Source organism: Pseudonocardia bannensis (assembly GCF_012911875.1).
GTDB lineage: Bacteria > Actinomycetota > Actinomycetes > Mycobacteriales > Pseudonocardiaceae > Pseudonocardia > Pseudonocardia bannensis.
Window position 1 is genome coordinate 1 of sequence record NZ_JAAXKZ010000023.1, and the last position, 54,398, is coordinate 54,398.

General features: G+C 72.5%; 48 protein-coding genes. 19 read left to right on the forward strand and 29 right to left on the reverse strand.

What is annotated here, in order from left to right:
* Positions 1–61 precede the first annotated feature (61 nt).
* From HF519_RS08945 to HF519_RS08955, 3 genes are read right to left on the reverse strand one after another with little or no spacing between them, the layout of a single operon-like run.
* A complete protein-coding gene (locus HF519_RS08945) occupies positions 62–871 on the reverse strand; it encodes an ABC transporter permease (protein ID WP_169412068.1) in 810 nt (269 codons plus the stop codon).
* Positions 868–1,815: an ABC transporter permease gene (locus HF519_RS08950; protein WP_169412070.1), complete on the reverse strand. Its 948-nt coding sequence runs from the start codon at positions 1,813–1,815 to the stop codon at positions 868–870. Before HF519_RS08950 ends, HF519_RS08945 begins: the two co-directional genes overlap by 4 nt.
* Complete coding sequence (locus HF519_RS08955; protein ID WP_312859997.1) at positions 1,815–3,371, reverse strand: ABC transporter substrate-binding protein; 1,557 nt, start codon at positions 3,369–3,371, stop codon at positions 1,815–1,817. Before HF519_RS08955 ends, HF519_RS08950 begins: the two co-directional genes overlap by 1 nt.
* A gap of 110 nt (positions 3,372–3,481) precedes the next feature.
* Between HF519_RS08955 and HF519_RS08960 the strand changes: the two genes are divergently transcribed.
* Entirely contained in the window at positions 3,482–4,768 is a 1,287-nt protein-coding gene (locus HF519_RS08960) for an MFS transporter (protein ID WP_312859998.1), read from the forward strand.
* 25 nt (positions 4,769–4,793) lie between these two features.
* Here the strand turns inward: HF519_RS08960 and HF519_RS08965 are convergent, their stop codons facing one another.
* Positions 4,794–6,368, reverse strand: coding sequence for an MFS transporter (locus HF519_RS08965; RefSeq protein WP_169412072.1), 1,575 nt, complete (start codon positions 6,366–6,368; stop codon positions 4,794–4,796).
* A gap of 650 nt (positions 6,369–7,018) precedes the next feature.
* On the opposite strand from HF519_RS08965, the gene mihF reads away from it, so the two are divergent.
* The 9 genes from mihF (at position 7,019) to HF519_RS09010 (ending at position 16,319) form a co-directional block, all read left to right on the forward strand.
* Entirely contained in the window at positions 7,019–7,330 is a 312-nt protein-coding gene (gene mihF / locus HF519_RS08970; protein ID WP_169412074.1) for an integration host factor, actinobacterial type, read from the forward strand.
* Between the two features lie 88 nt (positions 7,331–7,418).
* Positions 7,419–8,324 carry an alpha/beta fold hydrolase gene (locus tag HF519_RS08975; protein WP_169412076.1) on the forward strand — a complete coding sequence of 302 codons (906 nt, stop codon included), beginning with the start codon at positions 7,419–7,421 and terminating at the stop codon, positions 8,322–8,324.
* A gap of 250 nt (positions 8,325–8,574) precedes the next feature.
* Positions 8,575–10,545 (forward strand): APC family permease, encoded by a 1,971-nt coding sequence (locus tag HF519_RS08980; RefSeq protein WP_312859999.1) that lies wholly within the window; start codon positions 8,575–8,577, stop codon positions 10,543–10,545.
* Between the two features lie 89 nt (positions 10,546–10,634).
* Positions 10,635–10,892, forward strand: coding sequence for a hypothetical protein (locus HF519_RS08985; protein WP_169412080.1), 258 nt, complete (start codon positions 10,635–10,637; stop codon positions 10,890–10,892).
* Positions 10,893–10,991: 99 nt separating this feature from the next.
* A complete protein-coding gene (locus tag HF519_RS08990) occupies positions 10,992–12,179 on the forward strand; it encodes a cytochrome P450 (RefSeq protein WP_312860000.1) in 1,188 nt (395 codons plus the stop codon).
* A complete protein-coding gene (locus HF519_RS08995; protein WP_312860001.1) occupies positions 12,176–13,564 on the forward strand; it encodes an MFS transporter in 1,389 nt (462 codons plus the stop codon). The genes HF519_RS08990 and HF519_RS08995 overlap by 4 nt, the downstream gene beginning before the upstream one ends.
* A gap of 20 nt (positions 13,565–13,584) precedes the next feature.
* Complete coding sequence (locus tag HF519_RS09000) at positions 13,585–14,361, forward strand: SDR family NAD(P)-dependent oxidoreductase (protein WP_169412082.1); 777 nt, start codon at positions 13,585–13,587, stop codon at positions 14,359–14,361.
* Positions 14,358–15,719 (forward strand): UbiD family decarboxylase, encoded by a 1,362-nt coding sequence (locus HF519_RS09005; RefSeq protein ID WP_169412084.1) that lies wholly within the window; start codon positions 14,358–14,360, stop codon positions 15,717–15,719. Before HF519_RS09000 ends, HF519_RS09005 begins: the two co-directional genes overlap by 4 nt.
* A gap of 3 nt (positions 15,720–15,722) precedes the next feature.
* On the forward strand, positions 15,723–16,319 hold the full coding sequence (locus tag HF519_RS09010) for a UbiX family flavin prenyltransferase (RefSeq protein ID WP_169412086.1): 597 nt from the start codon (positions 15,723–15,725) through the stop codon (positions 16,317–16,319).
* 7 nt (positions 16,320–16,326) lie between these two features.
* Here HF519_RS09010 and HF519_RS09015 read toward each other — a convergent pair whose 3' ends face one another.
* From HF519_RS09015 to HF519_RS09055, 9 genes are all read right to left on the reverse strand, one after another.
* Complete coding sequence (locus HF519_RS09015) at positions 16,327–17,226, reverse strand: LysR family transcriptional regulator (RefSeq protein ID WP_169412088.1); 900 nt, start codon at positions 17,224–17,226, stop codon at positions 16,327–16,329.
* A 26-nt stretch (positions 17,227–17,252) separates the two neighbouring features.
* Positions 17,253–19,013: an acyclic terpene utilization AtuA family protein gene (locus HF519_RS09020; protein WP_169412090.1), complete on the reverse strand. Its 1,761-nt coding sequence runs from the start codon at positions 19,011–19,013 to the stop codon at positions 17,253–17,255.
* Positions 19,010–19,804, reverse strand: a complete 795-nt coding sequence (locus HF519_RS09025) for a TIGR03084 family metal-binding protein (protein WP_169412092.1) — start codon at positions 19,802–19,804, stop codon at positions 19,010–19,012. Before HF519_RS09025 ends, HF519_RS09020 begins: the two co-directional genes overlap by 4 nt.
* Before the next feature lie 2 nt (positions 19,805–19,806).
* Positions 19,807–20,577, reverse strand: coding sequence for an enoyl-CoA hydratase/isomerase family protein (locus HF519_RS09030; RefSeq protein WP_169412094.1), 771 nt, complete (start codon positions 20,575–20,577; stop codon positions 19,807–19,809).
* Positions 20,574–22,094 (reverse strand): class I adenylate-forming enzyme family protein, encoded by a 1,521-nt coding sequence (locus HF519_RS09035; protein ID WP_169412096.1) that lies wholly within the window; start codon positions 22,092–22,094, stop codon positions 20,574–20,576. The genes HF519_RS09030 and HF519_RS09035 overlap by 4 nt, the downstream gene beginning before the upstream one ends.
* Complete coding sequence (locus tag HF519_RS09040; protein ID WP_169412097.1) at positions 22,091–24,103, reverse strand: ATP-binding protein; 2,013 nt, start codon at positions 24,101–24,103, stop codon at positions 22,091–22,093. Before HF519_RS09040 ends, HF519_RS09035 begins: the two co-directional genes overlap by 4 nt.
* Before the next feature lie 5 nt (positions 24,104–24,108).
* Positions 24,109–25,707: an acyl-CoA carboxylase subunit beta gene (locus HF519_RS09045; RefSeq protein ID WP_169412099.1), complete on the reverse strand. Its 1,599-nt coding sequence runs from the start codon at positions 25,705–25,707 to the stop codon at positions 24,109–24,111.
* Between the two features lie 2 nt (positions 25,708–25,709).
* Complete coding sequence (locus HF519_RS09050) at positions 25,710–27,248, reverse strand: AMP-binding protein (protein WP_246242908.1); 1,539 nt, start codon at positions 27,246–27,248, stop codon at positions 25,710–25,712.
* Between the two features lie 73 nt (positions 27,249–27,321).
* A complete protein-coding gene (locus tag HF519_RS09055; RefSeq protein WP_246242889.1) occupies positions 27,322–28,509 on the reverse strand; it encodes an acyl-CoA dehydrogenase family protein in 1,188 nt (395 codons plus the stop codon).
* A 34-nt stretch (positions 28,510–28,543) separates the two neighbouring features.
* Between HF519_RS09055 and HF519_RS09060 the strand changes: the two genes are divergently transcribed.
* Both HF519_RS09060 and HF519_RS09065 read left to right on the forward strand, forming a co-directional pair.
* Positions 28,544–29,179: a TetR/AcrR family transcriptional regulator gene (locus tag HF519_RS09060; protein ID WP_169412103.1), complete on the forward strand. Its 636-nt coding sequence runs from the start codon at positions 28,544–28,546 to the stop codon at positions 29,177–29,179.
* 55 nt (positions 29,180–29,234) lie between these two features.
* On the forward strand, positions 29,235–30,899 hold the full coding sequence (locus HF519_RS09065; protein ID WP_169412105.1) for an AMP-binding protein: 1,665 nt from the start codon (positions 29,235–29,237) through the stop codon (positions 30,897–30,899).
* A gap of 42 nt (positions 30,900–30,941) precedes the next feature.
* Here the strand turns inward: HF519_RS09065 and HF519_RS09070 are convergent, their stop codons facing one another.
* The 8 genes from HF519_RS09070 to HF519_RS09105 form a co-directional block, all read right to left on the reverse strand.
* Positions 30,942–32,225 (reverse strand): TMEM165/GDT1 family protein, encoded by a 1,284-nt coding sequence (locus HF519_RS09070; protein WP_169412107.1) that lies wholly within the window; start codon positions 32,223–32,225, stop codon positions 30,942–30,944.
* Between the two features lie 256 nt (positions 32,226–32,481).
* A complete protein-coding gene (locus HF519_RS09075; RefSeq protein WP_169412109.1) occupies positions 32,482–33,006 on the reverse strand; it encodes a flavin reductase family protein in 525 nt (174 codons plus the stop codon).
* A gap of 20 nt (positions 33,007–33,026) precedes the next feature.
* The gene (locus HF519_RS09080; RefSeq protein ID WP_169412111.1) at positions 33,027–33,371 is read right to left on the reverse strand and encodes a cupin domain-containing protein; all 345 of its coding nucleotides are present in this window, start codon (positions 33,369–33,371) and stop codon (positions 33,027–33,029) included.
* 52 nt (positions 33,372–33,423) lie between these two features.
* The gene (locus HF519_RS09085; RefSeq protein ID WP_169412113.1) at positions 33,424–34,869 is read right to left on the reverse strand and encodes a 4-hydroxyphenylacetate 3-hydroxylase family protein; all 1,446 of its coding nucleotides are present in this window, start codon (positions 34,867–34,869) and stop codon (positions 33,424–33,426) included.
* On the reverse strand, positions 34,869–35,555 hold the full coding sequence (locus tag HF519_RS09090) for a DUF2848 family protein (protein ID WP_169412115.1): 687 nt from the start codon (positions 35,553–35,555) through the stop codon (positions 34,869–34,871). Before HF519_RS09090 ends, HF519_RS09085 begins: the two co-directional genes overlap by 1 nt.
* A gap of 3 nt (positions 35,556–35,558) precedes the next feature.
* Complete coding sequence (locus tag HF519_RS09095; RefSeq protein WP_169412117.1) at positions 35,559–36,365, reverse strand: carbon-nitrogen family hydrolase; 807 nt, start codon at positions 36,363–36,365, stop codon at positions 35,559–35,561.
* A 56-nt stretch (positions 36,366–36,421) separates the two neighbouring features.
* Entirely contained in the window at positions 36,422–37,177 is a 756-nt protein-coding gene (locus tag HF519_RS09100) for an alpha/beta fold hydrolase (protein ID WP_169412119.1), read from the reverse strand.
* A 10-nt stretch (positions 37,178–37,187) separates the two neighbouring features.
* Positions 37,188–37,622 carry a nuclear transport factor 2 family protein gene (locus tag HF519_RS09105; protein ID WP_169412121.1) on the reverse strand — a complete coding sequence of 145 codons (435 nt, stop codon included), beginning with the start codon at positions 37,620–37,622 and terminating at the stop codon, positions 37,188–37,190.
* A 107-nt stretch (positions 37,623–37,729) separates the two neighbouring features.
* On the opposite strand from HF519_RS09105, the gene HF519_RS09110 reads away from it, so the two are divergent.
* The gene (locus tag HF519_RS09110; RefSeq protein ID WP_169412124.1) at positions 37,730–38,386 is read left to right on the forward strand and encodes a GntR family transcriptional regulator; all 657 of its coding nucleotides are present in this window, start codon (positions 37,730–37,732) and stop codon (positions 38,384–38,386) included.
* On the opposite strand, the gene HF519_RS09115 is transcribed toward HF519_RS09110, so the two are convergent.
* Positions 38,383–38,820 (reverse strand): TIGR03618 family F420-dependent PPOX class oxidoreductase, encoded by a 438-nt coding sequence (locus HF519_RS09115; RefSeq protein ID WP_169412126.1) that lies wholly within the window; start codon positions 38,818–38,820, stop codon positions 38,383–38,385. The genes HF519_RS09110 and HF519_RS09115 overlap by 4 nt on opposite strands.
* A 117-nt stretch (positions 38,821–38,937) precedes the next feature.
* Between HF519_RS09115 and HF519_RS09120 the strand changes: the two genes are divergently transcribed.
* Positions 38,938–40,107 (forward strand): thiolase family protein, encoded by a 1,170-nt coding sequence (locus tag HF519_RS09120; protein ID WP_169412129.1) that lies wholly within the window; start codon positions 38,938–38,940, stop codon positions 40,105–40,107.
* Positions 40,108–40,146: 39 nt separating this feature from the next.
* Here HF519_RS09120 and HF519_RS09125 read toward each other — a convergent pair whose 3' ends face one another.
* Positions 40,147–41,112 carry a YihY/virulence factor BrkB family protein gene (locus HF519_RS09125; protein ID WP_169412131.1) on the reverse strand — a complete coding sequence of 322 codons (966 nt, stop codon included), beginning with the start codon at positions 41,110–41,112 and terminating at the stop codon, positions 40,147–40,149.
* Between the two features lie 249 nt (positions 41,113–41,361).
* On the opposite strand from HF519_RS09125, the gene HF519_RS31130 reads away from it, so the two are divergent.
* The 4 genes from HF519_RS31130 (at position 41,362) to HF519_RS09145 (ending at position 46,293) form a co-directional block, all read left to right on the forward strand.
* A complete protein-coding gene (locus HF519_RS31130; RefSeq protein WP_211169760.1) occupies positions 41,362–42,876 on the forward strand; it encodes a phospholipase D family protein in 1,515 nt (504 codons plus the stop codon).
* Between the two features lie 207 nt (positions 42,877–43,083).
* Complete coding sequence (locus tag HF519_RS09135; RefSeq protein ID WP_169412133.1) at positions 43,084–43,683, forward strand: hypothetical protein; 600 nt, start codon at positions 43,084–43,086, stop codon at positions 43,681–43,683.
* A gap of 104 nt (positions 43,684–43,787) precedes the next feature.
* Positions 43,788–45,332 (forward strand): S1C family serine protease, encoded by a 1,545-nt coding sequence (locus tag HF519_RS09140; protein WP_246242893.1) that lies wholly within the window; start codon positions 43,788–43,790, stop codon positions 45,330–45,332.
* Between the two features lie 196 nt (positions 45,333–45,528).
* Positions 45,529–46,293, forward strand: a complete 765-nt coding sequence (locus tag HF519_RS09145; RefSeq protein WP_169412136.1) for a crotonase/enoyl-CoA hydratase family protein — start codon at positions 45,529–45,531, stop codon at positions 46,291–46,293.
* A gap of 18 nt (positions 46,294–46,311) precedes the next feature.
* Here HF519_RS09145 and HF519_RS09150 read toward each other — a convergent pair whose 3' ends face one another.
* The 4 genes from HF519_RS09150 to HF519_RS09165 form a co-directional block, all read right to left on the reverse strand.
* Complete coding sequence (locus HF519_RS09150) at positions 46,312–47,091, reverse strand: E3 ubiquitin ligase family protein (RefSeq protein ID WP_169412138.1); 780 nt, start codon at positions 47,089–47,091, stop codon at positions 46,312–46,314.
* Positions 47,092–47,193: 102 nt separating this feature from the next.
* A complete protein-coding gene (locus tag HF519_RS09155; protein ID WP_169412140.1) occupies positions 47,194–49,146 on the reverse strand; it encodes a flavin-containing monooxygenase in 1,953 nt (650 codons plus the stop codon).
* Positions 49,146–50,072 carry an alpha/beta hydrolase gene (locus HF519_RS09160; RefSeq protein WP_169412142.1) on the reverse strand — a complete coding sequence of 309 codons (927 nt, stop codon included), beginning with the start codon at positions 50,070–50,072 and terminating at the stop codon, positions 49,146–49,148. Before HF519_RS09160 ends, HF519_RS09155 begins: the two co-directional genes overlap by 1 nt.
* Before the next feature lie 122 nt (positions 50,073–50,194).
* Positions 50,195–50,902, reverse strand: coding sequence for an alpha/beta fold hydrolase (locus HF519_RS09165; protein WP_169412144.1), 708 nt, complete (start codon positions 50,900–50,902; stop codon positions 50,195–50,197).
* Between the two features lie 210 nt (positions 50,903–51,112).
* Here HF519_RS09165 and HF519_RS09170 point away from each other — a divergent pair, with 210 nt between their 5' ends.
* A complete protein-coding gene (locus HF519_RS09170) occupies positions 51,113–52,351 on the forward strand; it encodes an LLM class flavin-dependent oxidoreductase (RefSeq protein ID WP_169412146.1) in 1,239 nt (412 codons plus the stop codon).
* 78 nt (positions 52,352–52,429) lie between these two features.
* Here HF519_RS09170 and HF519_RS09175 read toward each other — a convergent pair whose 3' ends face one another.
* Positions 52,430–53,836, reverse strand: a complete 1,407-nt coding sequence (locus HF519_RS09175; RefSeq protein ID WP_246242895.1) for an ATP-dependent 6-phosphofructokinase — start codon at positions 53,834–53,836, stop codon at positions 52,430–52,432.
* Positions 53,837–53,958: 122 nt separating this feature from the next.
* A complete protein-coding gene (locus tag HF519_RS09180; protein ID WP_169412148.1) occupies positions 53,959–54,381 on the reverse strand; it encodes a pyridoxamine 5'-phosphate oxidase family protein in 423 nt (140 codons plus the stop codon).
* Positions 54,382–54,398 lie beyond the last annotated feature (17 nt).

A 54,398-nucleotide genomic window follows, 5' to 3' on the forward strand; every position in this document is an offset into this window, starting at 1 on the left:
GCCCTCGACCGCCCCCGCCTCACTGGCCGACGCCTGCGCCCCCGCGCCGACCGCCGACTGATCAACCCGCCCAGCGGCGTTCGAGCGCCCGCCCGAGCAGGGTGACGAGCAGGGCGACGCCCAGCACCGCGACAGCCGGTGCGAGGACCAGTCCGGGCGCGCTGAACAGGTACGGCCGGCCCTCGGCCAGCATCGCGCCCCACTCCGGCGTCGGCGGCTGCGCGCCGAGCCCGAGGAAGGACAGACCGGCGATGGCGAGCAACGTGTTGGCGAACCGCAGGCACCCGTGAGCGAGCAGTGGGCGCACGACACCGCGGAGGATGTGCCTGAACACCACCCGGCCGGGACCCGCCCCGAGCGCGATCGCGCTCTCCACGTAGCCGCTACCGGCCTCGCGCAGCGTCAACTGGTACGCCAGCCGCGCGAACGGGGTCCAGCCGGTGACGACCACGGCCAGCAGCAGGGTGCGCAGTCCCGGCTGCAGGACGGCCGCCAACACCAGGCCCACGATCACGGCCGGTATCGCGACCAGCACGTCGACGATGCGCAGCAGCAGCGTGGCGCCGGGCCCGCCGAGATACCCCGCCAGCATCCCCGCGACCGTCCCGAGCACCGCAGACACCGCGACGGCGAGCAGGGTGAACCCGACCGAGAGCCGGGTCCCGGCGGCGAGGCGGGCCAGCAGGTCGCGGCCCAGGTGGTCGGTGCCCAGCGGGTGCGCCGGGGACGGCGGGGCCAGCCGGTTCGTGAGGTCGTTCGTCACGGCGTCGACCGGCAGCAGCGCCATCGCCAGGAGCACCAGCACCGCGCCGAGCGCGACCCGGCCCACCACCGTCGACGGCAGCACCCGCAGCACCCTCGGCCTGCTCACCGGCCAGCCCGAACCTGACGGGCCACCGGATCCCCGAGCAGCGCCACCGACTCGGCGAGCAGGCTCGCCGCCACCGCGATCGCGACGACCAGCAGCAGCCCGGACTGCAGCATCGGCAGGTCCTGCGCCATCACCGCGTCGTAGAGCAACCGGCCCAGACCGGGTACCGCGAAGATCACCTCGACGACCACCGCGCCGCTGAGCATCCCGGCGAAGAAGATCCCCGACAGCGACGTCACCGAGGTGCAGGCCAGCCGGGCGGCGTGCACCCAGATCACCCGCCGCTCCGAGAGCCCCTTCGCCCGGGCCAGCGTGACGTGCGGGCGGCCCAGCACGTCGAGCATGTCGGCCCGGGTGAGCTGCGCGGCCAGCGCCGTCGGGAACGCGGCCAGCGTGGCCACGGGCAGCACGGCCTGCACCGGGTCCCCCCAGCCGGTGGCCGGCAGCACCCCCATGCCCACGGCGAAGATCAGCACCAGCACCGGGGCCAGGATGAACTCGGGCACCGCGACCCCGGCCACCGACAGTCCGGTGACCGAACGGTCGAGCCACCCACCGGGCCGGCGCGCCGCGTACACCCCCGCCGGGATGCCGACCACCGCCGCGAGCAGCAGCGCCAGCGCGGTCAGCACGGCGGAGACCCCGAGCGCGTCGAACAGCTGCGGCGCCACGGGGGTGCGCGTGGCGAAGGAGAAGCCCAGGTCGCCGCGCACCGCGTGCCCGAGCCAGGCCAGGTACTGCTCCAGGAGCGAGCGGTCCAGGCCCAGCTCCCGGGCGACCCGGGCGGCGACCTCCGGATCGGGCGCGGCCTCGGCGGTGCGGGCCCGGATCACCGCTCGCGTGGTGTCGGCCCCGGCCAGCCGCGGTAACAGGAAGATCCCGAACGACGCCGCCACGATCAGGACGGGGATCGACAGGACCCGCCGCAGCACCCCCGCGGGCATCAGCCGGTGCGCGCGAGTTCCGTGGTCACGAGCCGCTGCCCCTGCGGGTCGGGGACGTAACCGGACACTCCCCGGGTGGCGGTGATGTCCTGGGAGTGCACGAGCGGGATCCCCGCGGTGTCCGCGACGAGCTTCGCCGCGGCCTGCCGGAAGACCTCCTGCCGCTTCGCGGGCTCGGCGATCGCGGAGAGCCCCTCGACGAGCTCGTCGAACTCCGGCGAGCAGTAGCGATCGAGGTTGTAGGAACCGCTGCAGGTGTAGTCGCTGCGGAGCACGCCGGCGGCGTCGGGCACGTCGGAGAGGTAGGCGCGCGAGAGCAGGAACAGGTCGTAGCGACCGCCGAGGATCTCGGGTTCCAGCGTGGCGTAGTCGGCCACCCGGATCTCCGCCTCGATCCCGGCTGCGGCCAGCATGCCCTGCACGGCGGTGGCCAGGGTGGGCAGCTCGGGCCGGTTGGGGTAGGTCCACAACCGCACCGACAACGGGTTGTCCGGACCGTGCCCGGCCTCGGCCAGCAGGGCCCGTGCCGCCTCGACGTCCGCCCCGGCCGGACGCCCGGTCGAGCCCCACGGCACCGCGGGACCGAACAGGTCCGACGCCGGCAGCGCCGCCCCGGCCAGGGCCTGCTCGGCCAGGGCCGGCCGGTCCACGGCCCGCGCGACGGCCTCGCGCAACCGCCCGTCGGAGAACGGGGCCGCCGACTGGTTGAGGAACAGCGACACGGTCCGCGGGGCCGCGACCGTCTGCACCTCGACGCCGTCGGAGGCGCGCAGCTCGGCCAGCGAGGCCTCCGGGATCCCCTGTGCCACCTGCACGTCCCCGGCCTGGATCGCGATCGCGCGCGCCGCCGGGTCGGGGATGAACCGGGCCTGCACCCGGGCGAGCGCGGGCCGGCCGCCCCAGTAGGTGTCGTTGCGGGTCAGCGTGGCGTTCTGGGTGCCCTGGATCGCGTCGAGCCGCATCGGGCCGGTGCCGGTGCCGACGACCGCGGGCGGGACGGTCGGCCCACCCGCGTAGGCGGCCGGGGCGAGGATCGCGGTGTTGGGGCTGGTCAGCCGCAACGGCAGGATCGGGTCGGGGGCGGTGGTGGACAGCCGCACGGCGGACTCGCCGTCGGCCACCGCGGTCAGCCCGATGCCCCGGATCGCCCGTGGCGGGGCGGCGGCACCGGCCAGCCAGGTCAGGGCCCCGGCCACCGCGGCGCCGGACAACGGGGTGCCGTCGTGGAAGCTCACCCCGGGGCGCAGCTCGAAGCGCCAGGTCAGTGGATCCAGCCGGGTCCACGCGGTGGCCAGGTGGGGCAGCGGCTGCGTGTCCGGTCCGGACACGACGAGGGTCTCGGTGGCGCCGAGCTGGGTGAGCACGAACGCGTCGTCGGTGTCGATCGCGTAGCCCGAGCGAGGCGCGAACTGCAGCGCGACGGTCAGGTCACCGTCGGGGACCATCGCCCCGCCACCCGCCGGGCCACCACCGCATCCGGTGAGCAGCAGGAGCACCGAGACCAGCGCGAGCACCGGGCCGACGGCGCGCCGGGAACGGGGAACGGCAGTGATCACGGTGCGGCCTCTCGTCGTCGGAGCCCCGTGATCTTCTGCTGACCTGAACAACCTGTCAATGATTCCGGCCCCGCTCTGTGCAGTTTTGTGCAGCTGCTAGTAATGGGCAAGTGACCCGTATCGCCTCGTGGACCCTCGGGCGCCTCCGGATGGACCGCTTCCGGGCGCTGCCCCCGGTGATACGGCTCCTCGTGCTCACTCAGCTCGCCTTCAACGTGGGCTTCTACATGGTGCTGCCCTACCTCGCCGGGCACCTCGTGGACGATCTCGCGCTGGCCGGCGGGCTGGTCGGTCTCGTCCTCGGGTTGCGCACGTTCAGCCAGCAGGGGCTGTTCGTCGTCGGCGGCACGCTGGCCGACCGGATCGGGGCGAAACCGGTGATCCTGCTCGGCTGCGCATTGCGGGTGGCGGGGTTCGTGCTGCTCGGATCGGCCGGCTCGCTCACCGGGGTGATCGCCGGGGCGCTGCTCACCGGCTTCGCGGCGGCGCTGTTCTCCCCTGCGGTGGAGTCGTCGCTGGCCCGGGAAGCGGGCGAGGGGCAGCGATGCGGGGGGCCGACCCGCCCCGAGGTCTTCGCGCTGTTCGCCGTCAGCGGCCAGATCGGCGCCGTCACCGGGCCGTTGCTGGGAACCCTGCTGCTGCTCGTCGACTTCCGGCTGGCCTGCCTCGTCGCGGCCGGCGCGTTCGTCCTCATCGGGCTCGCACACCTGCGCTGGCTGCCGAACCGACCGGCCCCGCACCGCGACGAGCCGATGCTGGCGGGCTGGGCGGAGGTGGTGCGCAACCGCGCGTTCCTGACCTTCGCCGCGGGCTACTCCGGCTACCTGGTCTGCTACAACCAGCTCTACCTGGCCCTGCCCGCCGAGCTGCGCCGGGCCACGGGCGATCAGGAGGCGCTGGGCTGGCTGTTCGCGCTGGCATCCGTCATGGTCATCGTCGGTCAGCTGCCGACCACGGCGTGGGCCCGTCGCCGGCTGTCCACCGGCGCGGCCCTCGTGCTCGGTTTCGGCCTGATGTCCGTGGCGTTCCTGCTGGTGGCCGGGGCGACGGCGCTCATCCCCGCGGCGGGGCCGGCGGCTCCGGGCGGCGCGGTCGCACTGCTGCCCGCGGTCGGGCTGGTCGTGCTGCTGACCGCCGGGCAGATGCTCGCCGGCCCCATCGCGCAGGATCTCGTGCCGAGGCTCGCCGGCGAACGGCGACTCGGCGCCTACTTCGGGGTGCTCTCCTCGGCAGGCGGCCTCGCCGTGCTGCTCGGCAGCACCGGCGTCGGTGCGCTGCTCGACCCGGTGGTCGCCGCCCCGGTGGTGCCGTGGCTCGTGCTGGCACTGGTGCCCGCGGCCAGCGCCCTGGTCATCGGCCGCCTCGCCCGCCGCGGTTCCTTCGGATCGCCGGCCTGACGGTCGGGCTCCGGACCGGGCCCCCTCAGCGGGTCGGGAACAGGTGCGCGACCACCGGCGGGGCGGCGGCCAGCGCATCGGCCGCGGCATCGCGGGCCTGGTCGGTGCCCGTCAGCCGGTCGGCGTGCTGGCGCAGGTGCTCGCCCCACGTCCGGTAGTGCGCGACCTGCACGAACCGGGCCGGGTCGCTGCCGTCGCGGTAGAGCTCGCAGCTCGATGCGCCCGTCCGCAGCCGGGACCGGCGCACCTGCTCCATGGCCTGCAGGAACGCCGGCACGTTCGCCTCGTCGACGGTGTAGGTGATCGTCACCACCACCGGGCCCACCTCGGGATCGGCCTCCTGGGCGAGATCCGGCTCCGGCCAGTAGACGGCGGGGTCACGGTTCCACCCGGTGACATCGCGCAGCGGCCAGACCAGCACCGTCAGCGCCCCGACGGCCATCAGCACCGCGGCGGACACGAACGCCGGGACCAGCCCGAACCAGCGGGCCACGAGCCCCCACGCCAACGCGCCACCGGCCTGCCCGAACGCGAACACGATGTTGAACATGGACAGCCCGCGGGCGCGTACCCACCCCGGCAGGAACACCTGCAGGGCACCGGTCACCCCCATCAGCACCGCGAGCCAGGCGATCCCGGCCGGGACCAGCAGCACCGCGAGCAGCGCCAGGCTGTCGACCAGGACGCACGCCAGCAGCGACGCCGCGTACGCCAGCCCGGAGGCCAGCATCAGCCCGTTGGACGAGAGCCGCGACGACAGCCGCGGCATCAGGTCCGCACCGAGGACCGCTCCCGCGCCGAGAGCACCGAGCAGGAGCCCGTAGCCGGCCGCGCCGGCGCCGAGCAGGCGGCTGGCGACGAGCGGCAGCAACGCCCACATCGCCGCGCCCGGAAGCACGAACAGGACGACCCGCAGCAGCATCCGGCGCACCACCGGCGAGTTGCGGACGTAGCGCTGTCCGGCCCGCATGGCGCTCGTGAACCGCTCCGGCAACGCGCCCCGGTCACCGACCGGGTGACGCCCTGCGGTGAGCACGAGGGCGAACGCCACGGCGGCCGCCGCGTTGATCGCGAACACGGCCGCCGCCCCGACCTGGGCGATGACCAGCCCGGCCAGCGCCGCCGCGGACGGCACCTGCTCGCGTGGCACCAGCTCCTGCACCAGCGCCTGGTAGGCGGGCAGGGTCAGTGCCATGCACGAGCCGAGCAGGAAGGTGAAGATCAGCAGCAACGCGGGGGGCATCCGGTCGGCGAGGGTCAGGGCGGTCAACCCGACCCCCACGCACACCTGGAAGGTCTGCACCCCGATGAGCAGCCGGCGCCGGTCCATGATGTCGGCCAGCGCGCCGGCGGGCAGGGCGAGCAGCAGCATCGGCAGCATCGCGGCGACCTGCACCATCGCGACGAGCGTTTCGGCGCTCGGCTCGTCCACGAGCATCCACTGCGCCCCGACGGTCTGCATCCAGGTACCGAGCATGCTCCCCAGCTGCGCGAACCACAGCATCCGGAACGCCCGGACGCGCAGCGGGGCCCACACCGACTCCCGCGCCGCCGCCGCGGTCTCCCCACTGACTGTGCCCGCCGCCGTCGGCTCGGTCATCGCGCTCCTCCCGCCGGGACGGCCGCAGTCGCGACCGGCCCGGTGATGGTCTCAGGTGCGGCGCCTCACGGCCCGGGCTGAAACGGGCCCGGGCCCGGTGATCGCACCGGCCCGGGCGCTCCCCCGCTGCACCGACCGGGTGACCCCCGGCCTCCAGGCCCTGATGCGTGAGATCGAGAAGGCCCGGGCCGCCTTCACCCACGACCGCGAGTTGCCGTGGCTGCTGCCCGGCCTGCCCCCACCGGCGCGCGGAGGTCCCCGCCATCACGATCGTGCTGGTCCGGCAGGGCCGGCTCGCGTCGCAGCGGACCCTCTGGGACCACTCGGGCCTGCTCGCCCAGCTCGGCTCCCGGACCACCTCCGGCGCCCCTGACCTGCACGGATACCAGCACTGCACCGGTGCGGCCGCGAGCGGCGTGCGCGGCGGCGACAACGGGCGGGCCCCGGTCCTCGACGGGCCGGCGACGGTCCGGCGCGGACCCGGCCCGACACTGTCCACAGTGGCCTCGGTCCAACCGCACCACGGCCTCGGAACCGCCGTGAACAGGGGGTTCTCCGTGCGTCGCCGAACGGTTCTGCGAGGCTGTGCGGCGAAGTCAACCCGCGGACCCACCCGGACGGGTGGGCGCAGGGAGAAAGGAGCACGAACGATGGCACTGCCCACGCTGACTCCCGAACAGCGCCAGGAGGCGCTGAAGAAGGCCGCAGCCGCTCGCACCGCCCGCAAGGAACTGCGCGACGCGATCGCCCGCGGCGAGCAGACCATTCCCGCGGTGCTGGACCGGGCCAAGACCGACACCATCGTCGGCAAGACCAAGGTGGCCGACCTGCTCAAGAGCCTGCCCGGCTACGGGCCCGCCAAGGTGAGCGCTCTGCTGGAGCAGACCGGCATCGACGCGTCGCGCCGGGCCGCAGGCCTGGGAGAACGGCAGCGCCAGGCGCTGCTCGACGCCCTCAAGTGACCCGACGCCCGGTCCGGCGGACGGCCGCCGGACCGGGCGTGCACGTCCCCGGGAGATCGACCCGCCAGGTCTCTGTCACGCTGTCCGCGTGGAACGCTTCGTCGACGTCGCTCCCGGTGTCCGGCTCTGGGCCGAGGACTTCGCCCCTCACGGCGGGGTCGACGGCACAGCCGAGCCGCTGCTGCTGGTCATGGGCGCCAACGCGTCGGGTCTGGCCTGGCCCGATCCGTTGATCGAGCAACTGGCCGAGCGGCACCGGGTGATCCGGTACGACCACCGCGACACCGGCCGGTCCACCTGGGCCTTCGACGAGCGGCCTTACGCGATCAGCGACCTCGCCGACGACGCGATCGCCGTCCTGGACGCCTTCGGCATCGAGCGCGCCCACGTGGTCGGCATGTCGATGGGCGGGATCCTGGTCCAGTTGATGCTGCTCGATCACCCCGACCGGCTGCTGTCGGCGACCGTGCTGTGCACGACCGCCCTCGGGTCCGGCCTCGCTCGCGCAGACGACACCGAGGTCGCCGGCTCGCCCGCGCCGCCCGGCCCCGACCCGGCCCTGCTCGCGCTGTGGCAGGAGATGGGCCGCCCCCGGGACCGCGAGGCCGAGATCGCCTGGCGGGTGGAGCACTGGCGGCTGTTGAACGGCACCGGCACCCCGTTCGAGGCCGGGGAGTTCCGCGCTCTGGAGGAGCGGGTCATCGCTCACGCCGGGCGGCACGACAACCCCGCCGCGCACGCCCGGGCGGCGCAGACCGGCCTCGACCGTGGCGCGGAGCTCGCCGGCGTCGAGGTTCCGACCCTGGTCATCGAGGCCCCGGAGGACCCCGTCAACCCGCCGCCGCATTCCGGCCACCTGTCCCGGGCTCTGGGCCGCGGCCGACTGGTCCGGGTGCCCGGTATGGGACACGCGCTGAACTCGACGGTCGTCGCACCCGTCGCCGCTGCGATCCTCACCCAGAGCGCCCCCGCGGCGGCCGGCGCCGCCTCCTAGCACCTCAGGCCGCCGTCGCCTGTTCCCGGAGTTCGGGGATGAGCCAACGCAGGGCCGGGTCGGGCCGGGTCGGGATCGAGCGGTTCGTCGCCCCCGGCGTGGCGTGATGGTCCAATCGATGTGGGCGGCGGCGTGAGGTTCATCCCCACCCGCCGGTTCAGCTTCGGTTCCGCGGACCGCCCGGGGGCGGGCGCCGCGGGGCGCGGGTCCCGGCCGGTACCCCGGCGACGGGCGGAGGATGCTGGAGGATGTGGCGACCACCACACGCCCCCGGGAAGACCTCAAGCATCGGTTCGGCAGTTGGCTCCTGCACGACGTGAGCGACCGGCCGGGTGGCCGAGCGGGCCCGCACGCCCGGCCGCACCCGGAGCGGGAAGGACATCCCTGGTGGAAGGTCATGTGCCTCACCGGCGTCGACTACTTCTCGACCCTGGGGTACCAGCCGGCGATCGCGGCGCTGGCCGCTGGGATCCTGTCGCCGCTGGCGACGATCGTCCTCGTCCTCGTCACGCTGCTCGGGGCGCTGCCGGTCTACCGCCGGGTCGCCGAGGAGAGCCCGCACGGCGAGGGCTCCATCGCGATACTCGAGCGGCTGCTGCCGTTCTGGCGGGGCAAGATCTTCGTTCTGATCCTGCTCGGCTTCGCGGCCACCGACTTCATGATCACGATGACTCTGTCCGCGGCCGACGCGACCGCGCACCTGGTCGAGAACCCGCTGGTCCCGCACGCCCTGGAAGACGACCGGGTGGGCATCACGCTGGTGCTGCTCGCGTTGCTCGGCGGGGTGTTCCTCGCCGGGTTCACCGAGGCCATCACGATCGCCGTGGCGCTCGTGGGGGTCTTCCTCAGCCTGAACCTCGTGGTGGTGGTGACCGGGCTCTGGCACGTCGCCACCGCAGCCGAGGTGTTCATCGACTGGACGCGCCTGCTCGTCAGCCAGTACCCGAACCCACTGCACATGGTGGCCGTCGCCCTGCTGGTGTTCCCCAAGCTCGCGCTGGGCCTGTCGGGGTTCGAGACCGGCGTCGCCGTGATGCCGCTGGTGGAGGGCGACCCGAACGACACCGAGGAGCGGCCGCTCGGCCGCATCCGCCGCACGAAGAAGCTCCTCACCACCGCAGCACTGATCATGAGCGGCTTCCTCATCACGTCGAGCCTGATCACCACGCTGCTCATCCCGGCGCCGGAGTTCCAGCCCGGCGGGGCCGCCAACGGCCGTGCTCTCGCCTACCTCGCCCACGAGCACCTCGGCCAGTGGTTCGGCAGCGCCTACGACGTCAGCACGATCGTCATCCTGTGGTTCGCCGGCGCCTCGGCGATGGCGGGACTGCTCAACCTTGTCCCCCGCTACCTGCCCCGCTACGGGATGGCGCCGCGCTGGGCGCAGGCCGTCCGCCCGCTCGTACTGGTGTTCACGACGATCGCCTTCCTCGTCACGATCCTGTTCGACGCCGACGTCGACGCACAGGGCGGCGCCTACGCGACCGGTGTGCTGGTGCTCATCACCTCGGCGGCGATCGCGGTCACCCTGTCGGCCCGCCGGCGGCGACAGCCGAGGGCCACGGTCGCCTTCGCGGCGATCTCCGTGGTGTTCGTCTACGCGACCATCACGAACATGGTCGAGCGGCCGGAGGGCGTGAAGATCGCGTCCTGCTTCATCGCGGGCATCATGATCGTGTCCTTCCTGTCCCGGGTGATCCGCTCGTTCGAGCTGCGGGTCACCGCGGTGGACCTCGACGAGACGGCCGAGCGGTTCATCCGCGAGCTGAGCCCGGGGCCGATCCGGCTGATCGCGCACGAGCCGCCGTCCGAGCGCGACGGCCGCTCCATCGACGAGGAGTACCGGGCGAAGCTCGCCGAGGAGCGCGCCGGCCACCACATCCCCGATCCGGACAAGGTGCTGCTCGTCGAGGTCGAGGTCACGGACCCGTCGGACTTCGAGACCGAGCTCTGTGTCCGCGGGGAGCAGCGTGGCCCGTACCGGGTGCTGCGGGTGTCGGGCCCGGCGGTGCCGAACGCGATCGCCGCGCTGCTGCTGCACATCCGCGACATGACCGGCGTCCCCCCGCACATCTACTTCGACTGGACCGAGGGCAACCCGGTGAAGCATCTGCTCCGGTACCTGTTCTTCGGCGACGGCGAGGTCGCCCCCGTGACCCGGGAGATCCTGCGCGAGGCCGAGCCGGACCCCCGGCGGCGTCCGGCGGTCCACGTGGGCTGAGCAGATCAACCCGGACGCGCCGAAAGGTGTATCCGTGCCCGACAGGGGGCACCCGGTGGGGGCACCCGGAAAGGAAAGGAACACGACACATGGGTATCGAGGATCCCGAGCCGGACGTGCTCGAGCAGCGGGTGCCCGCGGTGGCGGACGCCGAGGACGACGAGCTCGAGGAGCTGCCGGACGGGCTCGCCGAGGTACCGATCGAGGCCGATCCCGCCGATGTCGCCGAGGACCTGGAGGACGTGATCCTCACGGTCCCGCGTGATACGCCGCTCGAGGCGGATCCGGCCGACGTCGCCGAGCAGCGCCGCGAGATCCCGCACGACGATCTGGACCAGGACGTCTGATCCGGACTATCGCTGGCATAGCCAGCTGGGCATCGACCCGACGGGACGTACCTCACAGACTCGATGCGCACACACGCGTCGACGGAGGTGAGGGCGACGGTGCCCGACAACGAGCCGACCACGATCGAGACGTCCCTGCAGTTCGATCCGCATTCTCCGGATCTCTCCCCCACCCGCGCCTACGAGCTCTATGCGGACCTGCGCGAGCGGTGCCCGGTGGCGCACGGTGAGAAGTACGGCGGCTACTGGGCGGTGTCGCGCTACGACGATGTGCGCGCCGTCGCGCTGGACCACGAGACGTACTCCTCGACCGGCGGGGTCTACGTCCCGGCCGTCTCGGACAACCGGTTCCCACCGATCGACCACGACCCGCCGGAGCACGCCGGGTTCCGCGCCCTGATCGCGCCGCTGACCAGCGGCGCCGCGGCGAAGGCGATGGAGCCGAAGATCCAAGCCACCGTCGACCGGCTGGTCGACGCGTTCATCGACCGGGGCCGGGCCGAGCTCGTCGACGAGCTGTCCACGCCGCTGCCGCTCGACGTCATCACCCAGCTCTACGACCTGGGCCCGCAGCAGACCGAGGACATCCGCTCCTACTCCCTGGAGTTCCTGGAGCACGCCTCCGGCCCGCGCAGCCGCGAGATCCTCGACCGGGTCTGCCGCTACTGGATCTCGCTGTTCGACGAGCGCCGGGCCGAGCCTCGCGACGACTTCCTGACCGGCCTGCTCGAGTCCAACGAGGCGCTGGGCGCGAGCGACGGTGAGCTCGCCAACATGATGTTCATCCTGACCTACGCGGGGCACGACTCGACCGCTCTCGGGCTGAGCAACGCCCTGCTCTACCTCGCCGAACACCCGGACGTGCAGCAGCGGCTCGTCGACGAGCCCAAGCTGGTGCCGTCGATGATCGACGAGATCCTGCGCTACGAGACGCCACTGCACTGGTTCCCGCGGCAGCTCACGAAGGATGCGTGCCTGCGGGGGCAGCACATGCAGGCGGGCGATCGGGTGCTGCTGCTGTTCGCCTCCGCCAACCGGGATCCGGAGGCGTTCGACCGGGCCGACGAGATCGTCATCGACCGCCGCCCGAACCGGCACCTCGCCTTCGGCGCGGGCATCCACACCTGCCCGGGGATGGCGCTGGCCAAGCTGGAGACCAAGCTCGCCGTGGAGACGGTGCTGCGCCGCATCCCCGGATTCCGGATCGACGGTGGGGTCACGCGCACCGACCCGCTGGAGGGCGGGGGCCGCCACCTCGGTGTTCGGACCCTGCCGGTGACCTGGTGAGCGCCGCGGTCACGGTGGAGGGTGGGCCGCCCACCCGCCGGCAGATGGTCACAGCGGGCAGCGCGTCCACCGTCGGTTTCGCGTTCGACCTGTTCGACCTGTTCATCCTGCTGTACGTGGCCTCGACGATCGGGCCGCTGTTCTTCCCGGCCGAGAGCGCCACCCTGCAGTTGGCCGCCACGTACGCGTCCTTCGGTGTCAGCCTGGTGATGCGCCCGCTCGGCGGGGCGGTCTTCGGCCGCTACGCCGACCGCCTCGGCCGGCGGCGCAGCATGATCGTGACGATCACCGGGGTCGGCCTGGCGACCGCGCTGATGGGCGCGTTGCCGACCTACGACACGGTCGGGGTGCTCGCCCCGCTGCTGTTCGTGGTGCTGCGCCTGGTACAGGGCCTGCTCGTCGGCGGTGTGGTGGCCTCGACGCACACGCTGGGTACCGAGACCGTCTCGCAACGCTGGCGCGGCCTGGTCTCCGGCCTGATCAGCGGCGGCGGTGCGGGCCTCGGCGCGGTCATCGCCTCGCTGGTGTTCCTCGCGGTGTCGGCGGCCTTCCCCGGTCCGGCGTTCACCGAGTGGGGCTGGCGGGTCATGTTCTTCACCGGTCTCGCGGCGTCGCTGATCAGCCTGCTGCTCTTCCGGTTCATCGAGGAGTCGCCGCTGTGGGCGCAGACGGCGAGCAGGCCCGCCGCGGAACCCGCACCGGCGCGCGACCTGTGGGCCCCGGGACGCCGGGGCGTGCTGCTGACCAGCCTGGCGCTGGTCATCGGCGCGGGCGCGCAGTACTACCTCAGCTCGGGCTTCCTGCCGACGTTCCTCGGTTCGGTCAACGAGGTGCCACCCGGGCCGCGGGGCATGTTGCTGGTGTGGACCAGCCTGGCGATCCTGCCGGTCGCGCTGCTGGTGGGGCACCTGTCCGAGCGCTTCGGCCGCCGCCCGATCTTCCTGGGTGTCGGCGTGGTCAACCTCGTCGCGCTACCGCTGCTGGTGCTGGCGATGGCCGGTCTCGGCCCGGCCGACACCGGCGCCCTGCTCGGCTACGGCCTGCTGCTCACGGTGCTCGCCAACGCGTCCTACGCCGCGGTGCCGATCTACCTCAACGAGCGCTTCCCGACCCGGCTGCGTGCGACCGCGACGGCGCTGGTGTGGAACGGCGGGTTCGCCCTCGGTGGCCTGTCGACCACGTTCGTCACGGCGGCCAGCCCGACGGTCGCCGACATCCCCGGCCGGCTGGCCCTGTTCCTGGCGGGCTGCGTCGCCGTGTTCCTCATCGGCGCCGCGCTCTCCCCCGAGACCCGGGGCGCCCTCGAGCGCTCCCCCGCCGGCACGGACGCGCAGACCGGCCCGGACGCCCCGGCGGCCGCCGCCACCCCTGCCTCCCAGGCATGACCCCGTACGAGAGGACATCCATGACCACCGAGGGACACACCGGCCGCACCGTCGTCGTCACCGGCGCCGGCGGCGGGATCGGCGGCGAGTACGTCATGGCGTTCGCCGCGGCCGGTGCGAACGTCGTGGCCACCGACGTCGCCGCCGCGGCCGATGCGGGCACGGCGCTGGCCGAGAAGGCGAGCGCGGCCGGTGCCGGCCGGGTGGCCTTCGTGGCCGCCGACGTCACCTCCGACGCCGACTGGGAGCGCGTCGTCGACACCGCGCAGCGCGAGTTCGGCCGGCTCGACGCGCTGGTCAACAACGCCGCGATCTACCAGGGCCTGGGTACCAAGAAGCACCTGACCGAGCTGACGAACGACGAGTGGGACCGGGTGCTCACGGTCAACGTGCGCGGCACCTGGCAGGCGATCAGGGCGATCGTGCCCACGATGCGCGCGAGCGGCGGCGGGCGGATCGTCAACATCTCCTCGACGGTGGCGCGGATGGGCGCGCCCGGGTTCGCGCACTACGTAGCGTCCAAGGCGGCCGTCGACGGGCTGACCCGCGCGGCGGCACGCGAGCTGGGCCCCGACGCCATCACGGTCAACGGTGTCGCCCCCGGCCTGGTCAGCGACGACGCGAGCCGCACCCTCAACACCGGCGACTACATCGCGATGGCCGCGAAGAGCCGCGCGCTGGGCCGGGAGATGGCGCCGGACGACCTGGTCGGTGCGGTGCTCTGGCTCGCCTCGCCCTCCAGCGGGTTCGTCACCGGGCAGACCGTCGTCGTGGACGGCGGCGGGGTGTTCTCGTGACGGCCGGGGCCAGCGATCTGCGGACCTGGCTGGACCTGCTCGACGGCCGCGGTGAGCTGGCACGGCTGAAGCACCCGATCGACCCCGATCAGGACGTCGCCGCCGTCCTGGAGCGGGCCGACGGCCGCCGGGCCGTGCGCTTCGACGACGTCGCCGGCGCGGAGTTCCCGCTGGTGGGCAACACCGTCGTCAGCCGCGAACAGCTCGGCCTGGCGCTGGGCTGCGGTCCGCACGAGGTGGCCGACCGGTTCGCCGCGGCGCTCGACGCCCCCCGCCCGTGCCGGCAGGTCGACCGCGACGCCGCCCCCGTGCTGGCCAACCGGCTGACCGGTGAGCGGCTGCTCTCGGCGTTGCCGCTCACCCGCCAGCACGAGCACGACGGCGGGATGTACCTGACCTCGGCGCTGCTCGCGGTCCGCGACCCGGCGAGCGGGACGATGAACCTGTCGATCAACCGGTTGCTCGCCGCCGGGGAGCGGGAACTGCGGGCGCTGCTGCTGCCCGGGCGGTTGCGGCGGATCTTCACCGAGGCCGAGGCGGCGGGCCGGGATCTCGACGTCGCGCTCGTCGTCGGAGTGCACCCGACCCTGGTGCTGGCCAGCCAGTCCCCCGCCGACCGGGAGCTCGACGATCTGGAGGTGGCGAGCGCGCTCGCCGCCGAGCCGCTGGACCTGGTCGCCGCGCCGACCGTCGACGCACTGGTCCCGGCGGGCGCGGAGTTCGTGCTGGAGGGCCGGTTCCGCGCGGGCCGGCGCGAGGCCGAGGGGCCGTTCGGGGAGTACCCGCGTACCTACGGCCCGGGTGGCCCGGCGCCCGTGATCGACCTGATCGACGCCTGGCATCGCGGCGACGCGGTGTTCCAGACGATCCTGTCCGGCGGCCGCGAGCACTTCTACGCCGGCGGGCTGCCGCGGGAGGCGATGTGCCTGCGCGCGCTGCGCCGCGCCGGGTTGGACGTCGCCGGGCTGCGGCTGCCGGAATCGGGGTCGTGCCGGCTGGCCGCCGTCGTGGCGCTGCGGAACCCGGCGCCGGGAGCGGCCACCACCGCCATGCTCACGCTGTTCCTCACCGCCGCGACGATCAAGCAGGTGACGGTGGTCGACGACGACGTCGACGTGCTCGACGACGAGCAGATCGGCTGGGCGGTGGCCACCCGGGTGCAGGCCGACCGCGACCTGCTGGTGGTCCCCGGCGCCAAGGGCAGCAGCCTGGACCCGTCGGCGACCGGCGCCCTCACGGCGAAGCTGGGTGTCGACGCGACGGTGCCGGCGGACGATCGCGAGAAGTACCGGCAGATGCGGGTGAGCCCGGCCGATCCCGAGCGGGTGCGCGCGCACCTGGCCGAGCTGGGGCTGTAGCCGATGAAGCAGATCATCGTCGCGCTGACCGGGGCCTCCGGGGCGATCTACGGCATCCGGGCCCTGGAGATCCTGCGTGCGCAGCCGGACGTGGAGACCCACCTCGTGCTGACCAAGGCGGCGCGCGCCACGATCGGCTACGAGACCGATCGCAGCGTGGCCGACGTGCGCGCGCTGGCCGACGTCGTGCACTCCGACAACGACCTCGGTGCGCCCATCTCCAGCGGGTCGTTCCGCACGGCCGGGATGCTCGTGGCCCCGTGCAGCGTGAAGACGCTGTCGGGCATCGCGACCAGCTATGACGACTCGCTGGTCGTGCGCGCGGCCGACGTCGTGCTCAAGGAGCGGCGGCGGCTCGTGCTGCTGCTGCGCGAGACGCCGCTGCACGCCGGGCACATCCGGCTGATGGCCGACGTGACGGCGTCGGGGGCGATCGTGATGCCCCCGGTGCCCGCGTTCTACGCCCGGCCGGCCAGTGTCGCGGACATCGTCGACCACACCGTCGGGCGGGCGCTGGACCTGCTCGGCATCGACACCGACGCCGTGCAGCGCTGGGACGGCGACCGGCGGCCCGAGGACGGAACCGTGCACCGGCTCTGATCGCCGGTCAGGTTGAGGCGGTGCAGCGCAGGACATCGAGGAACGCCGCGACGGGCGCCGAGGTCAGCGCGCTCTCCCGCCACACGACGCCCAGCTCGCGGTAGGTCGCCGGGTCCCGGACGGCGACGATGTCGGCGGGGTCGTGGCCGCCGTGGCCGTCACTGCCGGCGGCCAGCCGCGGCAGCAGCGCGACGCCCATCCCGGCCCGGACCATGCCGTGCACGATCGACAGCTGACCGGTCTCCAGGATGTGCCGCGGCGCGAACCCCGCCTCGGCGCAGAGCCGGTCGGCGAGCTCGCGCAGCCCGTAGCCGGGGCGCATCCCGACGAAGTCCTCGTCGGCGAGCTCGCGCAGCCACACCCCGTCCGGGCGGCCCCGCAGCGGGTGCCCGGGCGGCACCAGCAGCACGAGCGGCTCGCGGACCAGCGTTTCGCAGCCCAGCCCGGGCAGCGATGTGGGCAACCGGGTCATGGCCAGGTCGAGCTCGCCGTCGCGCACCATCCGCTCGAACTCACGGGACACGTCGTGTTCGACGAGCTGGACGGTCACGGCCGGGTGGGCGCGCCGGAACGTCGCGAGCACCGCGGGGAGCAGGTACGCGCCGATGCTCGGCAACACGCCCACGGACACCCGGCCCCCGCGCAGCCCGGTCACCTCGTCGACCCGCTCGCGGCCGCGTTCGATCTCGGCCAGCGCCCGGACGGCGTGCTGGAGCAGGACCTCCCCCGCGGCGGTGAGGACGAGGTTGCGCCCGGTGCGCTCGAACAGCCTGGCCCCGACGTCCTGCTCCAGCTTGCGGATCTGCACCGACAGCGAGGGCTGGGCGAGGAACAGCCGCGCAGCGGCCCGGGTGAAGCTGCGTTCCTCGGCGACGGCGACGAAGTAGCGCAGCTGATGCAGCTCCACCGCGGAACTCCCTCGTCGGGTCTCGGTCAGACCATCTGTTTCAGACCGTATTCGGCACCATACCCACCGAGCAGCGCGATCGGAACATCGACGAGGCGGCTCCTCAGGTACTCGCCCAGCCCCTTGGCCTGCGGATCCGGGCGGGTCGACGACGCCACGCCCTCGCCGAGCAGGCCGTGCACCACGACGTTCAGCGCGCGCAGGTTCGGCAGCTCGAAGCGCTCGATCTCCAGGCCCGCGGCCTCGGGTCCGAGCAACCCGCGCAGCCGGTCGACGGTCAGGTACCCCGACATCCACGCGTAGCCGGCGTCGTCACGGGTCCACAGCCCGACGTTGGCGTTGCCGCCCTTGTCGCCGGACCGTGCCCCGCACACGGCACCCAGCGGCGCCCTGCGCGTCGGCGCCTCCGGTGCCGGTGCGCGGCGGTCGCTGCCGGAGCAGCGATCGACCCTCACGGCCCCGGACGAGGTGGGGGGGTCCGGGACCGGGCGGCGTTCCCCGTCGGGCAGCACGACGACGTGCGAGACCGCGTCGCGCGGCACCGCGGCGGGCCGGTAGACCCCGTACGCCGACTCCGCCGTCGGCGGCGTCGTGGTGTGGAAGCCGGGGTAGCCGGCGAGCGCGAGCTCCATCGTCGCGTTGGAGAAGGCGCGGCCGACCTTCCGTGGGTCGGGGTCCTTGACCGTGATCCGCAGGTGCGCCGTGGCCTGCTCGTTGGCGGGCGCGTCGTCCCGGTCGAAGCGCAGCAGCCGCACGTCGACGTCGGCGAACCGCTCCCGGCCGCCGAGCACGTCGAACAGCTGCTGCTCGGCCCACGCGGCCTTCGCCTCGATGTCCAGGCCGGTGAGCACGAGGGTCATCGTGTTCCGGAACCCGCCGACGTCGTTGAGCGCGACCTTGAGCGTCGCCGGCGGCGGGCTGCCCCGGACGCCGGAGATCCGCACCCGGTCCGGGCCCTCCTGCTCGAGCGCGACCGTGTCGAAGTGCGTGGTGACGTCCGGGCCCAGGTAGGCCGGCTCCGCGATCTCGTAGAGCAGCTGCGCGGTCACCGTGCCCACCGAGACCAGCCCGCCGGTGTCCTCGTGCTTGGTGATCACCGACGAGCCGTCGGCCGCGACCTCGGCGATCGGGAAGCCGGGGTAGCGCCGGTCGGTCACCTCGTGCACGAACGCGTAGTTGCCGCCGGTGGCCTGCGGCCCGCACTCGATGACGTGCCCGGCGACGACGGCCCCGGCCAGGCGGTCCCAGTCCGTGGCGTCCCAACCGTGCCACCACGCCGCGGGACCGCACACCAGCGAGGCGTCGGTGACCCGACCGGTGACGACGACGTCGGCGCCCGCACCCAGTGCCTCGGCGATCCCCCACCCACCCAGGTAGGCATTGGCCGACACCGGCTTCCCGGTCACCGGCGGCGTGATCGCGGCGAGGTTACCGCGCAGGTCGTCGCCCTCGACATGGGCAACGCGCACGGTGAGCCCGAGCCGCTGCGCCAGGTCCCGGATCGCGGCGGCGAGGCCGGCCGGGTTCAGCCCGCCCGCGTTGGCCACGACCTTGACCCCGCGGTCGAGGCAGGTGCCGAGCACCTGTTCGAGCTGGGTCAGGAACGTCTTCGCGTACCCGGTCGCCGGGTCCTTGGCCTGCGCCTTGGCCAGGATGAGCATGGTCAGCTCGGCCAGGTAGTCGCCGGTCAGGACATCGATCGGGCCACCGTCGACCATCTCGCGGGCAGCGGCGATGCGGTCGCCGTAGAAGCCCGAGCAGTTGCCGATCCGGACGGGGCGCCTCATGCGAACTGCCCGGGCTTGCGGCCCGTGCCGGCCGCCCCCGCGAACGCCTGAGCGATCGACATCCACTGCGTCGCCGCCGGCCCGGTGACCTCCAGCGCGGTGTCGTCGCGGTGCCGGCGCTGGGTGACGGCGAGACAGAAGTCGAGCGCCGGGCCGGACACCCGGTCCTCGGCGTCCTCGGGCCCCCAGGTCCAGACGGCGCCGCTGGGCGCGGTCAGCTCCACCCGGATCGGCACGGTCGGTGCCTGCACGTCGTTGACCGCATAGCTGAACGCCCGGGCGCCCACGCCGATGTGCGCGACGTGGCGCAGCCGGTCGGTGGGTTCGCGCTGCACCCCGACGGTGTCGGCGACGTCCTGTCCGTGCGCCCAGGTCTCCATGATCCGCGCGGTCAGCGACGACGCCGCGCTCATCGCCGGGCCGAACCACGGCACCCGCAGCGACGGGTCGAGCCCGCGGAACGCGTCGATCAGCCGCTCGCGGGCGTCGTCGAACCAGGCGAGCAGCTCGGCACCCGAGCGTCCCCGGTAGCGCTGTGCGATCGCGTCGGGGTCGATCCCACCGGCCGCGACGGCCTGCTCCAGCTCGGCGCGGAAACCGTCGGGGTCGGTGGCCGACTGCACGGCGACGTCGTCGAAGTGGGCGAGGTGGCTGATCTGGTCGGCGATCGTCCAGCCCGCCGCCGGGGTGCCCCGGCCCCAGCCGGCCTCGTCCAGGCCCACGATCAGTTCACGCAGGGCCGCGGACTCCGCGGCCAGGTCGTCGGCCAGCGCATCCATCGATACGGGCATCCCTACCGTCCCTTCCAGACCGGGGTGCGCTTCTCCCGGAACGCGGCCGGGCCCTCCTGGGCGTCCTCGGACAGGTACACCGGTTCCCAGATCTCCTCGGCCCGGTCGTAGGCCTCCCCGATCGGGTAGCGCGCGGACAGGTACGCGGTCTGCTTGGCCGCGAGCACCGACAGGGGCGCGTTCGCGGCGATCCGCTCGGCGAGGGTCTGCACGTGATCGCGCAGGTCCGGTGCCTGGACGATGTCGTTGACCAGCCCGATCTCGCGGGCCCGCCGGGCGCCGATCGGGTCGCCGGTCAGCAGGATCTGCAGCGCGACCCGCGGCGGCACCAGCCACGACAGCGGCGCCGCCCAGGGTGACCCCCGGCCGACCTTGACCTCGGTGACGCCGAACGTCGCGTGCTCGGCCGCCACGACCAGATCGCACTGCTGGGCCAACAGGAAGCCGCCGGCGAAGGCGACGCCGTTGACCGCGGCGATGGTCGGCTTCGCCACCTCGATGTTGCGGCCGATCTGCGGCAGGAAGTCCGGCGGGGGCACCCTCAGCGACGTCTCGGACATCTCCTTGAGGTCGGCGCCCGCGCAGAACGCCTTGTCGCCCGCGCCGGTCAGCACCAGGACCTTCGCCGACTCGTCGTCGTTGAACCGTCGCACGCCGTCCCAGAGGCCCTCGCGTACCGCCTTGCTCAGCGCGTTGCGCGCCTCCGGGCGGTCGATGGTCAGCCAGGCGACGCCGTTGGTCACCTCGTAGGTCACCGCGTTGTCGGTGGTCATGCGTCTCCTTTGAACAGCGCGCGCAGTTCGGGACGGTTCAGCTTGCCGCTGCCGGTCCGCGGCAGAGCGTCGACGATCTCGATACGACGCGGGCGGAGCATCCCGGACAGGTTCGGGTCGGACGCGCAGAAGGCGGCGACGTCATCGGCGGTGACGCCCTCCCGGCTCGGCACCACGACGGCCGTGACCTGTTCGACCCAGCGCTCGTGCGGGGTGCCGATCACCGCGACCTCGGCCAGGTCCGGGCAGTCGGCCAGGTGCTCCTCGACCATCTGCGGGAAGATGTTCTCCCCGCCGGAGACGATCATGTCGTCGATCCGGTCGACGTAGTAGAGGTAACCGTCGGCGTCGCGCGACATCAGGTCGCCGGTGCGGAACCAGCCGTCGGCCCAGCGCTCCTCCCGCAGCTCCGGCCGGTTCCAGTAGCCCGGGGTCACCGCGTCGCCGCGGACCCACAGCTCGCCGACCTCCGCCGATCCCGGCTCCAGGTCCGGGCCCCCCGACGGCGGGACGAGCCGGATCTGCACGACCTGTTCCATCGGCCGGCCCATCGAACCCGGCCGGCGCGGCTCGCCGGGCCGGTAGGAGACCACGAGCCCGCTCTGCTCGGTCTGGCCGTAGATCTCGGTACCGGCGATCCCGGTGCCGGCGGCCAGTCGCTCGATCGGCGCGTTCGGTGTCCGGGACCCACCGAACATGCAGATCCGGAACGAGTCGAGCACGACGGGTGCACCCACGGTCCGGTTCCCCACGTCGATCATCATCGTGGAGATGAGCCCGCCGTACGTCGGGCGCAGCCTCGTGGCCAGGTCGAGCCAGACCAGCGGGTCCCACTTCGCCATGAACGTGATCTGCCCGCCGCGGAACAGGATCGGCAGTCCGGCCAGCTGCAGCCCGCCCACGTGGAACAGCGGCATGCAGTTCAGGACGTGGTCCGCTGCCGTGAGGTCGTAGAGGTCGATCACGCCCTCGACCTGGGCGGCGATGTTGCGGTGGGTCTGCCGGACACCCTTGGGCACACCGGTCGACCCGGACGTGTACATCAGCAGTGCGTCGTCGATGTCGAGCCGCGGCTCGACGCGGTGCACCGGCTCGTGCGCCGCGACGGCCTCGGCGAACCCACCGCCCGGGCCGGTGGTGAGGATGCGCTCGGCGATCGGCAGGCCGTCGAGCACCGTGCGCAGCCGCGTCACGTCCCCGGGCAGTGCGACCAGATGGGTGGCACCGGAGTCGGCCACGGCGTGGCGCAGCGCGGCCTCGGGGAACAGGTAGTTCAGCGGGACGCCGACTCCGCCGGCCTGCCAGGTGCCGAGCAGCCCGGGCAGGTACTCGAGCTGGTTGGGCAGGTAGAACGCGACCCGGTCGCCGGGGCGCAGCCCGTGGGCCAGCAGGAAACCGGCGAACCGGCCGGCGATCTCGGCGAAGCGCGCGTAGCCGATCTCCTCGTCGTCGAGGCGCAGTGCGACCTGTCCCGCGTGGTCGGCGGCCGATCGCCGGAGCAGGGTCGCGATGTTCATCGGCCGGCCTCCTCCGTGTCCACGACGGCCAGCACCTGCCCGGTGTCGACCTGGTCGCCCGGTGCCACGTGCATCTGCGTGACCGTGCCGTCGGCGGGCGCGGCGATGGTGTGCTCCATCTTCATCGCCTCCAGCACGATCAGGGGCCGGCCTGCGGTGACGGCGTCCCCCGGCGCGGCGAGCACGCGCACGACGCCGCCGGGCATCGGGGCGAGCAGCGAGCCGGCGTGCTGCGCGGCCGACGGGTCGGCGAAGCGCGGGACCGTCACCAGCGCGGCCGACCCGATCGGGCTGTCGACGTAGGAGGTGTCCGCGGCCCGGTGCACCGAGAAGGCACGGCGGACCCCGCCGATCTCCATGTCCACCGCGGTGGGCGACGCGGCGAGCACCCGGACACCGGCGAGCGGCTCGCCGTCGACGGACACCGAGACCCCGTCGCGGTTGTACCGGTAGGCGACCTCGACGGTGCGCTCCCCGGCCGTGTACCGCACCCGCTGCGGGGCGCCGCCGACGTTGCGCCAGCCCGAGGGCAGCGTGGCCAGGACCGCCGCGCCGGCCCGGTTCGCGGCCTGCCCGGCGAGGGCCGCGGCCGTGGCGAGCGTGGCGACGACGTCGCCGGCGGGGACGCCGAGGCCGGCCGGGTCGTGCCGGGTCAGGTAGCCGGTGTCGGTGCGCCCGGCCAGGAACTCCGGCTCGCGCAGGATCCCGACGAGCAGGTCGCGGTTGGTGGTGACGCCGTGCACCCGGGCCTGCTGCAGCACCCGGGCCAGCCGCCGCGCCGCGTCGGCGCGGGTGGCTCCGTGCGCGATCACCTTGGCCAGCATCGGGTCGTAGTGCGTACCGACCACCGAACCGTCGACGACACCGGCGTCGACCCGGATCCCCGGCCCCGGCGGCACCGCGAACCGGTGCAGGGTGCCGGTGGCCGGCAGGAACCCGGCGGGGACGTCCTCGGCGTAGAGCCGTACCTCGATCGCGTGCCCGTCGATCCGGGCGTCGAGGACCTCGGGCGGCAGCGGGTCGCCCTCGGCCACCCGTAGCTGCAGCTCGACGAGGTCGAGCCCGGTGACCAGCTCGGTGACCGGGTGCTCGACCTGCAACCGGGTGTTGACCTCGAGGAAGTAGAACTCGCCCGAGTCGGTGAGCACGAACTCGACCGTGCCCGCGCCGACGTAGCCGATCGCCTTGCCCGCCGCCACGGCGGCCGCGCCCAGCTCGGCGCGCAGCGCGTCGTCGACGGCCGGCGAGGGGGCTTCCTCGACGATCTTCTGGTAGCGCCGCTGGATCGAGCACTCGCGCTCGAACAGGTGCACCACGCTGCCATGGCTGTCACCGAAGATCTGCACCTCGACGTGGCGCGGATCGACGACGAACCGCTCCAGGAACACGGTGCCGTCGCCGAACGCCGACGCGGCCTCGCGGCGGGCGCCCTCGACGGCGTCGGCGAGCTCGCCGGGCCCGTGCACGACCCGCATCCCCCGCCCGCCGCCGCCGAACGCGGCCTTGACCAGCAGCGGGAAGCCGACGCGCGCGCCCGACTCGGCGAGGTCGGTGTCGTCCGAGACCGTCACGCTCGGCAGCACCGGGACCCCGGCCGCCTCCATCAGCGACTTGGCCTCCAGCTTGGAGCCCATCGCCGCGATGGCCTCCGGTGGCGGCCCGACGAACGTGAGCCCGGCGTCGGCGCAGGCCCGGGCGAACCCGGCGTTCTCCGACAGGAACCCGTAGCCGGGGTGGATCGCGTCGGCCCCGGTCGCCCGGGCGGCGCCGATGATCAGGTCACCGCGCAGGTAGGTCTCCGACGGGGCCGCGCCGGGCAGCCGCACCGCCTCGTCGGCGAGCGCGACGAACGGGGCGTCGGCGTCGGGGTCGGAGAACACGGCCACCGTGGAGATGCCGAGCACGTGCGCGGTCCGCATGACCCGGGCGGCGATCTCGCCGCGGTTCGCGATGAGCAGTCTCTGAATCGGCTTCTGGATCGGCTTCTCAATCGGCTTCTGAATCGGCATGGCGCTCACATCCGGAAGACGCCGAAGCCACGACGGCCGGCGACGGTGTTGGAGTGCACGGCGGACAGCGACATGCCGAGCACGGTGCGGGTGTCGCGGGGGTCGATGATCCCGTCGTCGTAGAGCCGGGCGGTCACGTAGAAGGCGTGCGACTCCGCCTCGATCTGCGCCTCGATCGCCGCGGTGCGCTTCTTGTCGGCCTCTTCGTCGAACGGCCGCCCGGTCGACGCCGCCGACGCCCGGCCGACGATCGAGAGCACCCCGGCGAGCTGCGCCGCGCCCATCACGGCGAGCTTGGCCCCGGGCCAGGCGAACATCAGCCGTGGGTCGTAGGCGCGCCCGGACATGCCGTAGTTCCCGGCGCCGAACGACGACGCCATGTTGATCGTCAGGTGCGGGACCGCGCTGTTGGTCACCGCATTGATCATCTTGGCGCCGTCCTTGATGATCCCGCCCTGCTCGTACTCCGTGCCGACCATGTAGCCGGTGGTGTTCTGCAGGAAGATCAGCGGGGTGTCGGTCTGGTTGGCCAGCAGGATGAACTCGCTGGCCTTCTTGGCCTCCTCGCTGAACAGCACCCCGCGGTGGTTGGCCAGCACGCCGACCGGATAGCCGTGCACCTGCGCCCAGCCGGTGACCAGCGAAGTGCCGTAGAGCGGCTTGTACTCGTCGAACTCCGACCCGTCGACCGTGCGGGCGAGGATCTCCCGCGGGTCGAACGGCACCTTGATGTCGGCGGAGACGATGCCGAGGATCTCCTCAGGGTCGTAACGGGGTGGCGTGGGATCGAGCGCCGGGGCGGGGCCGAGCTTGCGCCAGTTGATCCGGGCCATGATCTCCCGGCCGATGCGGATCGCGTCGTGCTCGTCGGCGGCGAAGTGGTCGGACAGCCCGGACACGCGCGAGTGCATCTCCGCACCGCCGAGCGCCTCGTCGTCGGCGTCCTCCCCGGTGGCCATCTTGACCAGCGGCGGCCCGCCGAGGAACACCTTGGCCTGCCGGTCGACCAGCACCGCGTAGTCGCACATGCCGGGCACGTAGGCCCCGCCCGCGGTGGAGTTGCCGAACACCAGCGCGATCGTCGGGATCGCCATCGCCGACAGCTCGGTGAGCTCGTGGAAGATCCGCCCGGCCGGCACGAACAGCTCGGCCTGGGTGGGCAGGTCGGCCCCGCCGGACTCGACGAGGTTGATCACCGGCAGCCGGTTGACCCGCGCGATCTCCAGGGCACGCAACGTCTTCTTCAGCGAGTACGGGTTCATCGCGCCGCCGCGCACGGTCGGGTCGTGGCCGATGACCACGCACTCCACGCCGGATACGACCCCGATGCCGGTGACCACGGTGGCGCCGACGGTGAACTCGGTGCCCCACGCGGCCAGTGCGGACAGCTCCAGGAACGGGCTGTCCGGGTCGAGCAGCAGCTCCAGCCGCTCGCGCACCGGCAGCTTGCCCCGGTCCCGGTGGCGCTGGGTGTAGCGTTCACCCCCGCCGGCGATGGCCAGTTCCAGCTGCTCGGTGAGCTGGTCGAGCACGGCGAGCTGCGCGGCGCGGTTGGCCTGGTAGGTCTCGCTCGATGTGTCGACAAGGGATCTCAGGACGGGCATCGTCAGCCTTCGTAGTGGGTCGCGTGCCGCTCGCGCACGACGTTCTTCTGGATCTTGCCGGTGGAGGTGCGGGGCAGTTCGTCGGTGATGATGACGGACTTGGGGACCTTGTAGCCGTCGAGGCGCGCCTTCAGCTTCGTGATCAGTTCGGCCTCGTCGAGGGTCTCCCCGGGCTTGGGCACCACGACCGCGGTGATCGCCTCGCTCCACCGCTCGTGCGGCAGGCCGACCACCACCACCTCGGCGACCCGATCGTCGGCGGCGTAGACGGCCTTCTCCACCTCGATGGACGCGACGTTCTCCCCGCCGGTCTTGATGACGTCCTTGTAGCGGTCCGCGAACCAGAGCACGCCGCCATCGTCGAAGCGCCCGACGTCGCCGGAGTGGAACCAGCCGTGGGCGAACGCCTCCGCGGTCGCCTCGGGGTTGTGCAGGTAGCCGTTCATCGTGCTCGGCCCGCGATAGACGATCTCGCCCTGCTCGCCGGCCGGCAGCAACTCCCCGTCCGGGCCCATGATCGCGACCTGGACACCGGTGATCGGGGTGCCGACCGCGCCGATGTGGCTCAGCTGGTGCTCGGGGCGGAACAGCGTGGTCACCGGACTCATCTCGGTCTGCCCGAACAGCAGCGCGAAGTCGCAGCCGAACCCGTCGAGGCAGGCTCGGATCAGCGCGTCGGGCATCGGAGCCATCGCGTAGACGGCGCGGCGCAGGCTGGAGACGTCGCGGTCGGCGAACGACGGGTGGTCGAGCATCGCCCGGTACATCATCGGCAGCCCGAACACCTGGGTGATCCGCTCGCGCTCGACGAGCTCCAGCAGTACGGCCGGATCGAACGCGCGCAGCACGTGGATGGTCGCGCCGACCAGCACGGCGGGCGTACAGAACGCGTTGAGCTGCGCGGTGTGGAACATCGGCATCATCGCGACGAACCGGTCGGAGGCGTTCCAGCCCGAGTCGAGCGCGCTGGACGTCGACTCCAGGTAGATCGCCAGGTGACTGCCGACCACGCCCTTGGGGAAGGACGTGGTGCCGGACGTGTAGAGGTAGCTCAGCGCGTCGCGGTCACCGACGACGTACCGCGGCTCGGCATCCACCTCGGACGCCAGTTCGTCGAGCGTGGACCAGTGCCGGTCGCCGGGTTGCGCGGTGTACTGCGCCCCGGTGCCCGGTGCCACGACGACGTCGGCCACATCGGACACCTTCGTGATCGCCTCGCTCATCGCCGCGACGAGCTGGGTCTCCACGACGATGCCGCGGGCGCCGGAGTGCCCGAGCACGTAGGCCACCTCGTCGGACCGCCAGCCGAGGTTGATCGGCACGCAGACCACGCCGATCTTGGCGCACGCGTAGTAGACGGCGAGGAACTCCGCGCTGTTGCCCGAGGCGAGCCCGAGCGCGTCACCCCGGGCGTACCCGCGACCTGCCAGCCCGTGCGCGAGCCGGTTGACGAGTGAGTTGAACTCCGCGTAGGTCCAGCGCCGCTCCCCGTCGACGACCGCGAGCTGCCCCGGACGGGCCGCGGCCGTGCGGGTGAGCATGTCGCCCACGTTGACCCGGTGGATGAGGTTGTCGGCCAGTTCGTCGGTCGTCACGGCAGCTCCCGAAGGCGACTCAGTAGGACCGCGGCAGGCCCAGGCTGTGCTGGGCCACGAAGTTGAGGATCATCTCCCGGTTCACCGGCGCGATCCGCAGCAACCGGGCCAGCCCCCAGTACGGCAGCAGCCCGTACTCGCTGGCCAGGCCGTTGCCGCCATGGGTCTGCACGGCCGCGTCGATCGCGGCGAGCGCGGCTTCGGCGGCGGCGTACTTGGCCATGTTCGACGCCTCCCCGGCCGGCAGCCCGCGGTCGTGCAGCCAGGCCGCCTTCTGCGTCATCAGCGCGGCGAGCTCGGTCTCGATCTTCGCCTGGGCCAGGGGATGCGAGACGCCCTGGTGCGACCCGATCGGCCGGTCCCAGACCTGGCGCTCGTTCGCGTACTGCGCCGCGCGGGCCAGTGCGTAGCGGGCGATCCCGACGCACAACGCGGCCCCCGTGATGCGCTCCGGGTTGAGCCCGCGGAACACCTGCCGGAAGCCCTGCCCCTCCTCGCCGACCAGCGCCTCCGGGCCGACCCGGACGTCGTCGAAGTGCAGCACGAACTGCTTCTCCGGCAGCATCGCGTCGACGGGCAGCGGGGTGCGGACCAGGCCGGGCGCGTCGGTGGGCACGACGAACAGCGACATCCGGGGGCTGCCGTCCTCGCCACGTCCGCTGCGCGCGACGACGAGCAGCGCGTCGGCCTCGTCGACACCGGAGATGTAGTGCTTGGTGCCGTTGAGCAACCAGTCGCCGTTGCCGTCGCGGGTCGCCGCGGTGGCGAGCTTGTGGGTGTTCGACCCGGCGTCCGGCTCGGTGATCGCGAAGACGACCTTGCTCTCGCCGCTGGCCAGCCGGGGCAGCCACTGCTTGCGCTGCTCGTCGGTGCCGAACTCGGAGATCACCTCGGCCGAGATGGCCGCCGAGACCAGCAGCAGGAGCAGCGGGGTGCCCTGCGCGGCGATCTCCTCGCAGACCATCGCGAGCTCGACCAGCCCACCGCCTCCGCCGCCGTAGGCCTCCGGGACGTTGACCCCGATGAAGCCCGCGGCGCCGAGCGCGGCCCACAGCTCGTCGCACGGCTCGCCCGCGCGGGCGCGCTCGGCGTAGTACCGCCCGCCGAAACCGGCCGCGATCGCGCCGACCGCGGCTCGCAGGTCGCGGTGCTCGTCGCTGTCGAGGAAGTCCACCATGACTCCAGATGTGATCGGCCGTTCACTCATGGCGACCCTAGCGGCCGGCTGCCATGATGACCAGATGGTGAGCCAGCGGCCGCCGGGTTCGCGGCGGCAGCGCGACCCCGAGCGCAAGGCGCGGATCCTCGCCGCCGCCGCCGAACTGACGGCGCGGCGGGGCTTCCACGCCGTCGGGATGGCCGACATCGGTGCCGAGGCCGGGATCGTGGGCTCCGGGATCTATCGTCACTTCGACAGCAAGGACGCCATCCTGCTGGCCCTGCTCGACCAGGTGATGGACCGGCTGCAGACCGGCGCCGCCACCATCGTGTCCACCGCGCGCAGCGACCGGGCGGCCCTGTCCGCGCTGGTCCGCGACCACATCCGGGTCGCCGTGCAGGACCGCAGCGTGCTCGCGGTCTATCACCGGGAGATCCACAACCTGCCCGAGGAGGACCGCCGCAGGCTACGCCGCCGGCAGCGCCACTACCTCGAGGAGTGGGTGCACGTGCTCACGCCGCTGCGCCGCGACCTGGCCGACGGCGAGATCCGCCTCGCGGTGCACGCAGCCATCGGCGCCATCCAGTCCACGTTGTTCTTCCGCAGCGGCCTGAGTTCCGAACGGCTCACCGCACTGCTCGACACGATGGCGCACGGGTGTCTCGGCGTGGACCCGGAACCGACCGGCAACGGTGAACTGCTGATTACTAGTCCTTGATCTGATCGGCTCCGAAGGGAATGCTGAGCGGCATTCCTGCAGCAAGGGGGCTGTGATGACCGACCCGGCCGATCTCGACGTCACGTCGCTGCGCGGGCGGCGCGCCGTCCACCGCTGGGAACGCACCTCGGTCGGCGATGTCCTCGAACGGCTCACCTGGAGCTACCCGGACCAGGTTGCGATCACCGGCTGGACCGGCGCCTACGGCGACGAGCGATTCCGCCGCGTGACCTACCGCGAGGCCGACCAGGTCGCCAACCAGATCGCGCACGCGCTGGCCGCCCGGGGTCTGGAACCGGGCGCACGGGTGCTGCTGTTCTGCGAGAACTCCGTCGAGGCCTACCTCGCCAAGATCGGGATCGCGAAGGCCGGCATGGTCGCGGTGCCGCTGAACCCGAACCTGGCCGGCGACGTCGTCGAGCACCTGATCGGGCTGACCGAGCCGGGCTTCGCGATCGTCGACGCCGAGCTGTGGCCGCGCGCCGAGCAGCCCTTCACCCGCACGGGCCTCGGCGTCGGCGCCACGATCACCATCGGCGGCGGCCCGGTCGCGGGCAGCCCGTCGTTCACCGAGTTGGTGGCCGGGCACCCGGTCACCGAGCCCGACGTCGAGATCCACGGCGACGACATCTGGCAGCTGCTGTTCACCTCGGGTACGACGTCCATGCCCAAGGGCGTGATGATCTCCCACAGCTCGACGCACCTGGCCGCGATGAACTTCGCGCTGTCGCTGACCCGCGGGATCCCGCTGGAGTGCGACCTGCGGCTGGCCGTCTTCCTGCCGGTCATCTACCACATCGGCGACCAGATCTTCACGTTCTCCGCGTTCCTGTCCGGCGGCAGCCTGTTGCTCGGCCGCCGCCCGGCCCCCGACCAGGTGGCCCAGGCCGTCGCCGAGGAGCGGGTGACCGCGCTGTGGGCCGGTTCGCCGCAGTTCGTCGGCGCGTTGGCCGCCGACCTGGAGGGGCGCCCCGAACTCGATGTGACGAGCCTGCGGGTACTCGTCTACGGCTGGGGTGCGCTCGCCCCGGCGCTGCTCGGCATGCTGGAGAAGCTGTGCGGCCGGGGGCTGGTGACCTTGGGCATCTTCGGCCAGACCGAGGCGATCGCGTGCCACCGGTTCTGGCCCGGCAAGTGGGCCGAGGTGCACCGGCGCACCGCCCCGGCCACCAACTACGTGGGCGTACCGAGCCCGCTGCTCGCCTCCGACGTCGTCGACGAGTCGGGCGAGCCGGTCCGCGGAGTGCCCGGCGAGGCCGTCTACCGATCCCCGATCATGACCGCCGGCTACTACCGCAACGAGGAGGCCACCCGGGAGGCGTTCCGCGGCGGCTGGTTCCACTCCGGCGACAGCGCCACCGTCGACGACGACGGCCTGCGGATCATGGTCGACCGCTACAAGGACATCGTGAAGACCGGCGGGGAGAACGTGTCCAGCATCCGGGTCGAGGCGGTGCTGCACGCGCATCCGGACGTGCTCCGGGCCGCCGTCATCGGGCTGCCGCACGATCGGTGGGGCGAGGCCGTTACCGCCGTCGTGGTGCCGCGGCCCGGGACCGCGCCCTCGGAGCAGGACGTCGTCGGCTTCTGCCGGGAGCGGCTCGGCGGGTTCGAGACGCCGAAGCGGGTCGTGTTCGCCGACGCGCTACCCGAGACCGTCGGCGGCAAGGTCCTCAAGTACAAGCTCCGCCGGCAGCACGCCGCCCTGTACGAAGCCTGACCGAGCGCCGCCCCGGTCGCCGGCCACCGGGGCGTCGCGGGCTCAGCCGACGCGCGTCCGCTCCGGGTGTTCGTCAGTCGGCCCGGACTGGGCGGGCGGCTCCGACCGGCGCAGCCGGGGGAGGAAACGCCCGGTCCGCTCGACGTAGCCCGCGTACGCCTCGCCGTAGGCCTCGGCCAGTCCGGGCTCGCGTACGGACCTGGCCTCGATCTGCACGGCCACGACGATCAGCACCGTGGCGAGCACCCCGACGAGCGTCGGCACCATGAGCAGCGTGCCCGCGGTGGCCACCACCATGCCGGTGAACCCGGGATGGCGGACCCGCGAGTAGACGCCCCGGGGGGCCGGCGCCGAGCCTGATCCGTCACCGGTGTGGCGTGCGGAGCCGATCTGGGCCTGCGAGGTGAGCAGCAGGGCCACCCCGAGGAGCATCAGCCCGGCGCCCACGACCACGACGCCGGGGTCGCTGAACAACGCGAGCGGCTGGATGACGTCGGCCGCGACGAGCAGCGGCGCAGCCAGGCCCAGTAGCAGGGACATCCCGAACAACAGCCGGGCCCACCAGCCCGGCCAGCCGACGACGCCGGGCCTCGCGAGCACCGGCGGGTGCTCGGCCCGCGACAGCGCGCGGCGCCGGCCGATCGCTCCGACGACGACCGCCGCCAGGCCCAGGACCAGCGCGATCCGGCCTGCGGCGTGGTGGTCGAGCATCGCCGCGACGACATCCCAGGCCGGGCGCCCGGACAGCTGCTCGGTGGCGTCGGCCAGCAGCCAGAGCCCGAAGACGAAGAACAGCGCGGAGGCGCCGAACTTGATGGCCCGCTCGGGCAGGTGCCGGCCCAGTTGGCGGCCGACGACGATGGCGAGTGCGTCGGCGACGACCATGCCGACCGTCGAGCCGAGCCAGACGCCGAACCAGCCGTGCTGGGTGGCCAACGTGATCGTGGCGAGCATCGTCTTGTCGCCGAGCTCGGCCAGGAAGAACGCCACCGACGCCGCCACGACCGCCGAACGCGTCGGCTTCTCGGCCTTCTCCTGCTCCTCGTCGGTCAGTGAGTCGCCGCGCAGGGTCCAGGCCCCGAAACCGACGAAGGCGATCGCCGCGATGAGCGCGATCCAGCCGGTGGGTAGCGCGGCGCCGAGCCCGTAACCGACCGCGACCGACACCGCGTGCACGACGGCCGTGGCGATGGTGATCCCGGCCAGCACCGGCAGTGCCCGGTAACGGGTGGCGAACGTCAGCGCCATGAGCTGGGACTTGTCGCCGAGCTCGGCGACGAAGATGACCCCGAAGCTGATCGCGAACGCGACCAGGAAACCGTCCATGATCGAAAATCCACCCCTCGATCTCGCCGGATCGAGGACGCGAGCATCTTCGATCCGGCATCTGCCAGATCGAAGGTCTCGCTCGCCTGGTGGTGCAGGCCGCGCGGCCGGGAGGTCCGAGGACCGCCAGTGTGTCGACCGCGACGTTGGGAGCTACTCCCCTTCGCTGCACGGAACGCTACGCCGGACGGTCCAAGCTGTCCCCAGGAGGTGTCTCACGCCACTCAGACACCACCCAGGGACAACGCCCAGGGCCTCAGAAGAACCAGTGCACCGGCTCGCTGCCCCGCTCGGTCAGGTCGCCGAACCGGCCGCCGAGGAACGCCAGTGGCGCTCCCGGCCGGTCACAGACCTGCCGCACGTGGCCGATGACCACGACGTGGTCACCCGCCTCGAAGTGCCGATCGACCGTGCACTCCAGGTGGGCCAGCGCGTCGGGTACGACCGGCACCTCGTGCTCCCCGTGGTCGCCGTAGCGCAGCGGCAACCCGTCGAAGTGGTCTGCACCGCGGCGGGCGAACCGCAGCGCGATCTCCTCCTGCCGGGCGCCGAGCACGTTCACCGCGAACCGGCCGGCGCGCACCACAGCGTCGGTGGTGCGCGCTCCCGTGGTCAGGCACACGAGCAGCAGCGGCGGCTCCAGCGACACCGACGTCAGGGAGTTGACCGTCATACCGTGCGGCTCGTCGCCGTCGAGCGCGGTCACCACCGCGACACCGGTCGCGAACCGGCCGATGGTGCGCCGCATGGTCAACGGATCGACGCTGGTCGGTGCCGACATCACAGGACTCCTCTCCGCGATCAGACGCGGTAGCGCACCTCGAAGGTCGTGACCCCCTCCTCGGAGCGCCACGGCCCGTGCGGCATGCCCGGCGGGCGGCAGGCGTACATGCCCGCGGTGAAGGTCTCACCCAGCGTCAGGTCGGTGAACGACCCCTCGAGGATGTAGACCTCCTCCCAGAAGTCGTGGATCTGCACGCCGTTCGGCGTGGAGTCCGCACCCGGCTCGTAGCGCAGGATGCGGGTCGCCACCCCGGTGTCCGGGTCCTTGGCGAGGATCCGCTCCTTGATCTTCGGGTCGTCACCGGGGCAGATCGTGTACTCGACCTTCTCCACCGGGAAGAACTCGTGTTCCGGCTTCGCCATGGGACCTTCCTGTGCTGTCGGGGCTGATCGTCGGTGGGCGGCTGCTCGGCGACTAGTCGACGCCGTAGCTCGCCAGGAACTCGTCGACCTCGGCGAGCGGGCCGTCGAAGCCGTAGTTGCGGAACGCGTAGCCCTTCACGACGAAGGGAGCCCCCGCGTAGAACATCTCGTACTGGTGGTGCCGGCCGCCGAACTCGCTGCCCACCGCGTCCCAGACGAGCTTGAACAGCTTGATCCGCTCCTCCGCCGGTGCGCCCGGGGAGTAGATGTAGCGGTCGATGTCCGACCGGGTCTCGGGGTTGCGCATGTCCTCGATTCCGGAGGGCACCTGGAGCACGCCCCCGCCGACCAGGTCGCGCAGGATCGCGAGCGCCCGCGGGTACAGCTCGGCCTGCAGCCCCATCGCGCCGTAGACGGCCCGCTTGCCGGGGCGCCACAGCCCGGACTCGTCCGGGGCCGCGGTGTACTCCGCGGCCAGCACCGCCGACTCCACCAGGGAGGTGAGGCTGGCCAGCTCGCCGAGCTTCTCCACCACGCCGGGGAACTTGTCGACGCCGTTGACCGCCGCCACCTTCCGGGCGAGCCCGGCGAGGAACTGCAGCTTCACCGAGAACCGGATCTGGGACTGCCAGTTGCCCAGCACGTGCGCACCGGTCTCGAAGAACTGCCGGCGCAGCCCCGCGACGTCGCGGTAGACGAAGACCTTCTCCCACGGGATGAACACGTCGTCGAAGACCAGCAGCGCGTCGGTCTCGTCGTAGCGGGTGGTGAGCGGGTAGTCGTAGGAGCTCGTCGCGGCGGGCGCGAACGGCCGCCGGCAGTAGAGCTTGAGCCCCTCGGCCGCCACCGGCACCACGAAGCTCAACGCGAAGTCGGCATCGTCATCGGTCAGCGGCTTGATGCACGACACCAGGATCTCGTCGGCGACCGGGCCGCCGGTGGCCAGCATCTGCGCGCCGCGCACCACGATCCCGTCGCTGCGCTCGGAGACGACGCCGACCTGGACGAAGTCGCCCTCCCAGGCGTGCGCCGTGGTGGCCCGCGACACCTGCGGGGGGATGATCGCGTAGGAGACGTAAGGACTCTCGGTCTGCATCCGCCGGTGGTAGGCGAGCACGTTCTCGGAGAAGTCGCGCTCACCCGCGGAGAACGCCTCCGGGTGCGCGGCGAAGCCGTTGATGAACGAGGCGACGTGATCCGGGCTGCGCCCGACCCACCCGTGGGTGTGCCGGGCCCAGGTCTCGGCGGCGTGCCGGAAGGCCGTGAGATCCTCGCGGCTGCGCGGGATGCCGTACACCCGGTTGGCCTCGGCGCCGGTCTCCGGCGCGGTGAAGGTCATCTTCGACGCCGGGTCGGCGGCGATGTCGAACAGCTCGCCGATCGTCCGGGCAATGGGCGAGAAGGCGGGGTGGTCGGCAACGGCGCTGACCCGCTGGCCGTCGACGTAGATCGTGCGGTCGTCGTTGATGGCGGCGAGGTAGTCCCGTCCGGTACGCATCAGCCGCTCCTGTGCTTCGTCGAGTAGGTGTGTTCCAGAACTGTGCCGTCGGCCAGGCGCAGGCGCAGCGCCCAGTCGCGGCCGAAGACGAACCGGCCGGTCAACAGTGGCAGCGTGCCGCCGAACAGCACCAGGTCGCCGTCGGTGTCCGGCAGGGCGGCCGCCAACCGGGCCAGCACGTCGGCCGGGGTCCGCAGGGCCGCGAGGACGCCGCGCTGGTACGGCTCTCCGTCGACCTCGCTGGTGGCCTCGACGGCGTCCCAGTCGAACGACGACAGGTCGGTCGGCAACTCCAGGACCACTCCGCCGAGCGGCTTCGGGCAGGCCGCCTTGGAACCCACGATGTCGCTCTTCTCGAGCTCGCGGTCGGTGTGGTCGGAGCCGACGCCGAGGTAGTGCCGGCCCTGGTGCCGGATGACGACCGGCTCGATCTCCCCCGAGCTCGCCGGGCCGGCCACGCTGATCACCGCCTCCGTCGTGACCAGTGCGGGGTCGAGGTCGTAGAAGGCCGGCACGGTCGCGGGCGGCGGCACACCGATCTCGGCGAGCTCGGCGATGTGCGCGGCCACGGCGTCGGCGTCGCGGCCGGTGTAGCCGGCGACGATGAGCCGCGCCGGCCGGACGGCGAGCGTCTCCCCCGTCGCGCTCACGGTGAGGCGCAGCGGTGTCTGCGGCGTCTCGGTCATGGGTCAGGCCTCTCGTGTTGCTGTCGTTGCCGGGACGAGGCGGCGGTCGGCGAGCACCGGGAACTCGGTGCGCGCCGCCTCGATCACGCCGGTGTCGATGTCGCAGAAGGTCACGCCCTCGTCGTCGCCCGCCTCGGCGAGGATCTCCCCCCACGGGTCGACGATCCGGCTGTGGCCGGCGAGGCGGACCCCGTCCGCCTGCTCCCCGACCGCGTTGCAGGCGATGAGCACGACCTGCTCCTCGACCGCGCGGCAGGAGGTGAACAGCCGCCAGTGCGCCAGCCGCGCCGCGGGCCAGGCCGAGCACACCACGACCGACTCGGCACCGGCGTCCACCAGGGCGCGGAACAGCTCCGGGAAGCGCAGGTCGTAGCAGGTGGTCGTGCCCAGCCGGCCGAGCCCGGTCGCGACTGTGCCGACCTCCGACCCGGCGGTGAGCAGCTCGGCCTCCCGCGAGCGGTAGCCGAAGACGTGGATCTTCCGATAGGTGTGGACGACGTCCCCGTCGGGCCCGATGAGGACGGCCGTGTTGTACAGCCGCCCCTGGGGGTCACGCTCGAGGACGCTGCCCATGTGCAGGTGGCAGCCCAGCGCGCGGGCCCACTCACGGGCCGCCGTGACGGTGTCCCCGTCCAGTGGTTCCGCGAGATCGGCGTAGGACCCGAAGGCGAAGTACCCGGGGAGCCACAGCTCCGGCAGCACCACGAGGTCGGCGCCGGCCGCGGCGGCGACCATGTCACCGACGCGGCGGCGGCGCTCGTCGACCGGCTCCCCGGCCGGGCTGGCCACCTGCACGAGTGCCGTTCTCACTGCTGTCGTTCTCACTGCTGTCGTTCTCACTGCTGTCGTTCTCACTGCTGTCGTTCTCACCGGCCGGGTTCGCCGGCCGCCGTGAGGTGGGCCAGCAGCTCGTCGTTGAACCGCTCGCCGATCCGCTGCACCGCGTGCGGGCTACCCTCGAACAGCACCCGCTTACCCGGCAACTCCTCGGCCAGTACGTCGGCGACGTCCTCGAAGCCCGGGGTGCCGCCGCCGGTGACGACGAGCTTCGGGAAGGTCGTCGCCGCCAGTTGCGCCAGCGGGACCCCGGTTTCCCACGGCCGCTCCGTCGTGAGGTTGCGGACCGCCTCCGCGAGCGGCGGCGGCAGCGGCGAGGGCAGCTCCATCGACACGTTCAGCGTCCGCAGGAACCCGGCGGCGAACGCCTCCAGGTCGGCCGGGTCGGCCTGCGCCCAGTGCTCCCGCAGGCCCTCGATCAGCTTGTCCGCCTCCGGCCGGCCCGCGGCGTTCGGCATCGCCGGAGGCTCGATGACCGTGAGCGACCAGACCTTGTCCGGGGCGAGGGCCGCGGCGCGCATGGCCACCACCCCGCCCATCGAGGTGCCGACGAGATGCGCACCGTCACCGAGCAGTTCGACGATGTCGCGCGCGTCCCGGTCGGGATCGATCCGGCCGGTCGCCGGACTCGGGCTGTAACCGCGCCGGTAGGGCGCGATCAGCCGGTACCGGTCGGCCAGCACCTTCTGCTCGCCGAACGCGGCGGCGGCCGAGCTCAGGCTGCCGTGGACGAGGACGACGGGTGGTCCCGCGTCCCCCCACCGCTCGGCTGCGAGCACACTCACGGTGCCCGCCTCAGCCCTGGGCCGCTGCGGCGGCCGCCGCGGCGGCGAAGACGCCGTTGTCCACGTCGAGCCGGCGCGACTCGAACTTCCAGCCGTCGGCGGTGCGGACCACCACGTCGTTGTAGACGCCGGACGCGATGATGTGCGGCGCCTTCTCGACCTGGATCTTGACGACCAGGCAGTACACCGTGGCACGGTCGCCGTCGCCGTCGATGACGTAGTTCGTCATGACGTGGCGGGCGCCGTCCTCCTTGCCGGCCGCGATGTGGCCGCGGATGAACTCCTTGATGGCCTCGTGCCCGGTGAACGTCCCGTAGGTCGCGTAGAACGTGCCGTCGGGCAGCCAGCAGTTCGCCCAGGCCTCGACGTCGTGCGCGTCGAGGTACTTGACGTGGGTGTTCGACAGCTCCTGGATGGCGATCTTGTCGTCAGCGGAGAGAGGCATCAGCAGCTCCTTGTCGTGATCCAGCCGAGATCCAACGGGAGGCGACGCTAGTACTCTAGTACGTAGTATACAAGTAGCAGGCTGTAACTGGTGTGTAAGGTGGCAGCGTGCCGAAGCTGCCCGGAGTCGCCGCCGTCGAGCGGCCCCCGACCCTGGCCCGACGCGCCTACCTGCAGATCCAGCAGGCGATCCGCGACGGCGCGATCCGCCAGGAGGTTCGCTACTCCGAGAACGAGCTCGCCGAGACCCTCGGGATGTCGCGGACCCCGGTGCGCGAGGCGTTGATCTCCCTCAACCGGGAGGGCCTCGTCGAGATCGAGTCCCAGCGGGGCTTCCGGCTGCGCCAGCTCTCCGACATCGAGCGCCAGGAGGTCTTCGACCTACGGTCGCTGCTCGAGTCCTACGCCGCCGGCAAGCTCGCACTGCGCGCGTCCGACGACGACATCCGCCGCCTGCGCGAGCTCATCGACGGCCAGGCGGACCTCGGCTCGTCGTCCGACGAGTCCGCGTTCCTGGCCCTCGACGAGCAGTTCCACCTGCTGCAGTCCGAGCTGCTCGGGCTGGAGCGGACCCACGCCACGATGGTGAGCCTGCGCGGCGCCATGTGGCTGATGGGATTCCAGGCCCTGGCCCTGCCGCAGCGGCAGGAGGCCGTCATCGCCGAGCACCGGGCGATCGTCGAGGCCATCGCCCGCCGCGACCCCGACGGCGCGGCCGAGGCGGCCCGGGCGCACATCGCCAGCACCGCCGCCGCGGTCCGCTAGTTGGAGTAGACCCGCTCCGGGGTGACGAGGACGGCCGCGCGGCGCTGCTGGCGCATCGTGGCGTCGTAGGTGTCCCAGTCGTCGTGCTGCCCACCGGCACCGACGAAGATCTCGCGCAGCAGCAACCGCAGCCGCTCGTCGTCGATCCCGTCGGCCGGGTCGTCCGGACCGATGATCTCGGCGGTGCCCTCCACGGTGAACCAGTTCCAGCCCGACCGGAAGGTCAGCGCGATCCGCGGTCGCTCGCGCAGGTTCGCCAGCTTGACCTTGCCGTAGGTCACGAAGCCGACCGTGTCCGCGCCGGTCACCGGGTGCGGCACGGGTCCGGAGTTGACCAGTGACGCCTGCACCGAACCGTCGGCCCGCACCGTGGAGACCACGGCCAGGTACTTCTCCTTCGCCGCCAGCGCCCACACGTCCTGGAGGTCGACCATGACGCGACAGTAGCCCCGCGGGCCACCGACCGGGCGGAGCGAGCGCTGCTCTCCTGCTTGTGAGGGAATCAGCTCATTGCGTTAGATGATCGTGAGGACCCAGATCCAGGAGGAACCATGCCCGAAGCGGTCATCGTCGACGCGGTCCGGAGCCCGATCGGCAAGCGGAACGGTTCGCTGGCGGGGGTGCACCCGGTGGACCTGTCCGCGCACGTCCTGCGCGCTCTCGTCAACCGCACCGGCATCGACCCGTCGTCGATCGACGACGTGATCTGGGGCTGTGTGAACCAGGTCGGCGACCAGGCCGCGCAGATCGGCAGGTACGCGGTACTGGCGGCGGGCTGGCCGGAGACGGTCCCCGGGGTCACGGTCAACCGGGCCTGCGGATCGAGCCAGTCGTCGTTCGGCTTCGCGGCCGGCATGGTGCTGGCCGGGCAGTACGACCTGGTGGTGGCGGGCGGCGTCGAGTCGATGACCCGGGTTCCGCTGGGTTCCGGCCGCGATCTCGGCCGGCCCTTCGGCCCGCTCGTCCGCGAGCGCTACGCGGCCGACCTGACCAGCGGGGAGTTCCCCGGTGAGGACTTCAACCAGGGGATCGGGGCCGAGCGGATCGCAGCCAAGTGGGGGTTCTCCCGCCACGCCCTCGACGAGTACGCCGCCCGATCCCACGAGCTGGCGGCCGCCGCGGTCGACGCCGGCGCGTTCGACAGCCAGCTGGTGTCGATCCCCGAAGCGCCCGGCTTCACCGCCGACGAGGGGCTGCGCCGCGGCACCACGCCCGAGACGCTGGCCAAGCTGAAGCCGTCGTTCAGCGCCGACGGCGTGATCCACGCCGGGAACGCCTCGCAGATCTCCGACGGCGCCTCGGCCGTGCTGATCACGACCCCGGAGCGGGCCCGGGAGCTCGGGCTCACCCCGATCGCGCGCTACCACTCCGGCGCGGTGAGCGGCGCGGACCCGCTGATGATGCTGACCGGACCGATCCCGGCGACGCAGAAGGTGCTCGAGCGGTCCGGCCTGTCGATCTCCGACATCGGGGCGTACGAGGTGAACGAGGCGTTCGCCCCGGTCCCGATGGCCTGGCAGGTCGAGCTCGGCGCCGACCTGGACCGGCTGAACCCGCTCGGCGGCGCGATCGCCGTCGGGCACCCGCTCGGCGCGTCGGGCACGGTGCTGCTGACCCGGCTGGTCAACCACATGCGCGACAACGACATCCGCTACGGCCTGCAGACCATGTGCGAGGGCGGCGGCACCGCCAACGCCACCATCATCGAACTCCTGTCCTGATCCCTCCCGGCGTGGCGCTGCGCCACGCGGCCGAGCCGGTCAGTCCGGCGGCTCGGCCAGCGTGTCGGCGGCCACGGCACCGCGGGTCCCCATCGGCTCCGGCTCGCCGCGGGTCGTGTCCTGCACCGTCTGGCGTTCGGCCTCGGCGTTGACCTCCGCGCCGAGCAGCACGATGTAGCTGGTCAGGTACACCCACAACATGAACACGACGACGCCGGCGAGCGCCCCGTAGGTCTTGTTGTAGTTGCCGAAGGAGTTGACGTAGAGGCTGAAGCCTGCGGTGCCCAGGACCCACAGCGCGGTGGCGACGACGGCCCCGGGGGTGACCCAGCGGAACCGGGGCGGGTCGCGGTCCGGAGCGATGCGGTAGATCAGGGCCAGGCCGAGGAGCAGCAGGCCGATGAGCAGCACCCAGCGCGCCACCTGGGCCAGTACCGTTCCGACCGGGCCCAGGCCGAGATCCTCCAACGCGGCGGGGACCACCCCGATCAGCACCAGCGTGACCAGCACGAAGACCGCGCCGCCCAGGGCGAGTCCGACCCCGATCAGCCGCAGCTTCAGGAATCCGCGTTTCTCCTGCTCGTCGTAGACGAGGCTGATCGCCGTCACGAGGTACACCATGGCGGTGGAGGCGCTCCACAGCGCGGCGAGCACCGACACGATCAAGCCGAGGCTGAGCGATCGGCTACTGCTGCCGGTCACCGCCGCGAGCTGATCGGTGAGTAGGCGCCGCGCATCCTCCGGCAGCACTCCGGACAGGCTCTGTACCTGCTGGGCGACCTGGGCGGGATCCGCGACGAGGCCGTAGACCGTCAACGCCGCGATGATCGACGGGAACACCGCCAGGAAGGCGAAGAACGCCACTCCACCCGCGAGCACCGCGACGTTGTCGGCGCTGCTGTCCTGGAACGCCCGCTTGAGGACCTGCCACCAGCCGCGGGGCGGGATCTCCAGCGGGGTCTCGGCCTTCTGCCCCGGCAGTCGTTCTGCGTGCTCGGCCGCCATTCCACGCTCCCCCTGTCACGGCACCGAGGACCGGCCGTGTGGTCGGGCTGCAGCCCCGGCCGCCCTGTCACGGGTGCCCGGGACCGGCCCACCGCACGCATCCGATGTTCGTCGGCCGGGGGCTGCGCTCGGCACCCGCTGTCGGCCACACTCGCGGTCCGGCGAGTGAGGAGCGGCGATGCGGACGGAGCAGCAGTGGTTCCTCGGCCAGGAGGAGCGGGGCAACCCGTCCTGGCGGCTGCCCGCCTGGTGCCCGGGCAACCAGGTGCGGCCCCTGATCGACGGGCCACCTACTTCGACCGGCTGGTCGACGAGGTCGAGGCGCTCGAACCGGGCGACCACCTGCTCTTCACCGACTGGCGCGGCGACGCCGACGAGTGCATGCGCCCGGAGGGCCCGGCCATCGCCGCGCTGTTCGGCGACGCCGCGCGCCGGGGTGTGATCGTCAAGGGGTTGATGTGGCGGTCGCACACGGACAAGGCGTCCTACAGCGAGGAGGAGAACCACAGGCTCGGCGCCGAGGCCTCCGACGCGGGCGGTGAGGTCCTGCTCGACCAGCGGGTGCGCCGCGCCGGCTCGCACCACCAGAAGCTGGTGGTGCTGCGCCACCCGGAGCATCCCGAACGCGACGTCGCCTTCGCCGGCGGCATCGACCTGTGCCGCAGCCGCCGCGACGACGCCGAGCACACCGGCGATCCGCAGGCGCTGCCGATGTCGCGCTGCTACAGCCCGAACCCGTCCTGGCACGACGCCCAGCTCGAACTGCGTGGACCGGTCGTCGGCGCGCTGGACACCGTGTTCCGGGAGCGGTGGAACGACCCCACGTCACTGGACGTGCACAATCCGATCGCGCGGCTGCGGGACGCGCTGCGCGGGGCCGATCTCACGCCGGACCCGCTCCCGGCGCAGCCCCCCGACCCGTCGGAGGCCGGCCCGCACACGGTGCAGGTGCTGCGTACCTATCCCGCCATCCGGCTGCCGTACAGCTTCGCGCCGCAGGGTGAACGATCGGTGGCCCGCGGATTCGCCAAGGCCCTGCGGCGGGCCCGCCGGCTCATCTACCTCGAGGACCAATACATGTGGTCCCCGCACATCGCCCGGCTGCTCGCCGAGGCGCTGCGCCGCAACCCGCAGCTGCACATGATCGTCGTCGTGCCGCGGCACCCGGACGTGGACGGCGCCCTCGCGCTACCGCCGAACCTGGTCGGCCGGGTGCAGGCGATCGAGTTGTGCCGCAAGGCCGCACCCGACCGGGTGCATGTGTTCGACCTGGAGAACCACGAGGGGGAAGCGGTCTACGTCCACGCCAAGGTCGCCGTCCTCGACGACGTGTGGGCGAGCGTGGGCAGCGCCAACCTCAACCGCCGCTCCTGGAGCCACGACAGCGAGCTGACCTGCGCGGTCCTCGACACCGAGCGCGACGAGCGGGAACCTACCGACCCGGCCGGACTCGGTGACGGCGCCCGCACCTTCGCCCGGGACCTGCGGCTGGCGCTGATGCGCGAGCATCTCGACCGCAGGCCCGACGACGACGATGACCTGCTGGACCCGGACTCCGCGGTCCGGGCCGTCACCGCGGCGGCGGCGGCACTGGACGACTGGTACGCGACGGGACGCCGCGGTCCCCGGCCGCCCGGCCGGTTGAGCACGCACCAACCGGAACGGCTGTCACGGCTGACCCGGCTCTGGGCGGTCCCGGTGTACCGGCTGATCTACGACCCGGACGGCCGGCCGTGGCGGGCCCGGCTGCGGCACCGCTGGTGACCCGCGGCCCTTCCCCGCTACGCCTCGCCGGTGGTATCCCCGTGAGACGGAGCCTCTCGGGGTAATCCACCGAGCACCTCCTTCCCACGACGGCGTCCCCGAGATGGGCCTGATGGCGGCTTCTACGGGAGATCTCGCCCGAGCTCGTTACCAGCTCGGGAGGAATGGGAAGGCGATGCGACGTTGACCGGAACGGAGGGATCGTCCATGTCGTCGCCGAACTCCCGCACCAACGGCCCACCCGACGATGTCGACGAGGAGTACAGCGACGAATTCAACGACGAGGACAACGACGAGGACGCGGTGGCCGCGTTCGTCGACGAGATGTTCGACGTCATGGAGCGCATGGTCCGGGCGCAGCGCAGGCTCGCCCGGGCGACGCTGACCGGGAAGGCGCAGCGCGCGCTCGAGGAGGCGCTCGCCGAACGGCTGTTGGAGGGCAGGGTCGACAGGGACGCCGACAGGGACGCCGACTACGACGAGGGGCCGGACTTCGACGAGGACGTAGACGAGGACCTGGGCGAGGACCTGGGCGAGGACGTCGATACCGAGTGGGAGGAGGAGCTCGACGACGGGCGGGACGGCGAGGAGGCCGACCCCGACGTCCGCAGGCGGCCCTGGGAAGACGTGGAGGACCAGGACGGCGAGGACTACGACGCCGACACCGACGAGGCGATGACCGGAGGCGGCGGGGAACCGATCGGCGAGCCGGACACCGAACCTGCGCAGCGACGGCCCGCCCCGGAACGTGGATCTCCGGTGCGACGGGGTGCGACCCGGCCGGGACCCCGCAGGCGTGGGAGCTGACCGCCGTCGGATGCCACCCCGGCCTCGGTCCCGGCCTCGGACTCCACGTGGATTCCCAGGCTTCACACAGGTTGGTCTCAGGCTCGGGGCGGACCGTTGTCACCATGAGCGACGAGCAGCGGGGGCAGGGCCGGCCCGACGGGGACGTCGAGAACGGCGTCACCGGGGCGAGCGGTGACCCCGGGACCCAGCAGCCCTCCGCGCCGCCCGCCGGTGGCCACTCGTATCCCGCCTCCGGGCAGGACACCGTTCACCAGCCCACCACGGACGGGGCCGGACCGGATCCGGCCGCGACCGCGGCGTACCGGCACCCGGGCGCGCCGCAGGCCGACTGGCCGCCGGCGCAGCACGGCGGGACGCCCTACGGCTCCGTGCCCGGCCCGTACGGCACGCACGCGGGAGCAGGCCATCACGGGTCCGCTCCCTTCGGCGCGAACCCGTACGGCTCCCCCCGGGCGACCGGTCAGCACGCTGCGCCGGTGCCGGGCGGCCGCCCGAAGCGGACGACGCGGCCGATGGTGGGCATCGCCGCCGCCGCGCTCATCGCGGGTCTGGTCGGTGGCGGCGCCGGCTTCGGCGGGGCCTACGCCCTGCTCGACCGCGGCAGCACCTCCGGCACGGCCCTGACCGCCACCCCGGCCAGCGCGACGACCACCGCCGTCACCAACGGCACCGTCGCGGGGGCCGCCGCGACGGCGACACCCAGCACCGTCGACATCCGGGTCGAGACCGGCCAGGGCACCGCCGAGGGCAGCGGGGTCGTCCTCAGCGCCGACGGTGCGGTCCTGACCAACAACCACGTCGTCGCCGGGGCGGCGGGCCCGATCACGGTCACCCTCGCCGACGGCGGCCAGCACACCGCCACCGTCGTCGGCACCTCGCCGAGCTACGACCTCGCGGTGATCAAGCTGCAGAACGCCTCGAACCTCACCCCGGCAACGCTGGGACGGTCCCAGGACGTGCAGGTCGGCCAGCAGGTGGTCGCGATCGGATCACCGCAGGGACTCAGCGGCACCGTCACCACGGGCATCGTCAGCGCGCTCAACCGCACCGTCTCGGTGCAGGGTGAGGACGGCTCCGGGATCGTCTACAACGGGTTGCAGACCGACGCCCCGATCAACCAGGGCAACTCCGGCGGTCCGCTGGTGAACCTCGAAGGCCAGGTCGTCGGCATCAACTCGGCCATCGCCACGGCCCGCCAGGGCGCCGGCAGCATCGGCCTCGGCTTCGCGATCCCCGTCGACCAGGCCCGGCGGGTGGCCCAGGAGATCATGAGCAGCGGCCGCGCGACCAAGCCGGTGCTCGGGGTCCTGGGCGGGGGCGGCGGGGCGGCCGGCGCGGAGTCGGGCGCGACCGTCTCGCAGGTCCAGGCCGGGTCCCCGGCCGCCGTCGCCGGCCTCGCTACGGGCGACGTGGTCACCAAGGTCGGCAGTGCGACCGTGAGCGACTTCTCCGACCTCGTCGCGCGCATCGGCTCCTACGCGCCCGGGGACAAGGTCAGCCTGACCGTGAAGAGCGGCGGCACCGAGCGCACTCTCGACGTCACCCTCGGCAGCGTCGTCGACAACGGCGCCACCACCAGCAGCGGCGGCTCGACCGGCCAGGGCACCAACCCCTTCGACGGCCGGTCACCCTTCGGCGGCAACTGATCGGCTCCCGGTCGACCCGGGGGCCTCCGGCCGGGCGGAAACCCCTCCTCCGCCCGGCCGGCCCCGTGTCGGGGCCTGATCGGCCCGCACGACACGCCGGCACGGGCACGGATGTCGCATCGGTGGGTATACGTTCGACCCGGTGACGGAGAGCGAGCCGGGTCACACCGGCCGTGGCGGCGACAGGGGAGGCGGCATGGCCGACGAGGTCCGGACCGAGCGCGACGGCGGGATCCTGGTGATCACGATGAACCGCCCGGAGGCGAAGAACGCGGTCAACGGTGCGCTCGCCCGCGCGATGGCGGCGGCGCTCGACGAGCTCGACGAGGACCGGTCGCTGACCATCGGGATCCTCACCGGAGCCGGTGGCACCTTCTCTGCGGGCATGGACCTGAAGGCCTTCCTGGCCGGCGATCTGCCGCTCATCGAGGGCCGCGGCCTGGCCGGCATCACGATCACGCCGCCCAGCAAGCCCGTCATCGCCGCGGTGGAGGGATATGCCCTGGCCGGCGGCTGCGAGATCGCGCTGGCCTGCGACCTCATCGTGGCCGCCCGGAACGCGAGGTTCGGCCTGCCGGAGACCAAGCGCGGGCTGGTCGCGGGGGCAGGCGGCCTGTTCCGGCTGCCGCAGCGGATCCCACCGGCGATCGCGATGGAGTACGCCCTGACCGGTGAGCACTTCGGCGCCGAGCAGGCCGCGCACTGGGGCCTGGTCAACCGGCTCACCGAGCCGGACGAGGCACTGGCGGGGGCGCTCGAGCTGGCCCGCAGGATCGCCGAGAACGGCCCGCTCGCCGTGCGCGCGACCAAGCAGATCATCGCCGGCGGCGCGGACTGGCCTGCCGACGAGCGGTGGGACAGGCAGGAGAAGCTGCTGCGGCCGGTGTTCGAGTCCGCCGACGCACAGGAGGGGCCGCGGGCGTTCGCCGAGAAGCGGGCGCCGGTCTGGCGCGGGGAGTGAGGGCCTGCTGAACCCCCGTCACAGGAGGGCGACGACCAGCAGGGCGACACCGGCCACGGCGAGGCCCGCCCCGATCCACGCCAGCAGGCGCTGCCGGCCACGCGCGCTCTCGGTGAGTTGCTCCTCGCTCCTGGTCGACAGCACGAACGGCAGCTTCGAGTCCGCCGGAGGCGCGATGACGAGCGGTCCGATGGAGTCGTGCACCTCCCCGAGCACGTACATCGGCGTGCCGGGGCGCAGCACCCACTCGGTGTACTGGTAGCCGATCGTCTCGTCGCGCTCGCCACCGCTGAGCGCACCGAGCACACCCATGATCCCTCCCTCGGCCCGGCGCTCGCCCTGCTCGAAGCGGTCGGCCACCTGCTCGACGCCGTCGGGGCGCCGGCCGGCCGGGTCGACCCCGATGGTCAGGCCGTCGCGGATCAGTGCGAAACCCTGGCCCGAGGTGTGCTCGGCGACGGTCTCGGTGCGGGTCGTGACGGTGGTGCGGCCGTCGCTGTCGCGGTCGTAGTGCTTGTAGCGGCGCTGGACCCGATGGCTGTGCCAGACGCACTCGATGCCGGCGAGCTCGGAGCGCAGCAGCCCGTGCGGCGCCGGGTGCGTCTCGCCGACGACCTCGCAGACCTTGCGGAACCGGCCCCTCGCGCCGAGGTCGTCGGAGATCCGGCGCAGCTCCTCCAGTTCCGGCACCGACAGCGTTTCGGTCGCCATCATGGCGTGCACCCGCTTCTGCGCCCGGGTGGCGAAGTACAGGCACCCCGCGCCCGCGAGCAACAGGACAATGCCGAAGATCCACATGGCTGCGCCGCTTCCCTCGATCGTCTGTGTCGCAGGGAGCGTAGGAAGACCCGGGCTGCCCGCGCGGGCGTGCTGACACCACTTCCGGTGTGCCGGTAGCACCTACCCGGCCCGCGGGACCGGCGCACCGGCCCGGGCGGTGACCCGGAAGTCCGCCAGGTCCGGCGTCCGGGTCATCGCCCAGTAGTCGATGAGCCGCCACGGGGTCGTGGTGACGATGCGGCCCGCGACGTTGCGGTAGTAGGTCGTCATCCCCGGATGGGTCCAGATCATCTGCTCGTGCGCGGCGTCGACGCGGGCGTTGTAGGCGTCGCACACCTCGGGACGCACCTCGAGCGCGGCGATGCCGTCCTCGGCCATCCGGCGCAGCAGGCCGGTGATGTAGCCGGTCTGGCACTCCGCGTGGAAGAACGAGCTGCCCCCGTGCCCGAGGTTGGTGTTGGGCCCGTAGAGCAGGAACAGGTTGGGGAAGTCCGGGATGGAGATGCCCAGGTGGGCCCACGCGTCGTCGTCACCCCACTGTTCGCGCAGCGGCACACCGGACCGGCCCCGGATGTCCAGCGGATAGAGCATCCGGCGGCTGGAGAAGCCGGTCGCCAGCACGAGCACGTCCACCTCGTACCGGGCGCCGTCGGCGGTGACGACCACGGAACCGTCGATCTCGCGGACACCCGAGGCGACCAGCGAGACGTCGTCGCGGCGGATCGTGGCGAACCAGTCGTTGTCCAGCAGGATCCGCTTGCCGTAGGGCGGGTAGTCCGGCAGCACCGCCTCGCGGAGCTCCTCGGCCCCGGCGATCTGCTCGTCGAGATAGGCGGTGAAGAACCGGCGGTGCTTGTCGTTGAGCGCGTTGATCGAGCGTTCCGGGTGCGGCCAGTCGGGGTCCTTGCGCAACGTCGGATGCAGCTTGTCCTGGATCATCCACATGAGACGCAGCCGGTACCAGGTCCGGTAGCCGGGGACCTGGGCCATCAGCAGCATCGTGTGGTCGTGCATCTCGCGCAGGTAGTTCGCGTTCGGCGCGACCCACTGCGGGGAGCGCTGGAACACCACCACCTGCCCCGCGACGTCGGCGATGGCCGGTACGACCTGCACCGACGACGCGCCGGTTCCGATCACGCCGACGCGCTTGCCGGCCAGGTCGACGTCGTGGTCCCAGCGCGCGGTGTGGAAGGCCGGGCCGGGGAACGACGAGAGGCCGGGCAGGTCGGGGACGACCGGCCGGTTGAACTGGCCCACCGAGCTGATGACGACGTCGACGACGTGGCGCTGTTCGGCGCCGTCGCGGTGGCGAGTCAGCACCTCCCAGGTACTCGACGCCTCGTCCCACCGCGCCGAGACGACGTCGGTCCCGAACCGGATCGACGGCAGCAGCCCTGCCTCCCGCGCGACGTCCTGGACGTAGCCGAGGATCTCGGGCTGCTTGGCGTAGTAGCGCGACCAGTCGGGACGGGGCGCGAAGGAGTAGGAGTACAGGTGGCTCGGGGTGTCGACGCCGGCGCCGGGGTAGTCGTTCTCGAGCCAGGTCCCGCCGACCGCGTCGTTGCGCTCGACGATCGTGAACGGCAGGCCGAGGTGCGCCAGCGCGACCCCGATGCACACCCCCGAGATCCCGGCCCCGATCACGAGCACCCGTGGCCGGTCGCCGCCCAGCGGTGGGGTACGCAGCCACGCGGGTGTCCGGAAACCGCCGTCCTCGGCCATCGCCTCGGCGTACTCCTCCGGCACCTGCTCGCCCAGCGAGACGCTGAGCATCGCGACGATCCGGTCGTCGGACGGTGGGGCGGGCACCGTGCGCCGCCCGTCCCGCAGCTCACGCAGCACGTCGAGCGCGGCGTCGCGGATCTCGGCCTGCCGCGCCTCGGGCAGCCCGCCGGTGTCGTTGTCGTTGAGCGCGATGGTGCGGGTGGGCCGGTAGGGATCCTGGAGCCACCTGTCGTCCCCGGTCAGATGCGCGAGGACGAGCAACAGGGTCGGGATGTTGGCCGCGGACAGTGCGGCCCGCAGCTCCTCGTCGGTCGCGGTCGGCAGCGGCTCAGGCGTGGTGATGGGCATCAGGCGGCCTCCGGGTCGGCGGGCAGCAGCCCGGTCCGGCGCAGGAACGCGGCCATTTCGGACAGTCCCGCGTCGTGCGCGGGGTGGGTGGGCAGCTGGAGGTAGCCGTGCGGGGCGCCGGGCGCGACGTGCAGCTCGTGCTCCACGGAGGCGGCGGCCAGCCGGGCGGCCAGCGCCTCCGACTCGGGCCGCAACGGGTCCCGCTCCCCCACGGTCAGCCACGTGGGCGGGAAGCCCGCGACGTGGCCCTCGGGGCTGAGCCGCGGGTCGCCGCGCAACGCGTCGAAGTCCGCGGGCTGCAGGTAGAGCTGGCTGGCGGCGTCGTCGCCACCGAGCAGGCCGGACAGCGTGGGCAGGGCCCGGTGGTAGTCGTACACGCCGTAGAACAGCAGCGCGGCCCGCACGTGGCCGGCACCCGGCACACCCGCTGCGAGCAGCGCGGCGGCGAGGTTCGCACCCGCCGAGTCGCCACCGACGAGCAACCGGCCGGGATCCCCGCCGAACTCCGCGACCCCGCTGCGGGCCCAGTCCAGCGCGAACGCCGCGTCGCCGACGGCCCCGGGGAACCGGTACTTCGGGGCCCGCCGGTAGTCCACCGAGACCACCAGCAGCCCGCGGGCGGCGAGCTCCGCGGCCAGCCGGCGGTGGGTCCACGGCGAGCCCATCACCCAGCCGCCCCCGTGCAGGTAGACCAGGGCCGGGAACGGGCCGTCGCCGAGCGGGACGGTCACGTCGACGCCGAGCCGCCAGCCGTCGTCGGCCCGCAGCGGCACGCCTCGGTGCACGGCCGCGACGGGCGGCGGGTCGGAGTTGGAGTAGTCGTCGAAGCTCTTGAGCAGCTCGACCGGGGACCCGCCCGCGGGCAACCGCATCGTGGTCTGGAACTCGAGCAGCGCGGCGGGCACGCCGTGGGCGGTGTCGGTCATCGATCCCGAAACTAGGATAAGGAATCCGGCACCGTCAACGGCGTGGGGCCGGTGCCCGAGAATGGGACATCGAACCGGCCGGGCCGGGCCGTCGTGCAGGTCGGAGCCCCCGCCGGGCCCCCTCACCCACGGGTCAGCTCGGCCGTCACCAGGTCCGGAGCGCTGATCATGGCGTCGTGCCCGGTGTCGAGCTCCCGCCAGGCCCACCCCTCCCGGCGGACGATCTCGTGTCCGGACGCGAGCGCGGTGTACGGCGGGTTCGCGCAGTAGAGGTAGGACACGGGGAGCCCGGCACCGATCGGTTCGGACAGGGCCAGCGGCTCACGGTAGGTGGGCAGCGGGTGCGGGGTGAGCCGCCGGTTCACCCAGGCGAGGTCGTCGGGATCGGTGAGCCCGAAGGCCGTCGCCGGCGGCGCCGGGATCGCGGCACCGCCGTCGAGGCGAGCGGCGTCCGCCTCCCGCTGGGCGCGGACCTCGGCGGGCAGGCCGTCGAAGGCGCACTGCCCGGAGTCCACCACCAGCCCGTCGAGCAGCACGAGTCGGCGGATCCGCGCCGGGACCCGGTCAGCCGCGCCGAGCACCGCGAGCGCACCGAAGCTGTGCCCGACCAGCACGACATCGGTGAGCTCCTCCGTCTCCAGCACCGCCACCACGTCCTGGACCACGGTGCCGAGCCCGACCTCGGCAGCGGGCAGGTGTGCACGCTCACCGAGCCCGGTCAGCGTCGGGGTGAACACCTCGTGCCCGGCGGCGCGCAGCCGCGATGCGACCCGCCGCCAGCACCACCCGCCGTGGTAGGCGCCGTGCACCAGCACGAATGTGTCCGACATGGACATACCTCCCGCTCCCCATGGGCCGGCCGTCAGCCTCGCACGGAGCGCGTGTTCCACGGCGAGGCATGCGCGCGTCACCGTGCGCCAAGTTGAGACACGCGTCACGGTGGATACCGCGATCAGATAACACCGCGAGCACGGCCTGGTCCGAACGGCCCAACTCCACCGCCGCCCCCGGACCCGCGAAGCACACTGAGGAGCTCATCGGTGAAATTCCAGTTGTTCACCCTGCCGACGATTCCGGCCACCTTGGAGGAGCGCGCCGCGAAGCGGCCCATCGGCCGGAACAACGACCACTTCCAGGCGATGATCGCCGAAGTCCGCGAGCTGGCGATCATGGCCGACGAGTTCGGCTTCGACGTCTTCTCGACCACGGAGCACCACTTCCACTCCGAGGGCTTCGAGGCGTCCGTGCAGCCGATGATGCTCTACGCCGACCTGGCCGCCCGCACCAAGAACATCTCGTTCGCGCCGCTGTCGCTGGTGCTGCCGGCGAACGACCCGCTGCGCGTCGCCGAGCAGGTCGCGATGCTCGACCACCTCACCGGTGGCCGCGTCTACGGCGGTTACGCCCGCGGCTACCAGGACCGCTGGGTCAACGTGCTGGGGCAGCACGTCCCGGTCAAGGGCACCCCGATGGACGGCGGTGACGACGACAAGCACAACCGCGCGGTCCACGAGGAGTACCTCGACATCGTCTACAAGGCATGGACCGAGGACCTGCTGACCTACGACGGCCAGTTCTACCAGGTGCCGCCGAAGGAGGGCATCACCCGCTGGCCGGCCGCCGAGTGGACCAAGCAGTACGGGCACCCGGACGAGATCGACGAGAACGGGCACATCCGCGGCATCTCGGTCATCCCGAAGCCGCTGCAGCAGCCCTACCCGAAGGCGTTCCAGCCGTTCTCGGTCTCCCCGTCGACGATGATCCACACCGCGCACAACGGCGTCATGCCGATCATCCTCACGGCGGAGCCGGAGCAGTTCAAGACGCTGGCGAAGCTCTACCAGCAGTCCGCCGCGGAGGTGGGTCGCAACCTCAAGCTCGGTGAGAGCATCGGCGCCTTCCGCGCGGTCGCCTTCGGCGACACCCGCGAGCAGGCCTGGGAGCTCATGGAGCGCACCAACTACTACGGCTTCCAGATCTACTTCTCCGGCTTCGGCTTCTGGGAGGCACTGCGCCTGCCCGAGGACAAGGAGAAGTTCCCGGGCCTCCTCCCGCCGGAGGAGTGGACGATGGAGCGCTTCACCAAGACCAAGTACGGCCTGGTGGGCACCGTCGACGACATCAAGCGCGACATCGAGGACCTCATCAAGATCCACGGTGAGGACGGCGAGCTCGAGTGGTTCTCCTGGTTCTTCGACCAGGGCCTGATGCCGATCGACGAGGCCAAGCGCCAGCTGGAGTTGTTCGCCGAGCACATCATCCCGGAGTTCCGGGACTGACCCGCACGACCCGCATCGCGCAGCCTCGTCGTCGTTCCCGGCAGCCCGGGACGACGACGAGGCTGCCGTCGTGCGGGGTCAGCCGAAGCGCACCGGTTGGCCGGTCGACTCCAGCACCGCCATCCAGAGGTCACCATGCGGGTCGACCTGGTTGCGCCGGCTGACCGCCAGCGACATCGGGATGTGCACGAACCGCCGCCGCCACCGGCCGACGACCATCTCGGTGCGCCCGGACATGGCGGCGTGCACCGCGGCCTGCGAGAGCCGCACGCAGTAGACGCTGTCGTAGGGGTTGGCCGGGACGCTGCGGATCGCGTAGCTCGGGTCGATGTAGCGGATGGAGGTCTCGACGCCGGCCTCGGCGAAGTACTCGTCGATCCGCTGCCGCAGGTACGGGCCGATGTCGGAGAGCTTCGCGTTGCCGGAGGCGTCGGCCCCCGCCTGTCGCTCGAGCAACTCCTGCCCGGCGCCCTCGGCCACCACGACGACGGCGTGCCCGCGCTCGGCGACCCGGCGGCGCAGGTGCGCGAGCAGCCCGCCCTCCCCCTCGAGCGCGAACGGCACCTCGGGGATCAGTACCACGTCCGCGCCGCTGCGGGCCAGGGCGGCGTAGCAGGCGATGAAACCGGAGTGCCGGCCCATCAGCTTGACCAGCCCGATGCCGTTCGCGGTGGACTTGGCCTCCACCTGCGCGGCCCGGATCGCGTCGCTGGCCAGGCCGAACGCGGTCTGGAACCCGAAGCTCTGGTCGATGTAGGGGATGTCGTTGTCGATGGTCTTCGGAATGCCGACCACCGAGATCAGCAGGCCGCGCTCGGCGACGACCCGCGCGATCTGCATCGCCCCGCGCATCGACCCGTCACCGCCGACCACGAACAGCACGTTGAGGTGCATTCGCTCCAGGCAGTCGACGATCTCCTCGGGGTCCTGCGGACCGCGCGACGTGCCGAGCACCGTGCCGCCGTCGACGGCGATGTCCCGGACCCGCTCCGGGGTCAGCTCGACGACGTCGTAGCCGTAGTCGGCGATGAAGCCCTGGTAGCCGTTGCGGAACCCGACCACCCGGCGGACCCGGTAGTGGTAGGTCAGCGTGCGCACGAGCCCGGCGATGACGTCGTTGAGACCGGGGCACAGCCCGCCGCAGGTGACGATCCCGGCGCGGGTCTTGGACGGGTCGAAGAAGATCTTGCGACGCGGCCCGCAGGGCTCCATCCCGGGCAGCTCGTGCAGCGGGCCACCTCGGCTGGAGATGCCGGCCACGGTGTCGTCGAGCAGCACCCGGTCCTGCTCGTCGACGTAGTGCTCGGTGGTCTGCCGCGAGTCCAGCAGCGGGACCATGGGCGAGGTGATCCGGGCGGGCCCCAGCGTCGCGATGGACAGGTCCGGGACCGGCTCGCGGCGGCGCGGGCCGCCGTCGGGCAGCCGCACCACGTTGTCGGCCGGGTCGTGCAGGATCGGTTCCATTGTCTCGAATGCACCGCTCATCGGGCCGCTCCCTCCGGGATGCGTGCCGGTGGCCACCCCGCGACGGTGGGGACGGTGACCTCTTGACCGTTCCAGAGTGCCGCAACCGGCAGTTGAACGGCACTCCGGGTGAGTTTTGCGTCTCAGCTCATCCCGAGCACACGGTCCACGGCGATCTCGATGACCACCCGCTGCGGGTTCTCCCGCGGCACCCGGTAGCGCGCGGCGTAGCGGCGCTCGGCGCCGGCCACCGAGTCCGCATCGTCCCGGACCACCGCCCGGCCCTCCAGTGTGGACCACCGGCGTCCGTCCACCTGGGACACCGCGACCCGCGCACCGTCCGGGCCGGCGGCGATGACGTTGCGCGCCTTCTGCGAGCCCCGGCTGCAGATGACCCGCGCCACCCCGGCCTCGACGTCGAGCGTGATGCCCACGGGCACGACGTGCGGGGTGCCGTCCCGCCGCGGGGTGACGAGGAAGCCGAGGTGGCGCTCGGTCCAGAACTCACGGAACTCCGCCGACACCTGATCCGGATCCAGCCCACGCCTGATCGTCCGAGCGGTCATGGCGCCATCCTCCCGCC

Coding starts and splice junctions, on each gene's coding strand:
- HF519_RS09120 (WP_169412129.1), top strand. CDS start 38,938: ATGCCCGAAGCGGTCATCGTCGACGCGGTCCGGAGCCCGATCGGCAAG.
- HF519_RS09135 (WP_169412133.1), top strand. CDS start 43,084: ATGTCGTCGCCGAACTCCCGCACCAACGGCCCACCCGACGATGTCGAC.
- HF519_RS09020 (WP_169412090.1), bottom strand. CDS start 19,013: ATGAGGCGCCCCGTCCGGATCGGCAACTGCTCGGGCTTCTACGGCGAC.
- HF519_RS09025 (WP_169412092.1), bottom strand. CDS start 19,804: ATGCCCGTATCGATGGATGCGCTGGCCGACGACCTGGCCGCGGAGTCC.
- HF519_RS09035 (WP_169412096.1), bottom strand. CDS start 22,094: ATGAACATCGCGACCCTGCTCCGGCGATCGGCCGCCGACCACGCGGGA.
- HF519_RS09115 (WP_169412126.1), bottom strand. CDS start 38,820: ATGGTCGACCTCCAGGACGTGTGGGCGCTGGCGGCGAAGGAGAAGTAC.
- HF519_RS09125 (WP_169412131.1), bottom strand. CDS start 41,112: ATGGCGGCCGAGCACGCAGAACGACTGCCGGGGCAGAAGGCCGAGACC.
- HF519_RS09055 (WP_246242889.1), bottom strand. CDS start 28,509: ATGAGTGAACGGCCGATCACATCTGGAGTCATGGTGGACTTCCTCGAC.
- HF519_RS09000 (WP_169412082.1), top strand. CDS start 13,585: ATGACCACCGAGGGACACACCGGCCGCACCGTCGTCGTCACCGGCGCC.
- HF519_RS09150 (WP_169412138.1), bottom strand. CDS start 47,091: ATGTGGATCTTCGGCATTGTCCTGTTGCTCGCGGGCGCGGGGTGCCTG.
- HF519_RS09105 (WP_169412121.1), bottom strand. CDS start 37,622: ATGCCTCTCTCCGCTGACGACAAGATCGCCATCCAGGAGCTGTCGAAC.
- HF519_RS09050 (WP_246242908.1), bottom strand. CDS start 27,248: ATGCTCACCCGCACGGCCGCGGCCCGTCCGGGGCAGCTCGCGGTCGTC.
- HF519_RS09145 (WP_169412136.1), top strand. CDS start 45,529: ATGGCCGACGAGGTCCGGACCGAGCGCGACGGCGGGATCCTGGTGATC.
- HF519_RS09070 (WP_169412107.1), bottom strand. CDS start 32,225: ATGGACGGTTTCCTGGTCGCGTTCGCGATCAGCTTCGGGGTCATCTTC.
- HF519_RS09085 (WP_169412113.1), bottom strand. CDS start 34,869: ATGCGTACCGGACGGGACTACCTCGCCGCCATCAACGACGACCGCACG.
- HF519_RS09175 (WP_246242895.1), bottom strand. CDS start 53,836: ATGAGCGGTGCATTCGAGACAATGGAACCGATCCTGCACGACCCGGCC.
- HF519_RS09160 (WP_169412142.1), bottom strand. CDS start 50,072: ATGACCGACACCGCCCACGGCGTGCCCGCCGCGCTGCTCGAGTTCCAG.
- HF519_RS09165 (WP_169412144.1), bottom strand. CDS start 50,902: ATGTCGGACACATTCGTGCTGGTGCACGGCGCCTACCACGGCGGGTGG.
- HF519_RS09030 (WP_169412094.1), bottom strand. CDS start 20,577: ATGACCACCGACAACGCGGTGACCTACGAGGTGACCAACGGCGTCGCC.
- HF519_RS08985 (WP_169412080.1), top strand. CDS start 10,635: ATGGGTATCGAGGATCCCGAGCCGGACGTGCTCGAGCAGCGGGTGCCC.
- HF519_RS08965 (WP_169412072.1), bottom strand. CDS start 6,368: ATGACCGAGCCGACGGCGGCGGGCACAGTCAGTGGGGAGACCGCGGCG.
- HF519_RS09080 (WP_169412111.1), bottom strand. CDS start 33,371: ATGGCGAAGCCGGAACACGAGTTCTTCCCGGTGGAGAAGGTCGAGTAC.
- HF519_RS09040 (WP_169412097.1), bottom strand. CDS start 24,103: ATGCCGATTCAGAAGCCGATTGAGAAGCCGATCCAGAAGCCGATTCAG.
- HF519_RS09010 (WP_169412086.1), top strand. CDS start 15,723: ATGAAGCAGATCATCGTCGCGCTGACCGGGGCCTCCGGGGCGATCTAC.
- mihF (WP_169412074.1), top strand. CDS start 7,019: ATGGCACTGCCCACGCTGACTCCCGAACAGCGCCAGGAGGCGCTGAAG.
- HF519_RS08950 (WP_169412070.1), bottom strand. CDS start 1,815: ATGCCCGCGGGGGTGCTGCGGCGGGTCCTGTCGATCCCCGTCCTGATC.
- HF519_RS09180 (WP_169412148.1), bottom strand. CDS start 54,381: ATGACCGCTCGGACGATCAGGCGTGGGCTGGATCCGGATCAGGTGTCG.
- HF519_RS09155 (WP_169412140.1), bottom strand. CDS start 49,146: ATGCCCATCACCACGCCTGAGCCGCTGCCGACCGCGACCGACGAGGAG.
- HF519_RS09075 (WP_169412109.1), bottom strand. CDS start 33,006: ATGTCGGCACCGACCAGCGTCGATCCGTTGACCATGCGGCGCACCATC.
- HF519_RS09090 (WP_169412115.1), bottom strand. CDS start 35,555: ATGACCGAGACGCCGCAGACACCGCTGCGCCTCACCGTGAGCGCGACG.
- HF519_RS09045 (WP_169412099.1), bottom strand. CDS start 25,707: ATGCCCGTCCTGAGATCCCTTGTCGACACATCGAGCGAGACCTACCAG.
- HF519_RS09065 (WP_169412105.1), top strand. CDS start 29,235: ATGACCGACCCGGCCGATCTCGACGTCACGTCGCTGCGCGGGCGGCGC.
- HF519_RS09140 (WP_246242893.1), top strand. CDS start 43,788: ATGAGCGACGAGCAGCGGGGGCAGGGCCGGCCCGACGGGGACGTCGAG.
- HF519_RS09060 (WP_169412103.1), top strand. CDS start 28,544: ATGGTGAGCCAGCGGCCGCCGGGTTCGCGGCGGCAGCGCGACCCCGAG.